At 69.1% G+C, this 55,984-nt stretch carries 51 protein-coding genes and 1 riboswitch (2 of these 52 only partly in view); of the genes, 27 read left to right on the forward strand and 24 right to left on the reverse strand.

What is annotated here, in order from left to right:
- Window positions 1–1,808, forward strand: partial view of an ABC transporter ATP-binding protein gene (locus tag AC2ITM_RS21315; protein WP_486470397.1) — the 3' portion only. The gene continues 40 nt to the left of window position 1, outside the view; only the last 1,808 of its 1,848 coding nucleotides appear in the window; its start codon lies off the left edge, out of view; its stop codon occupies window positions 1,806–1,808.
- Between the two features lie 442 nt (window positions 1,809–2,250).
- On the opposite strand, the gene AC2ITM_RS21320 is transcribed toward AC2ITM_RS21315, so the two are convergent.
- From AC2ITM_RS21320 to AC2ITM_RS21330, 3 genes are all read right to left on the reverse strand, one after another.
- The gene (locus AC2ITM_RS21320; protein WP_486470398.1) at window positions 2,251–3,246 is read right to left on the reverse strand and encodes a TRAP transporter substrate-binding protein; all 996 of its coding nucleotides are present in this window, start codon (window positions 3,244–3,246) and stop codon (window positions 2,251–2,253) included.
- 61 nt (window positions 3,247–3,307) lie between these two features.
- Window positions 3,308–4,417 carry a Rieske 2Fe-2S domain-containing protein gene (locus AC2ITM_RS21325; RefSeq protein ID WP_486470399.1) on the reverse strand — a complete coding sequence of 370 codons (1,110 nt, stop codon included), beginning with the start codon at window positions 4,415–4,417 and terminating at the stop codon, window positions 3,308–3,310.
- 13 nt (window positions 4,418–4,430) lie between these two features.
- On the reverse strand, window positions 4,431–5,390 hold the full coding sequence (locus tag AC2ITM_RS21330; protein WP_486470400.1) for a PDR/VanB family oxidoreductase: 960 nt from the start codon (window positions 5,388–5,390) through the stop codon (window positions 4,431–4,433).
- A 71-nt stretch (window positions 5,391–5,461) separates the two neighbouring features.
- On the opposite strand from AC2ITM_RS21330, the gene AC2ITM_RS21335 reads away from it, so the two are divergent.
- Window positions 5,462–6,700 carry a LysR family transcriptional regulator gene (locus AC2ITM_RS21335; RefSeq protein WP_486470401.1) on the forward strand — a complete coding sequence of 413 codons (1,239 nt, stop codon included), beginning with the start codon at window positions 5,462–5,464 and terminating at the stop codon, window positions 6,698–6,700.
- A 13-nt stretch (window positions 6,701–6,713) separates the two neighbouring features.
- On the opposite strand, the gene AC2ITM_RS21340 is transcribed toward AC2ITM_RS21335, so the two are convergent.
- The gene (locus AC2ITM_RS21340) at window positions 6,714–7,157 is read right to left on the reverse strand and encodes an Lrp/AsnC family transcriptional regulator (protein ID WP_486470402.1); all 444 of its coding nucleotides are present in this window, start codon (window positions 7,155–7,157) and stop codon (window positions 6,714–6,716) included.
- A 129-nt stretch (window positions 7,158–7,286) separates the two neighbouring features.
- Here AC2ITM_RS21340 and AC2ITM_RS21345 point away from each other — a divergent pair, with 129 nt between their 5' ends.
- Both AC2ITM_RS21345 and ctlX read left to right on the forward strand, forming a co-directional pair.
- Window positions 7,287–7,664 (forward strand): hypothetical protein, encoded by a 378-nt coding sequence (locus AC2ITM_RS21345; RefSeq protein WP_486470403.1) that lies wholly within the window; start codon window positions 7,287–7,289, stop codon window positions 7,662–7,664.
- Complete coding sequence (gene ctlX / locus AC2ITM_RS21350; RefSeq protein WP_486470404.1) at window positions 7,661–8,590, forward strand: citrulline utilization hydrolase CtlX; 930 nt, start codon at window positions 7,661–7,663, stop codon at window positions 8,588–8,590. The genes AC2ITM_RS21345 and ctlX overlap by 4 nt, the downstream gene beginning before the upstream one ends.
- A 48-nt stretch (window positions 8,591–8,638) precedes the next feature.
- Here ctlX and AC2ITM_RS21355 read toward each other — a convergent pair whose 3' ends face one another.
- Window positions 8,639–9,220: a TetR/AcrR family transcriptional regulator gene (locus AC2ITM_RS21355; protein ID WP_486470405.1), complete on the reverse strand. Its 582-nt coding sequence runs from the start codon at window positions 9,218–9,220 to the stop codon at window positions 8,639–8,641.
- Between the two features lie 114 nt (window positions 9,221–9,334).
- Between AC2ITM_RS21355 and AC2ITM_RS21360 the strand changes: the two genes are divergently transcribed.
- The 7 genes from AC2ITM_RS21360 (at window position 9,335) to AC2ITM_RS21390 (ending at window position 17,155) form a co-directional block, all read left to right on the forward strand.
- Window positions 9,335–10,210 carry a metallophosphoesterase gene (locus AC2ITM_RS21360; protein ID WP_486470406.1) on the forward strand — a complete coding sequence of 292 codons (876 nt, stop codon included), beginning with the start codon at window positions 9,335–9,337 and terminating at the stop codon, window positions 10,208–10,210.
- Complete coding sequence (locus AC2ITM_RS21365) at window positions 10,207–10,950, forward strand: tyrosine-protein phosphatase (RefSeq protein WP_486470407.1); 744 nt, start codon at window positions 10,207–10,209, stop codon at window positions 10,948–10,950. The genes AC2ITM_RS21360 and AC2ITM_RS21365 overlap by 4 nt, the downstream gene beginning before the upstream one ends.
- A gap of 277 nt (window positions 10,951–11,227) precedes the next feature.
- The gene (locus AC2ITM_RS21370; protein WP_486470408.1) at window positions 11,228–12,706 is read left to right on the forward strand and encodes an ABC transporter substrate-binding protein; all 1,479 of its coding nucleotides are present in this window, start codon (window positions 11,228–11,230) and stop codon (window positions 12,704–12,706) included.
- A gap of 43 nt (window positions 12,707–12,749) precedes the next feature.
- Window positions 12,750–13,697: an ABC transporter permease gene (locus AC2ITM_RS21375; protein WP_486470409.1), complete on the forward strand. Its 948-nt coding sequence runs from the start codon at window positions 12,750–12,752 to the stop codon at window positions 13,695–13,697.
- Entirely contained in the window at window positions 13,694–14,512 is an 819-nt protein-coding gene (locus tag AC2ITM_RS21380; protein ID WP_486470410.1) for an ABC transporter permease, read from the forward strand. The genes AC2ITM_RS21375 and AC2ITM_RS21380 overlap by 4 nt, the downstream gene beginning before the upstream one ends.
- A gap of 1 nt (window position 14,513) precedes the next feature.
- Entirely contained in the window at window positions 14,514–16,349 is a 1,836-nt protein-coding gene (locus tag AC2ITM_RS21385) for a dipeptide ABC transporter ATP-binding protein (RefSeq protein WP_486470411.1), read from the forward strand.
- A complete protein-coding gene (locus AC2ITM_RS21390) occupies window positions 16,346–17,155 on the forward strand; it encodes a metallophosphoesterase (protein WP_486470412.1) in 810 nt (269 codons plus the stop codon). Before AC2ITM_RS21385 ends, AC2ITM_RS21390 begins: the two co-directional genes overlap by 4 nt.
- A gap of 141 nt (window positions 17,156–17,296) precedes the next feature.
- On the opposite strand, the gene AC2ITM_RS21395 is transcribed toward AC2ITM_RS21390, so the two are convergent.
- Entirely contained in the window at window positions 17,297–18,523 is a 1,227-nt protein-coding gene (locus AC2ITM_RS21395) for an amidohydrolase (RefSeq protein WP_486470413.1), read from the reverse strand.
- A gap of 88 nt (window positions 18,524–18,611) precedes the next feature.
- Here AC2ITM_RS21395 and AC2ITM_RS21400 point away from each other — a divergent pair, with 88 nt between their 5' ends.
- From AC2ITM_RS21400 to AC2ITM_RS21410, 3 genes are all read left to right on the forward strand, one after another.
- Window positions 18,612–19,502, forward strand: a complete 891-nt coding sequence (locus AC2ITM_RS21400) for a LysR family transcriptional regulator (protein WP_486470414.1) — start codon at window positions 18,612–18,614, stop codon at window positions 19,500–19,502.
- A gap of 361 nt (window positions 19,503–19,863) precedes the next feature.
- Window positions 19,864–21,075, forward strand: coding sequence for a hypothetical protein (locus AC2ITM_RS21405; RefSeq protein WP_486470415.1), 1,212 nt, complete (start codon window positions 19,864–19,866; stop codon window positions 21,073–21,075).
- Complete coding sequence (locus AC2ITM_RS21410; protein ID WP_486470416.1) at window positions 21,075–22,358, forward strand: nitric oxide synthase oxygenase; 1,284 nt, start codon at window positions 21,075–21,077, stop codon at window positions 22,356–22,358. The genes AC2ITM_RS21405 and AC2ITM_RS21410 overlap by 1 nt, the downstream gene beginning before the upstream one ends.
- 380 nt (window positions 22,359–22,738) lie before the next feature.
- On the opposite strand, the gene AC2ITM_RS21415 is transcribed toward AC2ITM_RS21410, so the two are convergent.
- On the reverse strand, window positions 22,739–23,758 hold the full coding sequence (locus AC2ITM_RS21415; RefSeq protein ID WP_486470454.1) for a 1-aminocyclopropane-1-carboxylate deaminase: 1,020 nt from the start codon (window positions 23,756–23,758) through the stop codon (window positions 22,739–22,741).
- Between the two features lie 169 nt (window positions 23,759–23,927).
- Between AC2ITM_RS21415 and AC2ITM_RS21420 the strand changes: the two genes are divergently transcribed.
- The 4 genes from AC2ITM_RS21420 to AC2ITM_RS21435 all read left to right on the forward strand — a co-directional run bounded on the left by AC2ITM_RS21420 (window position 23,928) and on the right by AC2ITM_RS21435 (window position 27,661).
- Window positions 23,928–24,389 (forward strand): Lrp/AsnC family transcriptional regulator, encoded by a 462-nt coding sequence (locus tag AC2ITM_RS21420; RefSeq protein ID WP_486470417.1) that lies wholly within the window; start codon window positions 23,928–23,930, stop codon window positions 24,387–24,389.
- A gap of 245 nt (window positions 24,390–24,634) precedes the next feature.
- Window positions 24,635–25,915 carry a D-serine ammonia-lyase gene (dsdA, locus tag AC2ITM_RS21425; RefSeq protein ID WP_486470418.1) on the forward strand — a complete coding sequence of 427 codons (1,281 nt, stop codon included), beginning with the start codon at window positions 24,635–24,637 and terminating at the stop codon, window positions 25,913–25,915.
- Between the two features lie 137 nt (window positions 25,916–26,052).
- Window positions 26,053–26,784, forward strand: coding sequence for an SDR family NAD(P)-dependent oxidoreductase (locus AC2ITM_RS21430; protein ID WP_486470419.1), 732 nt, complete (start codon window positions 26,053–26,055; stop codon window positions 26,782–26,784).
- Between the two features lie 310 nt (window positions 26,785–27,094).
- The gene (locus AC2ITM_RS21435; protein WP_486470420.1) at window positions 27,095–27,661 is read left to right on the forward strand and encodes a hypothetical protein; all 567 of its coding nucleotides are present in this window, start codon (window positions 27,095–27,097) and stop codon (window positions 27,659–27,661) included.
- A 111-nt stretch (window positions 27,662–27,772) separates the two neighbouring features.
- Here the strand turns inward: AC2ITM_RS21435 and AC2ITM_RS21440 are convergent, their stop codons facing one another.
- The 10 genes from AC2ITM_RS21440 to AC2ITM_RS21485 form a co-directional block, all read right to left on the reverse strand.
- On the reverse strand, window positions 27,773–28,711 hold the full coding sequence (locus AC2ITM_RS21440; protein WP_486470421.1) for a 5-oxoprolinase subunit C family protein: 939 nt from the start codon (window positions 28,709–28,711) through the stop codon (window positions 27,773–27,775).
- A gap of 9 nt (window positions 28,712–28,720) precedes the next feature.
- Window positions 28,721–29,893, reverse strand: coding sequence for a M24 family metallopeptidase (locus AC2ITM_RS21445; protein WP_486470422.1), 1,173 nt, complete (start codon window positions 29,891–29,893; stop codon window positions 28,721–28,723).
- Between the two features lie 22 nt (window positions 29,894–29,915).
- Entirely contained in the window at window positions 29,916–30,548 is a 633-nt protein-coding gene (locus tag AC2ITM_RS21450; RefSeq protein ID WP_486470423.1) for a GntR family transcriptional regulator, read from the reverse strand.
- Window positions 30,545–31,816, reverse strand: coding sequence for a hydantoinase/carbamoylase family amidase (locus AC2ITM_RS21455; protein WP_486470424.1), 1,272 nt, complete (start codon window positions 31,814–31,816; stop codon window positions 30,545–30,547). The genes AC2ITM_RS21450 and AC2ITM_RS21455 overlap by 4 nt, the downstream gene beginning before the upstream one ends.
- Window positions 31,813–32,760: an NAD(P)-dependent oxidoreductase gene (locus tag AC2ITM_RS21460; protein ID WP_486470455.1), complete on the reverse strand. Its 948-nt coding sequence runs from the start codon at window positions 32,758–32,760 to the stop codon at window positions 31,813–31,815. The genes AC2ITM_RS21455 and AC2ITM_RS21460 overlap by 4 nt, the downstream gene beginning before the upstream one ends.
- Window positions 32,761–32,768: 8 nt before the next feature.
- Window positions 32,769–33,407: a GntR family transcriptional regulator gene (locus tag AC2ITM_RS21465; RefSeq protein WP_486470425.1), complete on the reverse strand. Its 639-nt coding sequence runs from the start codon at window positions 33,405–33,407 to the stop codon at window positions 32,769–32,771.
- Window positions 33,404–34,138, reverse strand: coding sequence for a 5-oxoprolinase subunit PxpB (pxpB, locus tag AC2ITM_RS21470; protein ID WP_486470426.1), 735 nt, complete (start codon window positions 34,136–34,138; stop codon window positions 33,404–33,406). The genes AC2ITM_RS21465 and pxpB overlap by 4 nt, the downstream gene beginning before the upstream one ends.
- Window positions 34,139–34,150: 12 nt before the next feature.
- Complete coding sequence (locus AC2ITM_RS21475) at window positions 34,151–35,452, reverse strand: TRAP transporter large permease (protein WP_486470427.1); 1,302 nt, start codon at window positions 35,450–35,452, stop codon at window positions 34,151–34,153.
- Complete coding sequence (locus AC2ITM_RS21480; protein ID WP_486470428.1) at window positions 35,452–35,976, reverse strand: TRAP transporter small permease; 525 nt, start codon at window positions 35,974–35,976, stop codon at window positions 35,452–35,454. Before AC2ITM_RS21480 ends, AC2ITM_RS21475 begins: the two co-directional genes overlap by 1 nt.
- Window positions 35,977–36,054: 78 nt before the next feature.
- Window positions 36,055–37,041 carry a TRAP transporter substrate-binding protein gene (locus AC2ITM_RS21485; protein WP_486470429.1) on the reverse strand — a complete coding sequence of 329 codons (987 nt, stop codon included), beginning with the start codon at window positions 37,039–37,041 and terminating at the stop codon, window positions 36,055–36,057.
- A 170-nt stretch (window positions 37,042–37,211) separates the two neighbouring features.
- Between AC2ITM_RS21485 and AC2ITM_RS21490 the strand changes: the two genes are divergently transcribed.
- The 5 genes from AC2ITM_RS21490 to nrdF all read left to right on the forward strand — a co-directional run bounded on the left by AC2ITM_RS21490 (window position 37,212) and on the right by nrdF (window position 42,286).
- Window positions 37,212–37,982 carry a LamB/YcsF family protein gene (locus tag AC2ITM_RS21490; protein WP_486470430.1) on the forward strand — a complete coding sequence of 257 codons (771 nt, stop codon included), beginning with the start codon at window positions 37,212–37,214 and terminating at the stop codon, window positions 37,980–37,982.
- 127 nt (window positions 37,983–38,109) lie between these two features.
- Window positions 38,110–38,298: riboswitch (cobalamin riboswitch) on the forward strand.
- Between the two features lie 99 nt (window positions 38,299–38,397).
- Complete coding sequence (locus AC2ITM_RS21495; protein WP_486470431.1) at window positions 38,398–38,631, forward strand: glutaredoxin domain-containing protein; 234 nt, start codon at window positions 38,398–38,400, stop codon at window positions 38,629–38,631.
- Window positions 38,632–38,635: 4 nt separating this feature from the next.
- Window positions 38,636–39,043: a class Ib ribonucleoside-diphosphate reductase assembly flavoprotein NrdI gene (gene nrdI / locus AC2ITM_RS21500; RefSeq protein ID WP_486470432.1), complete on the forward strand. Its 408-nt coding sequence runs from the start codon at window positions 38,636–38,638 to the stop codon at window positions 39,041–39,043.
- Window positions 39,028–41,160: a class 1b ribonucleoside-diphosphate reductase subunit alpha gene (gene nrdE / locus AC2ITM_RS21505; RefSeq protein ID WP_486470433.1), complete on the forward strand. Its 2,133-nt coding sequence runs from the start codon at window positions 39,028–39,030 to the stop codon at window positions 41,158–41,160. Before nrdI ends, nrdE begins: the two co-directional genes overlap by 16 nt.
- Window positions 41,161–41,311: 151 nt before the next feature.
- Entirely contained in the window at window positions 41,312–42,286 is a 975-nt protein-coding gene (gene nrdF / locus AC2ITM_RS21510; protein ID WP_486470434.1) for a class 1b ribonucleoside-diphosphate reductase subunit beta, read from the forward strand.
- Between the two features lie 97 nt (window positions 42,287–42,383).
- On the opposite strand, the gene AC2ITM_RS21515 is transcribed toward nrdF, so the two are convergent.
- From AC2ITM_RS21515 to AC2ITM_RS21535, 5 genes are all read right to left on the reverse strand, one after another.
- Window positions 42,384–43,820, reverse strand: a complete 1,437-nt coding sequence (locus tag AC2ITM_RS21515; protein WP_486470435.1) for an FGGY family carbohydrate kinase — start codon at window positions 43,818–43,820, stop codon at window positions 42,384–42,386.
- Window positions 43,817–45,199, reverse strand: coding sequence for an amino acid permease (locus AC2ITM_RS21520; protein WP_486470449.1), 1,383 nt, complete (start codon window positions 45,197–45,199; stop codon window positions 43,817–43,819). Before AC2ITM_RS21520 ends, AC2ITM_RS21515 begins: the two co-directional genes overlap by 4 nt.
- 175 nt (window positions 45,200–45,374) lie before the next feature.
- Window positions 45,375–46,472 carry an NAD(P)/FAD-dependent oxidoreductase gene (locus AC2ITM_RS21525; protein ID WP_486470436.1) on the reverse strand — a complete coding sequence of 366 codons (1,098 nt, stop codon included), beginning with the start codon at window positions 46,470–46,472 and terminating at the stop codon, window positions 45,375–45,377.
- Entirely contained in the window at window positions 46,469–47,860 is a 1,392-nt protein-coding gene (locus AC2ITM_RS21530) for an NAD(P)/FAD-dependent oxidoreductase (RefSeq protein WP_486470437.1), read from the reverse strand. Before AC2ITM_RS21530 ends, AC2ITM_RS21525 begins: the two co-directional genes overlap by 4 nt.
- A gap of 84 nt (window positions 47,861–47,944) precedes the next feature.
- On the reverse strand, window positions 47,945–48,715 hold the full coding sequence (locus AC2ITM_RS21535; RefSeq protein ID WP_486470438.1) for a DeoR/GlpR family DNA-binding transcription regulator: 771 nt from the start codon (window positions 48,713–48,715) through the stop codon (window positions 47,945–47,947).
- A gap of 207 nt (window positions 48,716–48,922) precedes the next feature.
- Between AC2ITM_RS21535 and AC2ITM_RS21540 the strand changes: the two genes are divergently transcribed.
- The 4 genes from AC2ITM_RS21540 to AC2ITM_RS21555 all read left to right on the forward strand — a co-directional run bounded on the left by AC2ITM_RS21540 (window position 48,923) and on the right by AC2ITM_RS21555 (window position 53,762).
- A complete protein-coding gene (locus tag AC2ITM_RS21540) occupies window positions 48,923–50,104 on the forward strand; it encodes a pyridoxal phosphate-dependent aminotransferase (protein ID WP_486470439.1) in 1,182 nt (393 codons plus the stop codon).
- Between the two features lie 341 nt (window positions 50,105–50,445).
- Window positions 50,446–51,108, forward strand: coding sequence for a GntR family transcriptional regulator (locus AC2ITM_RS21545; RefSeq protein ID WP_486470440.1), 663 nt, complete (start codon window positions 50,446–50,448; stop codon window positions 51,106–51,108).
- A 3-nt stretch (window positions 51,109–51,111) separates the two neighbouring features.
- On the forward strand, window positions 51,112–52,557 hold the full coding sequence (locus AC2ITM_RS21550) for an amidase (protein WP_486470441.1): 1,446 nt from the start codon (window positions 51,112–51,114) through the stop codon (window positions 52,555–52,557).
- A complete protein-coding gene (locus AC2ITM_RS21555) occupies window positions 52,557–53,762 on the forward strand; it encodes a M20 aminoacylase family protein (RefSeq protein WP_486470442.1) in 1,206 nt (401 codons plus the stop codon). The genes AC2ITM_RS21550 and AC2ITM_RS21555 overlap by 1 nt, the downstream gene beginning before the upstream one ends.
- Window positions 53,763–53,856: 94 nt before the next feature.
- Here AC2ITM_RS21555 and AC2ITM_RS21560 read toward each other — a convergent pair whose 3' ends face one another.
- Window positions 53,857–54,885 (reverse strand): helix-turn-helix domain-containing protein, encoded by a 1,029-nt coding sequence (locus tag AC2ITM_RS21560; RefSeq protein ID WP_486470443.1) that lies wholly within the window; start codon window positions 54,883–54,885, stop codon window positions 53,857–53,859.
- A gap of 183 nt (window positions 54,886–55,068) precedes the next feature.
- Window positions 55,069–55,984, reverse strand: the 3' portion of a protein-coding gene (locus AC2ITM_RS21565) for a ParB/RepB/Spo0J family partition protein (protein WP_486470444.1). 32 nt of this gene lie beyond the right edge of the window; the window shows 916 of its 948 coding nt (coding positions 33–948); the start codon falls outside the window, past its right edge — the gene reads right to left on this strand; the stop codon is at window positions 55,069–55,071.

Below are 55,984 nucleotides of genomic sequence, written 5' to 3' on the forward strand. Positions count from 1 at the left end.
CGCATCCCCCCGAGATGCCGCCCCGTGGTTTCCTGCGCTTCATCGTGCATTTCAGCCGGGGCGCCCTGCCCTGGCTGGGGCTTCTGGCGCTTGGCTCGGGGCTGATCGCGCTGGTCGAGGTGATGCTGTTCGGCTGGCTGGGCGATCTGGTCGACAGCCTTTCTACCACCCCGCGCGAGGTCTTCTGGCAGCAGCAGGGCCTGCATGTCGCGCTGATGGCGGTGGTGCTGCTGGTGCTGATGCCGGTGCTGACGGTGCTGTCGTCCATGGTGCTGCACCAGACGCTGATGGGCAATTTCCCGCAGCGCATCCGCTGGCAGGCGCATCGCTACCTGCTGCGCCAGTCGATCGGCTATTTCCAGGATGAATTCGCCGGCCGGATTTCCCAGCGGCTGATGCAGACCGCGCTGGCCGTGCGCGAGGTGGCGATGAAGACGATGGACGTGGGCAGCTACGTGCTGATCTACTTTGTCGGTGCGCTGGTTCTGGCGGCCGGTCAGGACTGGCGGCTGGCCCTGCCCTTCGTGCTTTGGGCGCTGGCCTATGGGGCAATGCTGTGGCAGATCGTGCCGCGGCTGGGCGCCGTGGCCCAGGCCCAGGCCGATGCCCGCAGCGCCATGACCGGGCAGATCGTCGACAGCTACACCAACATCGCCACGGTCAAGCTGTTCTCGCATTCCGACCGCGAAGAGCGCTGGATGCGCGACGGCATGGACCGCTTTCTGGCCACCGTGCACCGGCAGATGCGTCTTTCCAGCCTGCAGGACGTGGTGCTGAACCTGATCAACGTCTGGCTGGTGGGATCGGTCGCGGGGCTGGGGCTGTGGCTGTGGACCACCGGCCAGGTCGAGGTCGGCGCGGTCGCCGTCGCCGTGCCGCTGGCGCTGCGCCTCAACAACATGGCGCACTGGATCATGTGGGAATTCGCCGCCCTGTTCGAGAACGTCGGCACCGTGCGCGACGGCATCACCAGCCTGGCCCTGCCGCGCGAGGTCCGCGATGCCCCCGACGCCCCCGCGCTGCGTCCGGGCGCCGGAGAGATCCGCTTTGACAACGTCGTCTTCCGCTACCGCGCGCAGGAGGGCACGAAGCCGCTGGCGGTGCTCGACGGGCTCAGCCTGGTGCTGAGGCCCGGCGAACGCGTCGGCGTCGTCGGGCGCTCGGGGGCGGGCAAGTCGACGCTGATCAACCTGCTGCTGCGCTTCCACGACCTGGAGGGCGGCCGGATCAGCATCGACGGCCAGGACATTTCGCGGGTCAGCCAGGAAAGCCTGCGCGCGGCGATCGGGGTGGTGACGCAGGACAGTTCCCTGCTGCACCGCTCGGTCCGCGAGAACATCGCCTATGGCCGCCCCGAGGCCAGCGACGCCCAGATCGCGGCCGCCCTGCGCACCGCCGAGGCCGACGGCTTTGTGCCGATGCTGACCGACAGCGCCGGTCGCCGGGGTCTTGAGGCCCATGTCGGCGAACGCGGCGTGCGCCTGTCGGGCGGCCAGCGCCAGCGCATCGCCATCGCCCGCGTCGCCCTGAAGGACGCCCCGATCCTGGTCCTGGACGAGGCCACCAGCGCCCTCGACAGCGAGGTCGAGGCCGCCATCCAGTCCCGGCTTGAGGTGCTGATGCAGGGCAAGACGGTGATCGCCATCGCCCACCGGCTGTCGACCATTGCCGCGATGGACCGGCTGATCGTGATGGATGCGGGCCGGATCGCCGAACAGGGCACCCATGCCGAGCTGCTGGCCGCCGGCGGCCTTTATGCCCGGCTCTGGCAGCGGCAGTCGGGCGGGTTCCTCGACCCGCAGGCCTGAGGCCGCCTCTGGCACCCGGGTCGCCCGCGCGGCGCGGCCGGTGCCACCGCCGGGCCCGGGCGATCCGTTGCGCGGCCCCCTCGGCGGGCCCGGTTCAGGCCGGACGCGCCGAAGATCCGGGCCGACGCCTTGTGCCCGGGGCCGGACCAAAGGCGGGCCCGGCGCAGGCCGGTCGGCGGGTGGCCGGAGATGCGGGCAGGGCCGCATTGCACGGCCCTGCCCGCATCCCGACATCCCGACATCCCGACATCCCGACATCCCGACATCCCGACATCCCGACATCCCGACATCCCGACATCCCGACATCCCGACATCCCGACATCCCGACATCCCGACATCCCGGCCGCACGTCCCGCCCCCTGGGGGCGGGGCGCGGCCGGGAACGGACCCGCCGCTCAGGGCGCCTGGCCAAGCCCCCCGCGGCGGCGTGCACCGCCCCGGCCTAGGGCTGCAGCGCGCCGCCCTTTGTCAGGGCCGCGACAGTGGCCTGCAGGCCGTCTTCGGACGCCGCCTCCAACGCCCGCCGGGTCGCCGCCAGCGACAGGCTGTCAAAGGCCTGGGCCTGCGCCGCATCCAGCGTGATCACCTGGCCACCCCCGTCGGCGAAATGCTGCAGCGCCTGCGTCTCCATGGCCTGGCTCGCGGCATAGCCGTTGCGCCCCATCGTCCGGCCCGCCTCCAGCAGCGCCTGCTGCTGGGCCTCGGGCAGGTCGTCGAAGACCGCCCGGCCCATGATCACGAAAAACGGCGAGGCGGTCGACTGCATGCCGCGCGTCACATGGCGCGCCACCTCGTCCAGCCGGAAGGTGGTCAGCGCCGAGGCATCGATCAGCGCGCCGTCGATCACCCCGGTCTGCATCCCGTTGTAGATGTCGGTCACCGGCATCGACACCGGCGTGGCCCCCCAGGCCTCGGCGATCCGGCCGGCATTGCGCGACGGCACCCGCAGCTTCAGGCCCGCCAGCTGCTCTGGCCGGGTGATCGCCGCGCTGCGCGTCAGGATCAGGTTCTGCGTATTGGGCCACAGCGCCACCAGCCGCACCCGCCGGTAGTCCCGCGCCAGATCAGCGCGATGCGCCTCCAGATAGGGCATCGGGTCCTGCGGCGGCAGCAGGCCCGGAAGCTCCAGCAGCAGTGTCGCCGGGAAGGACGAGGCCGTGTAACCCGGCAGGCCAAAGCCCAGATCGGTCACCGAATCCATCACCCGGCTGAACTGCTCGACCGGCCCCGCCCCAAGCGCACCGCCATGGTAAAAGGCGATGGTCAGCGCCCCGTCGGTCCGCGCCGCGACCTCGGCGCCGAAGGGCGCGAAGGCCGCCTGGGTATAGGGGTGGCTCTCGGGCATGAAATTGGCAAACTTCAGCTCCTCCGCCTGGGCCTGCCCCAGCCACAGGGCGGCCAGCGCGGCCCCCGGCAGCAGTCTTGCAAAAATCGACATCCTGTTCCTCCCTTGTCGATATCGCAGCCCCCCGGAATCCCCCGGGGGGCCTTCGGTCCTGTCAGGCGCCCTGCTCGGCCATGGCCAGCCGGTACAGGATCCGGCGGGCCATCAGGCCGGGCTTGTCGGGCGCAAAGCTCAGATCGCATTGCTGGGGATCGCGGTCGCCCAGGACCACGTCGGTGATCCATTCCAGCGCCTCGACATCCTCGCCATAGGCCTGGGCATGGGCCTGGAGCATGAACGTGTCGATCTCGGCATCGCCGGTGCGGTAGTCGCGGGAATTGAACCACCAGTAGTGGATGGAATTGTTCGTTTCCGGCGTGAAGCAGTGGGTGATGTTGAACTTGTAAAGGGACGGCGCATCACCATCGGGGGCCGGATCACGCACACGGGCATAGGCGGTGTGCACCGCCGGCGAGACAAAGCGCGCCTCCGAGGTGCGGTCCACCCGCTTGTGCATGGTCTTCGTCGGGATGCCGTAGACACCGGGGGGCGGAGAGTTCTCCAGCTTGCGGTGGATCACGACCTGGTTGTCCTCGGTGCTGACGCGCAGCGAAGAGCGCGCATATTCCGGGGTGCCGACGGTGCCGGGATGCAGGAAGGGGAAATGGGTCTGGTCGATCAGGTTCTCGTGCATCGCAACGTAGTCGGTGCGGATGTGGAACCCGCCGGTCACCGTGCCCCAAGCGGGATCGGCCAGCCAGCCCAGATCGGGGATCAGGGATTCATCGGCAAGATCCGGGGCCCCCATCCAGATCCAGGTCAGCGGGCCACGATCCGCGATCGGGTAGGTGGCAACGCAGACATTGGCCGGCACGTTGGAAACGGCGGGCAGGTTCACGCACAGGCCCTCGGTGTCGAATTCCATGCCGTGGTAGCCGCAGATCAGCCGGTCACCTTCCAGGCGCCCCTTCGACAGCGGAAAGGCGCGGTGCGGACAGCGGTTGCGCATCGCCACCGGTGCGCCGGCTTCGGTGCGGTACATGACGACATCCGTGTCCAGCAGCCGCCGCGCCAGCGGCGTGCGGCCGATCTCTTCGCGCCGGGCGCAGACGTACCAGCAATTGCGGATCAGCGGGGTTTCGTGGTTCGCGAAATTGCCGCTGTCGTGGGGCTCCATCGCAGCGAAAACGACTTCGTCGCGGGTGGGGGAAAAATCTTCGGCCATTGGGTTCGTCTCCTCAGATATCAAGGTCGATGCGGTCGCCTTCGGGACGGGAACAGCAGATGGCGAGGCGGGTCATCTCGGCCTTCTCTCCTCCGGTCAGGTAGTGATCGCGGTGGTCGATGGCGGTGGGGCGCAGCAGGTTGGTGACGCACAGGCCGCATTCGCCGCGTCGGCAATCGGAATAGGTCTCGAGCCCGGCACCCTCCAGCGCATCAAGGATCGTCATCCCCGCACCCACCTGAACGACGCGACCGTCGGTCACATGCACCTCCAGCGGCTGGTCCTCGGGGCGGTGCGCGGCATTGAAAATTTCCTGTCGGATGCGCCCGGGCGCCCAGCCCAGAGAAACCGCGGCGTCATGCAGCGCACCCAGCATCGGCGCCGGTCCGCAGGCATGGACGATGCAGCCATCGGGTTGCGCGGCCAGCAGGGCGCGCAGGTCGGGCACGCCGCCCACCTGCAGCGTGACGCGATCCCCGCCCATCGCCTGCACCGCATCGGCATAGGCCATCGCCGCCCGGTCGCGCCCGGCATAAAGCATCCGCACCGGCACGCCCCGCAGCAGGCAGGACCGCAGCATCGGCAGCATCGCGGTAATTCCGATGCCGCCCGCCACCAGCAGCACCGGCGCCCCGGTATCGGCCAGCCGGAACGGCGTCTGCGCCCGCGAAATCTGCACCTGCACGCCCTCGCGGAACATGCGGTGAATGAAATCCGACCCCCGCTGCCGCGCCTCGCGCTGGACGGCGATGCGCCAGAAAGGTTCAGCGCGCGGCTGCAGGTCCAGCGGTCCGACCAGGGAATAATGCCGCAGGAAACGCCCCTCGGGGCCGCCAAAGCGCAGCTCCACATGGGCGCCGGCACGGGCGGGCGGCAACGCCGAGCCGTCAGGCAGGCCGATCAGGAATTCGGCGATGCGATCGCTCAGCGGGCGACGCGACAGGATGGTGGCGGGTTGGAAACGTTGGCTCATCCGGGCCTCCCGGGTCTGGTGGTCGTGTAAAGCCACCCTAGCCGACCCCGTCCCGCCCATGTTATGCTACTATGAAATACCATCTTTCAGAATTACCATATGAGGTCCCCCTGCCCGAACTGCGCCAGATCCAGGTCATCCTTGCCGTCGCCGAGACCCGCAGCCAGGGCGCGGCGTCGCAGCTGCTGCACCTCAGCCCGGCCTCGGTATCGCGCCAGATCAGCGCGGCCGAGCAGGCCCTGGGCGTGCCGCTGTTCCGCCGCGGCTGGTCCGGGGCCGAGCTGACCTATGAAGGCGAGGGCGTCGTGCGCCTTTATGCCCGCGTCGCCGAGGCCCTGGGGCGGGCCGAAGCGGCGCTGTTTCCCACGGGCGGCGCGCCGTCGCTGTGGTCGGGGCTGAAATGGCGCGACCTCGAGGCGCTGCGGGCCGTGGTCCAGCTGGGCAGCGCCAGCGCCGCGGCCGCCCACCTGCGCCGTGGCCAGCCCGAGGTCAGCCGCGCCCTGGGCCAGATCGCGACCCATTTCGGGCTGGAGCTGTTCCGGCGGCGCTCTCATGGATTGCAGCCGCTGGACCCGGCCCTGCGTCTGGCCGCGCTGGCCGACGAGGTCGACGCCCTGCTGCGCGGCCTGCCCGACGTGCTGCACGATGGCGAGGGGGTGCAGGGCCGGGTGTCGGTGGGGGTGTTGCCGTTCTCGGGGCAGGAGCTGATCCCGAGGGTTTTCGCGCGGCTGGTCGGCGCCTCTGGCCGGTTGCGCCTGGCGGCGGTCCCGGGCAGCTATGCCGGGTTGGTCGAGGCCTTGCGGCGCCGGCAGATCGACCGGATCATCGGCCTTGCCCGCGGCGCGCAACGGCCGCAGGGCATCGTCGAACGCCCGCTGAGCGTCGAACATTTTACCGTTGTTGCCCGTCGCGACCACCCGCTGGCGGGCTTCACCGGTCCGGCCGAAGCCCTGCTGGAGGCCGCCGCCCGGACCCCCTGGGTGGTCGCCCCCCACGGCACCCCGATCCGCGCCTATTTCGAGGCCCTCTATCGCCGCAACGGCCGCACCCCCCCGACCCAGAGCTACGAGATGCTGTCCTTCAGCGCCGCCGAGCAGATGCTGGCGGAAAGCCCGGCCCTGGGCCTTCTGAGCTATAGCGCCGAAGCCCTGTCCCGGCTGCGCCCCGACCTGCGCCCGGTCTCGACCACGCTGCCCCGGTCCAGGGTCGCGATCGCGCTTTCGGCGCTGGAGGGGGCGCGGCCGGACCCGGCGCTGACGCTGTTCGAACGCACCCTGGACGCGGTGATCGCCGCCGAGCAGCCAGGCTAGCCTGCCGCTCCGCTCAGATCGAAGACAGAAGGATACTGGTCTCGCTGTTGCGCACGCCCTCCACCAGGCGCACCTCGCGCAGCAGACGGTCGAAATCCGAAAGGGTGTCGACCGCGATCTCGGCCACCAGGTCCCACTTGCCGCTGGTGGTGTGCAGCCGGTGCAGCTCGGTCAGGCCGCGCAGCCTTGCAATCACATGCGAGGTCGTCCGGCCCTCAACCTCGATCATCATGATCGCCCGCACGGCGGTGTCATCGTAATCCTCGCGCACCCGCGCGGTAAAGCCCAACAGCGCCCCCGATGCCAGCAGCCGGTCCAGCCGCACCTGCACCGTGCCCCGCGACACATTCAGGATCTGCGCCAGCTTCGAAACCGGCGCCCGGCCGTCGCGCCGCAGCTGTGCAATCAGCGCCCGGTCCAGATCGTCGAAAATGTACTTGCCGCCGCGTTCGGCCATGGGATCATCACTTTGCAGGGTCTTAGGTGGCAAACTGTATATTCTTCCCCCTCAAATCCGGCAAGTTTCGCATTTTCTGTACAAACTGCCATCGACGATGGTTCCGGCAGATTTCAGAAAGGACAGGAAATGTCTGCCCCCTTGCCCTCTGCCCTGGCCTGTGCGCCCTGCGCCCGCGTCAAGACCCTGATGCACCGCCCCCGCCTGACCGGGATGCCGATCCGGCTGGCCCGCTGCATCGACGCAGGCGTTCGCCACCCGGACAACCCCGGGAAGACGCCGCGCCGCGCCGCACCTTCGCCCTGCCGCGTGATCAAGCGGCGGCCCGGGACCTATCCAGTGACCGATCCGTGGCAGGGAATGGCCCCGGACGCGTGCAACGACCGGCAGATCCCCCTGTTCGGCAGCCTCGGCGGCGCCATCGCGGCGCGGCGCGACCAGCCGTGCGGGACCGGCCCGCTCCCCCGCCTTGCCATGGGCCCCCGCGCCACCGGGGCCACCGCATGAGCCGACCTTCGGTACAGGCGCCCGGCGCGGTGGTGATGGTGCGGCCGCACCATTTCACGGTGAACACGCAAACGGCCCAGGACAATGCCTTTCAGGCCCGCGATCCGGCAACCGACAGCGCCGCGCTGGCGCGCCGGGCGCATGAAGAACATAGCGCCGCCGTGGCCGAACTGCAGCGCCACGGCGTCCGCGTCCATCTGTTCGAGGGCACCGACCCCGACACGCCGGACTGCGTCTTTCCCAACAACTGGTTCTCGACCCATGCAGGGGGCCATGTGGCGATCTTTCCGATGAAGGCGCCGAACCGCCGCCGCGAACGCCGCGCCGATATCATCGAGATGCTGAAGGCGCGTTACCGGGTCCAGGATGTCATCGACTATTCCGGGCTGGAGCCGGACGGCCTGTACCTGGAGGGCACCGGGGCGATGGTTCTCGATCATGTCGAGCGCGTCGCCTATGCGGTTGCCTCGGACCGGACCAGCCCGATTGCGCTGGAACGTTTCTGCACCCATTTCAACTTTGAGCCGATGGTCTTTGCGGCGCGGGATTCCCGGGGCACGCCGGTCTATCACACCAATGTGCTGATGTGCATCGGGACCGATTTCGCGCTGATCGGCGCCGGCATGATCCCCGACGCCGCCCGCCGTGACGAGGTCCTGGCCCGGCTGTCGGACAGTGGCCGCCACCTGGTTCTGCTGAGCGAGGCACAGATCGCCGCCTTCGCCGGCAATGCGATCGAACTTCAGGGCGCCCGGGGGCGGCTGCTGGCCCTGTCACAGACCGCCTTCGACGCCCTGACCCCGGCGCAGCGCAGCCTGCTGGAGCAAAGCGTCACCCTGGTCCCCTTGGCCATCCCGACGCTGGAATGCGCCGGGGGATCGGTGCGCTGCACCATTGCGGGCGTCCACCTGACGCCGCGCCGCTGAGGCCCCAGGTGCCGTTCCACGCCGGAACGGCACCGCCCCGCCGCCGGTTCAGGCCCCGTCCGCAATGCGCCAGCACAGCGCCTTCAGCCGGGCGGCATCGGCCGGGGTGAAATCGTCGCCGCGCGCGCGATACCATTTCAGCGCGTTGCGCAACGCCCCGCCGATGAACGCGGCCGTCGTCGCCGCCTCCTGTCCCGACGCGCCTTGCGGCGTCAGCCCCGCCAGCACCGTCTGGATGTAGCGCGACGAGGTCGAGTAGGACTGCACCAGTTCCGAGGGCGGCAGGATCGGCACGTTCGACAGGATCTCGAACAGGATGGCGCGGTCGGGGTCGGTCCAGAAGAAGGCGATGTAGCTGTCCAGATAGGCGTCAAAGCGCTCACCCGGGCTTGCCGCGGGATCGGCAGGCACCAGCGCCTCCTGCATCTGCTGCGCCAGCCGCCGGTGCACCGCGTTCACCAGATCGTCCTTGCTGACGAAATAGGTATAAAGCGATCCGGTCGCCACCCCCGCCCGCTTGGCGATTGCGGCCATCGCGCATTGCGGCCCTTCGGTCACCAGCGCCGCAGCGGCCGCGTCCAGGATTCGGGCGCGTTTTTGATCAGCGACAACGGGAACGGGTTGGTCCATGGGCTTTCCTTCTTGACGAATGAACGTTCATTCAGGTGTCATGAAGGCAGAGTACTGAGTTGCTGAATCGGGCGCAACTCACTTCCAGACAGCCCAACAGAACGGAAAACCGACGTGACGCGCGGAACGACGACCTTTGTCCACCTGACGGATCTGCACCTGAATGCCCCCGGAACCCCGGACCCGCATCTGCTGTGCGACACTGCGGCCACGCTGCGCCACAGCCTGCAGGCCATCGCCCGGATGGACCCCGCGCCGCAGTTCATCGTGCTGTCGGGCGATCTGACCAACAATGGCGATCTTCCCGCCTACCAGGCCCTGCGCGACCAGTTGCAGGCCCAGGCGCCCGCCGTGCCGCTGATCCTGGCGCTTGGCAATCACGACCGGCGCGCGAATTTCTATGCGATCTTCCCGCAGCCGGGCCTGTCGGGCGACCAGCCCTTTGATCATGCGCGCGTGGTGGCGGGGCTGCATGTGGTGGTCCTGGACAGCAGCCGGCCGCGGCGGGTGGGTGGCGATCTGGACGCCGGGCAGATCGCGGCGCTGCGGTGCGAACTGGGCCGCCATCCCGATCTGCCGAAACTGCTGGTGGTACATCATCCGCCGATGCTCGATCCCGGGCAGGCCGAGACCGAATGGGCCAGCCTTACCGCCGCCGCCACCGCCGCGCTGCGGGAGGCCCTGCAGGGCCACCGCGTGGTGGGGATCCTGAGCGGCCACATCCACCTGAACCGGGCCAGCCACTGGTACGGCATCCCGGTCTTCACCGGCGCCGGGCACCACGCCGAAACCGACCCCCTGGACCTGAGCACCGGCATGGACATGACCGACGGCGCGGGCTTTGGCATCGGCACGCTGCGCGACAGTGGCCTCAGCCTGACCCATGTCAGCCACCCGCGCGCGGGCAAGGTGCTGCGGCGGCTCGAATTTGCGCCCTTCCACGCCTATCTGGCGCGGCTTGCGCAGGATGCGGAAGGAGAACTGCAATGAACATGTCGCGCCACATCCCGATGGAGGGCGTGCTGAACCTGCGCGACCTGGGCGGCTATCCGACCGCGCGCGGCGACACCGCCTGGCGCCGCATCCTGCGCGCGGCCAGCCTGCATGGCCTGTCCCCGGCCGAGATCGACACGCTGGAGGGCCTTGGCCTGCGCCATGTCATCGACCTGCGCTTTGCCGACGAGATCGCCCACCGCCCCAATCCCTTTGCCACCCGGCCCGGCGGCCCGCGCTATTCCTGCGTCTCGCTGCTGGCAGGGCTTGCCCCCGAAAGCCCCGAGATCAGCAGCGCCCCCGACCCCCTGCTGGCGCTTTACCTGAAGGCCATCGAGACCAACGCCCCGGGCTTTGTCGAGGTCGCCCGCCTGATCGCGCGCAGTGAACCGGGGGTGGTGCTGTTCCATTGCTCGGCCGGCAAGGATCGCACCGGCATGATCGCCGCCATGCTGCTGGAACTGGCGGGCGTGCCGCGTGACTGGATCCTTGATGACTACGCGCTGACCGCCCAGCACATCGGCCCCTTCGTCGAGGCCACCCGCAAGCTGGTCACCGACCGCGGCGGCGATTTCGAAAGCTACGCGCCCTTCATGCGCTCTGAACCGCAGACCATGGCCGCGTTCCTGGACCACCTGCAGGCGGCGCATGGGGGCACCCGCGCCTTCCTTCTGAAGAACGGCCTGTCGCTGCCCGACCTCGACCGGCTGACGCAGCGCCTGCGCACGGACGACTAGCCTCATGGGGCCGACCGGCCCCGTGTCCGCCCCAACCGCGCTCTGCCAGCGCCCCGACCACACCGTTGCCGCGCCCCGTTTCACCACATCACCGGTCCGCAGTTCCCCCGGCTTTTGATCCCCACCCCTTTTTTCCCGGTTCCCGACCGCCCCCGTTCCCCCGGTTCCCGTTTCGCCAAGTTCCCCCATCGCAAGACCCCGCCTGCGCCCCCGCCCGGGCCGCAGGACCACCAGGACCGGACAGCCTCGCCGCTGCCGCCCCCTCCAGGAGCCTGATATGCGCCACATCCTCATGTCCTCGATCGCGGGCCTTGCCCTGGCCGCCTGCCTGACCCAGCCGGTGCTTGCTGCGGGCAGCCTGCGCATCGCCCTCGCACAAGAGCCCACCTCGCTTGATCCGACCTCGGATGCGACGGCCTCGATCGACACGATGATCGCCAATAACGTGCTGGAAAGCCTGACCACCGTCGATGCCAAGGGCAATGTGCAGCCGAACCTGGCCACCAGCTGGGACATTTCCCAGGACGGGCTGAGCTATACGTTCCATCTGGTCACCGGCACCACCTTCAGCGACGGCACACCCTTCAGCGCCGATGACGTCAAGTTCTCGTTCGACCGGGCGATGGCACCGGGCAGCACCAATGCCTCTCCCTCGCTCTTCAAGCCGATCGAGAGCGTCACCGTGATCGACCCCGCCACTGTCGCCATCAAGCTGAAGACCAAGGACGCCTTCTTCCTGTTCAACCTCAGCAGCGGCGATGCCTCGATCGTGGCGCCGCAGGACGCGGACAAGCTGGCCTCGGATCCGATCGGCACCGGGCCCTTCAAGATCGCGGGCTGGACCCGTGGCGACAAGCTGGTGCTGCAGAAGAACCCCGATTACCGCGACGCGAAGGACGTGGGGCTGGATGGCGTCGAATACCGCTTTATCGCCGATCCCGCCGCCACCGCCGCCGCCCTGATGGCCGAAGAGGTCGACGTGGCCAGCCCCGCCCCCGAGATGCTGCCGCAGTTCCGCGCCGATCCGCGCTTTGACGTGACCGTCGGCTCGACCGAGGGCGAGGTCATCCTGGCGATGAACAACGCCCGCAAGCCCTTCGACGACATCCGCGTGCGCGAGGCGGTGAACCACGCCATTGACCGCAAGGAGATCATCGACGGCGCCATGTACGGCAGCGCCGAACCCATCGGCAGCTTCTATCCCCCCCATGGCCCCGCCTATGTCGACCTGACCGGCCGCTGGCCGCATGACACCGCCAAGGCCAAGGCCCTGTTCACCGAGGCCGGCGTCGAGGGCACCACCATGACCATCAGCGTGCCGCCCTTCCCCTATGCCACCCGCTCGGCCGAGATCATCCGCGCCGAACTGGAGGCCGCCGGCATCAACGCCAAGATGGAAACCGTGGAATGGGGCTACTGGCTGGACCAGATCTACAAGAAGGGCAATTACGACATGACGATCATTGCCCACACCAGCCCCAATGACATGGGCAACTTTGCCCGCGGCAAGAGCTATTTCTACGGCTACCAGAGCGATGCGTTCGACGCCCTCTGGGCCAAGATCAGCACCGAGACCGACCCCGAGATCCGCATCGGCCTGCAGAAGCAGGCGCAGGTCTACCTGGCCGACAATGCGGTGATGGGCTTCCTGTTCCAGCTGCCGAAGATCACGGTGTCCCGCAAGGGGATCGAGGGGCTGTGGGTCGATGCGCCGGTGACCTTCATGCCGATGAAGGATGTCCACTGGGCCAAGTGAGGCCCGCTGATCCCCGCCCTGTCCCGATCCCGGAGGCCCCCCGATGACCCGGTTCCTGATCCGACGTCTGCTGCAGTTCCTGGCGACGCTGCTAGCGATCTCGATCATCGTCTTCACGGTGATGAACGTGCTGCCGGGGGATCCGGCGCTGTCGATCCTGGGGATCGATGCCACCGAAGAGGCCCGCCTGGCGCTGACGCATCAGCTGGGCCTCGATGCGCCGGCCTGGCTGCGCTACCTGCGCTGGATCGGCGGCGTGCTGCGGGGCGATTTCGGCACCAGCTATTCCTTCCACGTGCCCGTGGCGGGGCTGATCGCGGAACGCCTGCCGGTGACGCTGTCGCTGGCGGCCAGCGGCATGGCGGTGACGCTGGTGATCGCGCTGGTGGCGGGCCTTTTCGCCGCCGCGCGCCATGGCCGGCCGGGCGACTGGGCGGTGATGATCGCCAGCCAGCTGGGCATCGCCATCCCGGCCTTCTGGCTGGCGATCCTGCTGGTGATCCTGTTCGCGGTCAAGCTGCGGGTGCTGCCGCCCGGGGGCTTTCCCGGCTGGGGCGATCCGGTCGCGGGGCTGAAGGCGCTGATCCTGCCGACGCTGGCGCTGGCGCTGGTGCAGGCGGCGGTGCTGACGCGGGTCACGCGGTCCTCGGCGCTGGAGGTGATGCGGCTGGATTTCATGCGCACGGCGCGCGCCACCGGCCTGTCGCCCGCACGCATCCTGTGGCGCCACCTGCTGCCCAATGCGCTGGTGCCCATCGTCACCATCGTGGGGATGCAGTTCGCCGGCGTCGTCACCGGCACCCTGGTGATCGAGAGCGTCTTCTACCTGCCGGGCCTGGGGCGGCTGATCTTCCAGTCGATCTCGAACCGGGACCTGATCACGGTGCAGGCGCTGATCCTGCTGATCGCCACGGTGGTGGTGACGGCGAATTTCCTGGTCGACGTGGCCTATGCGCTGATCGACCCCCGGCTGAAGGCGCGCCTGACATGAGCAGACTTCCCCTGAACCTGAAGATCGGCACCGTGCTGGTGGGGGCGATGGTGCTGGTGGCGCTGGCCTCGGCGCTGTGGACGCCCTATCCGCAGGCGGCGCTGGCGGTGACGCAGAAATTCGCCGCCCCCGGGGCCACACATCTGCTGGGCACCGACCAGCTGGGCCGGGATGTGCTGTCGCGGCTGATGGTGGCGGCGCGCAATTCGATGACGGTGGCCTTTGCCTCGGTGCTGCTGGGCGGCGGGCTGGGGGTGGTGCTGGGGGTGACCGCCAGCGCCTGCGGCGGCCGGATCGAGGATCTGGTGATGCGGATCTGCGACCTCAGCTTTGCCTTCCCGGCGCTGCTGTTCGCGATCATGCTGGCGGCGGCCTTCGGCCCCTCGCTGACGAATACCGTGATCGCCATCGCCTTCATCAACGTGCCGGTCTTCGCCCGGGTGTCGCGGGGGGCCGCGAACCAGGTCTGGCCCCGGGAATTCGTGCTGGCGGGGCAGGCCGCCGGCGCCACCCGCAGCGCGCTGACGCTGCACCACATCCTGCCCAACATCCTGGCGCCGGTCATCGTGCAGGCCACCATCGAATTCGCCGTGGCCATCCTGGCCGAGGCCGCGCTCAGCTATCTTGGGTTGGGCGTGCAGCCGCCGGCGGCCTCCTGGGGGCGGATGCTGGCGGAATCCCAGACGCTGCTCTACCTCGCGCCGCAGCTGGCGATCTATCCGGGGCTGTGCATCATCCTGTCGGTGCTGGGCTTCGGGATGCTGGGCGACGGGCTGCGCGACATCACCGACCCCCGCCTCAGACGGAACCGCTGACATGCTGACCATGCAAGACCTTTCCGTCCGTTTCGGCGACGCCCACGCCCTGCGCGAGGCCAGCCTGCAGATCCGCCCCGGGGCCCGCATCGGCATCGTCGGCGAAAGCGGCTCGGGCAAGTCGGTGCTGGCGCAATGCCTGATGGGCATGGCCCCCGACAGCGCCCGCGTCACCGGCATGATCCATGTCGACGGCATCGACATGTCCGATGCCCCCGAGGCCCGCTGGCGGGCCCTGCGCGCGCGCCGCATCGCGATGATCTTCCAGGAACCGATGGCGGCGCTCAATCCGCTGCGCCGCGTCGGCACCACCGTGATGGAGCCCCTGCGGGTGCTGAAGGGCCTTTCGCGCACCGCCGCCCGCGCCGCGGCACTGGCATTGTTCCGAGAGGTCGGCCTGCCCGATCCCGAAACCCGCCTGCGGCTTTACCCGCACGAATTGTCGGGCGGGCAGCGCCAGCGGGTGCTGATCGCCCTGGCGCTGGCCTGCGACCCCGAGGTGCTGATCGCGGACGAGCCCACCACCGCCCTTGACGCCGAGGTGGCGCTGCGCGTCACCGACCTGCTGGTCGATCTGTCGCGGCGGCGCAACATGGCGCTGGTGCTGATCAGCCACGACCTGAGCGTCATCGCCCGCGCCACCGAAGAGATCCTGGTGATGTACGGCGGCGATATCGTCGAGCGTGGCCGCACGGCCCAGGTCCTGGCGGCCCCCGCGCATCCCTATACCCGCGGCCTGCTGGCGGCACGTCCCGGCGTCCGGTCGACGGGTCCGGGCGGCGCCCGTCCCCGCCTGCCGATGATCCCCGGCACCATCCCGGCGCTGGCGGACCTGCCCCGGGGCTGCCGCTTTGCCGGGCGCTGCCCGGCCGAGCTGCCGCACTGCGCCACCACCCGCGCCCTGCCGCAACAGACGGCCTCGGGGCAGGCGGCCTGCCATCGGCTGGGCCTGTCGGGCGGCCTGCCCGGCCCCGCCGCCCCGCCCCGCGCCCGGCCCCTGCAGGTCGCATCCCGCCCCGCACTGCAGGTGACAGGCGCGCGCAAGCTTTACCGCCAGCCGCGCGCGCGGCTTTTCGCAAAGCCCCCCCACCTTGTCGCCGTCGAAGCCGCCAGCCTGACCATCAGCCCCGGCGAAACCCTTGGCATCGTGGGGGAAAGCGGATCCGGCAAATCGACGCTCGCCCGCATGATCATGGGGTTCGAACGCCCCGACGCAGGCCAGGTGCGGATCGACGGGCAGGACATCCACGCGCTGAAACCGGCGGCGCTGCGCGCCCTCAGGCCACGGTTCCAGATGGTGTTCCAGGACCCCTACGGATCGCTCGACCCGCGCCAGACCGTCGGCTGGTCCATCGCCGAGCCGCTGCGCATCGCCGGCGAACGCCATCCCGCCCGCCGCCGCGACGCCGTGGCCGAGGTGCTGGAACAGGTCGGCCTGCGCCCCTCGGATGCGGTGAAATTCCCGCATGAATTCTCGGGCGGGCAGCGCCAGCGCATCGCCATCGCCCGCGCCATCATCACCCGCCCCGACCTGATCGTCGCGGACGAGGCGGTCAGCGCGCTGGATGTTTCCGTGCAGGCGCAGATCCTGAACCTGCTGATGGACCTGCAGGACCAGCTGGGGCTGGCGATGCTGTTCATCAGCCATGACCTGGCGGTGGTCGGCGCCATCTGCGACCGCATCCTGGTGATGCAGCACGGCAAGGTGGTCGAAGCCGGCCCCACCGCGCGGATCTTCTCGGCCCCCGAACAGCCCTATACCCGTGCCCTGCTGGCCGCCGCCCGCGTCAGCCAGCCCCGCCCCGCGCCATCCGAACGCCAGGAGGTTCCCGCTTGACCCGCTTCATCCACATGACCGACATCCACCTGTCGCACCCGGACGTGGGGGACCTGACCCTCGACAGTGACACGGTGGCGACTCTGGCGCGCAGCCTGGCGCAGGTCACCGCCCTGACCCCCGCCCCCGACTTCATCGTCATGAGCGGCGATCTGACCAACCGTGGCCATGACGAAAGCTATGCCCTGCTGGCCGAGATGATCGCCCCCGTGCAGATCCCGATCTTTCTGGCGCTTGGCAACCACGACCGCCGGGCGGGCTTTCACAAGGCCTTCCCCGGCTATGCAAGCCACCCCGATGCGCCGCTGGACCATGACCGGATCCTGGGCGATCTGCATGTGATCACACTGGACACGGCCGAGCCGGGCCGCGTCGGCGGCCGGCTGGAGCCCGCCCAGACCGACTGGCTGAAGGCCACGCTTGCGCAGCACCCTGAGCTGCGCAAGCTGCTGGTGCTGCACCATCCGCCCTGCCTCGATTCGCGGGCGGGCGGCTGGACCACCCTTGATCCCGCCAGCACCGAGGCCCTGGCCCGCGCCGTCGAGGGCCACCAGATCGTGGGCATCCTGTCGGGCCATGTGCATTACAACCGCGTGGCGCATTGGCGCGGCATCCCGGTGGTGATCTCGGTCGGGCAACATGCCTCGGTCGACCTGCTGGCCCGCGGCGAGGTCCGCATCACCGAAGGCACGGGCTTTGCCATCTGCGACCTGCTGCCGGGGGGCCTGTCGGCCACCTTCATCCCGATCACGCCCGGGCGCACCCTGCGGCAGATCCCGCTGGAGCGGCTGAAGTCCCTTGCCTGAAAGGGCCCGCGCCCAAGGCAGGCCAGCCCGGCGCCACCCGCTGGCAGACTGGCCCCCGCCAAACTGGCCACGGGCAGACTGGCCCCCGCCAGACAGGGACCTGGCAAACGGGCCCCGGGCAGGCGGGCCCGGAAAGCGCCCTCAGGCCAGCGCCCCCTGGCGCAGCGCATCTTCCAGCAGACCGGCCCAGAACTCGGCCCCGAGGGGCAGGATGCGGTCGTTGAAATCGTAGCGCGGATTGTGCACCGACACCGGCCCCACGGGCCGCCCCTCGCTATAGCCGCTGGCGCCGTTGCCGAGCAGGAAAAAGCTGGTCGGGCAGTGCTGGCCGTAGAAGGCGAAATCCTCGCTGGCCGAGACCGGCGCCGTGTCGGCCTCGACCTTTCCGACCCCGAAGAGGCGTTCCGCCGTGGCCGTCGCCAGCCGCGTCACCGCAAGGTCGTTGATCACCGCCGGATAGCCGTAATCCGTCTCGACCACCGCCTCGCAACCATAGCTGCGGGCCTGAAAGGTCGCGACCTCGGTGATGCGGGCATGGATGCGGGCGGCGACCTCGGGGCGCAGAGCGCGCACCGACAGCACCAGCTGGGCGCGGTCGGGGATGACATTGAACACCTGGCCCGCCGCCATCGTGCCGACCGACAGGATCGCGGTATCCAGGGGGTTGATGTCCTGGCTGACGATGGTGTGCAGCGCCAGCACCGTCGCCGACATCGCCAGCGCCGCATCGCGCGCCAGATGCGGCGTGGCACCGTGGCTGGCGCTGCCGTGGAAGGTGATCGTCACCGTATCCGAGGAACACATGAAGGGCCCGGCGCGGAAATGCATATGGCCCTCTTCCTCGGTCGGGCCGTTGTGGATGCCAAAGACCGCATCGCAGGGGAACTGGTCGAACAGGCCGTCCTCGATCATGCGCTTCGCACCGGAGCGGCTGCCGCCGACCTCCTCGGCGGGCTGGAAGATCAGCACCAGCGACCCGTTGCCGGGCAGCAGGCCCGCCCGGTGGCGCCGCGCGATCAGCTCGGCCCCGCCCAGCAGCATCGCGGTATGGCCGTCATGGCCGCAGGCATGCATCCGCCCCGGCCGGCACGAGGCATGGGGCAGCCCCGTCGCCTCGGTGATGGGCAGCGCATCCATGTCGGCGCGCATCCCGATCACCGGCCCCTGGTCGGGATCGCCAAAGGCCATCCGGGCAACGACGCCGGTTTCGCCCAGGCCGGTCGTCACCTCGTAGCCCCAGCCGCGCAGCAGATCCGCCACGAAGGCCGAGGTCTCGGGCAGGTCAAAGCCGATCTCGGGGTTGCGGTGCAGGTGATGGCGCCACTGGCGCATCAGCTCGGTGTCGGGGGCTTCGGCAAACTGGCTCATGCGGCCACGTCAGCAGTTGCGCCCGCCGGCGGGGAGGCAGAAAAAGCTGTCAGGGGACAACATTTTGTTGCCCAAAGGGGGAACCGTCATGCGCCTGACCCAGCTGCGCGCCCTGGTGGCGCTGTCGGAACAGGGCTCGATCCGGGGGGCGGCGCAGGCGCTGAACCTCAGCCAGAGCGCCCTGACCCGATCGCTGCGCGAGCTGGAGCGCGACACCGGCGCCGCCCTGCTGGACCGCCGCCCCCATGGCACCGATTTCACCGAGGCCGGCCGCAGCCTGCTGGCCCATGCCCGCCTGGTGCAGGCGACACTGGCGCGCGCCGAGGCGGATCTGCAGCGGATCTCGGGGCAGGCGGTGCCGCGGGCGCGGATCGGACTGACGCCGGTGCTGGCCTCGCTTGGCCTCAGGCCGCTCTACCGGCAGTTCCGCCAGCGCTACCCGACCGGAGAGCTGGAGCTGGACACCGGGCTGGTCTCGAGCGCGGTGCCGCGGCTGCTGGAGGGCACGCTGGACGTGGCCTTCTGCATTGCCGATCCCGCCCAGCTGCCGGCCGAGCTGGCATTTCGTCCGTTCCGCCAGGTCGAGCTGGTGGCGGTGACCCGGCAAAAGGCGCTGGCAGGGCCGCAGGGCTGGGACGTGGCGGCGCGGGCGCAATGGGTGCTGAACCCGCTGCCCGGCACCACGGATGCCTGGTTCCGCGACTGGCTGGTGCGCTGCGGCGTGCAGTTCGAACAGCGGCCGATCCTGTGCCGGTCGGCGCAGATCCTGGCCACCCTGGTCGAGGAGCTGGACGTGGTCGCCGTCTGCCCCGAGCCGCTGTTTCGCGCCCGGCTGCAGCCACGCGGGCTGGTGCGCATGGTCCTGCCCGAGGCACCCGCGCCGATGGCCATGGGGGCGCTGACCCGGCGCCAGATGCCGGTGCCGCAGGTTGTGCAGGACCTGATCGACATCTCCGAGGCGATCAGCCGGGCCTTCTGATCCCGCCCCCGCCTGACACCGTTTCGCGCCCCCTTATGGCAGCGGCGTCGCCACATCGCCGCGGTTGAGGTTTTTTCCCAACAATGACTTGAGCGTCGCCGCGGGGCGCATATGCTCCGGCAGCATCCCACCGAACCCGGAGTTTTCGGCGCCCAATGTCCCCTGCCTGCTCTCTTCGTTTGGTCTTGTCCCCGGATCGCCGGCCCGCCCGGTGCTGCGCCGCAGCGCGCTCCGGTCCTGTTTCAGTTACCGTGCTTTTTTCCATTCCCGCCGTTCCGCGCCCGGCTCAGGCCCCGCCCGTCCGCGCCTGAGGCCGCGAACACCCCGGGCACCGGATCTCAATTCCTGAAGGCATTGCACCTTGTCACGTCTTTCCGAAACACCGCGCGCCGTCAGGCCCGCTCTTCGCCCGCAGCCCGGCTGCGCGATTGCCATCGCCCCCGACGACTCGCTTGATATCGTGCTGGCGGACCTGACCACCTATACCGGCCTGCCGACCCTGGCCCTGGGACAGCGCATTGCCGGGCTGCGCGCCGCCGGGCATCGGGCGCGGCTTTTGTGCCCGCTGGCCGCCGAGGCCCCCCGCCATCTGCCCGAACGCCCCGAGCGCCTGATGGATCACGCCCGCCGCCGCCTTGCCCTGGGCGGCTGCCTGCCGCCGCAGGGGCTGCGGCGCCTGCTGGGCGGTACGGGACAGGGCCTGCCCAAGCAGCTGCGCGCCCTGGATGCGGTGCTGTCGGGCGGCCCCGACCTGCTGGTGATCGCCACGGATGACCGCCACCGCAACTGTGCCGCCCAGGTGGCCGCACTGGCGCAGCGCCAGGGTGTCGCGGTGCTGGCGGAAACGCCGCAGGGCCTGCAGCCCTGGCCCGGCCACCGCGACGACAGCGGCCTGACCCTGCGTCTGGCGCCGCAGGCCGGGCCGATGCCCTTCCCCGACTACACCGATTTCCCCTGGGACAGCTATCCGGCCCGGATCGTGCCGCTGCTGGCCGGCAGCCCCGCCCGCACCGAAGCCGTCCTGATGGAACTGCAGGAACAGGCGCGCCGCCACGAGACGGCGAATTTCCTGTTCCTCGATCCCGGGCTGAACCAGGCACCTGGCATGATGCGGCGGCTGTCGCGCGACATCGCCCGCCTGGTGCCCGGTGCCGAATGGGTGGCGCGCCTGGATCCCGCCTGCCCCGATGACAGCGGCCTGACCCGCCGCGACCTGGAGGCCGCCGTGCAGGGCGGGCTGCGCCGCATCGCCTTCCCCCTCGCGGCCCTGTCCGAACCCGAGGCCGAACGTACCGCCCGCTTCATCCGCAGTGCCCGCGCCGCCGGGCTGTCGCTGCGCTGCACCCTGATGCCGCCGCCCCCCGACGCCCCCCCCGAGGCCCGCGAGGCCACCGCCGCCTTCCTGGAAACCCAGGCCCAGCACCTCGACCGGGTGCGGCTGGCCGATGCTGCGATGTCCCGCCTTCCGGGCCGTCGCGCCGCGCGGGCCCGGGCACGCCTGCTGCGCGTGGTGCACGCCATCAACCGCCGGCCGCTCCGGGCGCCGGCGCCGCAATTCGACGGGGTGCTGTGATGCAATGTCCCTTCGCCTCGGCCGGCCCCCGCCCCGTCGACACCGCGACCATCGGCACCACCCTGTCACGCCGCCTGCGGCGGATCTCGGCGCTGGAACGCCGCGAGGAGGCCCGCGCCTTCCTGCGCCAGTACCACGAGGCCATCGGGGCCAGCCGTGCCACGCTGCAGCGCCGCTGGGCCGAGGTGCGCCGCGACCTGTCGCGCCGGGGCTGGTACGAACATGACCCGGCCGAGCTGGCCTTTGGCGCGCGCCTTGCCTGGCGCAACCATGGCCGCTGCATCGGGCGGCTGTTCTGGGAAAGCCTGGAGGTCATCGACTGCCGCGCCGACACCACCCCCGAGGCCATCGTCCAGCGCACCTATGACCACGTCCGCCATGTCTTCAACGGCGGGCGGCTGAAATCGACGATCACCGTCTTTGCCCCCGTCCAGGGCGACCAGCTGCCCTGCTGGATCGAAAGCGGCCAGGTCTTCCAGTACGCTGGCCACGCCATGCCCGACGGCAGCGTGCGCGGCGACCGGCAGAACATCGACCTGACGCGCATCGCCACCGGCATGGGCTGGCGCCCCAGGGACGAGCCCGGCCATTTCGACGCCCTGCCCTTCTTCATCCGCGACAGCCGCGACCGCCGGATCCGCATCGACGTGCCCCAGGACCTGCTGCACGAGGTGCCCCTCAGCCATCCCACCCACGCGGCCTTCGCCGAGCTGAACCTGCGCTGGTGGGCCATTCCGCTGGTCAGCAACATGATCATGACGATCGGCGGCATCGACTATCCCTGCGCGCCCTTCAGCGGCTTCTACATGAGCACCGAAATCGCCAACCGCAACCTGGCCGATGCCACGCGCTATGACCTGCTGGAACCGGCAGCGCGCAGCTTCGGCATCACGCCCGGGGCGCAGGACCGGCTGTGGCGCGACGCCACCCTGACCGAGCTGAACCGCGCCGTGCTGCATTCCTACAACCGCGCCGGGGTCACCATGGTTGACCACCACCGCGCCTCGGACGAATTCATGAAGTTCCACCAGCGCGAGCAGATCGCTGGCCGCCGCGTCGCCGCCGACTGGCGCTGGATCGTGCCGCCGCAGGCCGGGGGCGCGATGGATGTCTTCCACCTGAGGATGCGCAACTTTCACCCGGTGCCGAACTACTACCGCGACCGGGCGGGTGACGGGCGCCAGCTGATGCCGTGGTACGGCGACGCGCCCCGCAGCCGCCCCGAACTGTGGCTGGACCGTCTGACCCGGCGCTGGAAGCTGTGGAAACGCATGGCCTGGTAAGGCGAAGGGGGCCGCGCGCTGCGGCCCCCCTTTTCAAGTCTTCTGCTCAAGTCTTCGGATCAAGACCCCCGATCGGGATCTGGGGCCTGTGATCCGGGATGCGGCCCGCCCCCCTGTCGCGATCCGGGCCCGGGGGGCCCTGCCCGAACCTGCGGATAAGGCCCCGTCCCCCGGGGCACAGGCCCCGCAGGACCGGCCCCCGCCTGACGATCCCGGTTTCCAGGCGCCCGGTTCAGCACCTGCGGACCAATGCCCCAGGCTGAACGCCTTCGGGCCAATGTCTTCTGGCCAGTTTTGTCGTGTCGATGTCTTCGGGCCAATGTCGCCGGGCCCGTTTTCCGGTTGAACGCATTCGGGCAGTCTCTCCGGGTCAGGGCACCTCAGCCGTCCTTGAAATGATAGGCATAGCCGCTCAGCGCCGGGGCGCCGCCCAGATGCGCGTAAAGGACCTTCGACCCCTCGGGGAAAAAGCCCTTGCGGGTCAGGTCGATCAGGCCCTGCATGGATTTGCCCTCGTAGACCGGATCGGTGATCATCGCCTCGGTGCGGGCGGCCAGGCGGATGGCGTCCTTGGTCTCCTCGGAGGGGACGCCATAGGCGGGATGGGCATAGTCGTTCAGGATGACGATCTCGTCCTCGCGGACGGGGCGGCCCAGATCGACCAGCGCGGCGGTGTCGTCGACGATCTGGCGGACCTGCGCGCGGGTCTGTTCGGGCGTCCCCGAGGCGTCGATGCCGATCACCCGATCCGCCCGGTTCTGCGCCGCAAAGCCCACGATCATGCCACCCTGGGTCGAGCCCGTCACCACGCAGACGATGATGTAATCGAAGGTGAAACCCAGCTCGGCCTCCTGGGCTGCGACCTCCTCGGCAAAGCCCACGTAGCCCAGGCCGCCGTATTTGTGCACCGAGGCGCCGGCGGGAATGGCATAGGGCTTGCCGCCCGCGTCCTTGACCGACTGGATCGCGTCTTCCCAGCTTTGCCGGATGCCGATGTCAAAGCCTTCGTCCACCAGGCGGCTGTCGGCGCCCATCAGGCGGGTCATCTGGATATTGCCGACCCGGTCATAGACCGCATCGTAATGCGGCACCCAGCTTTCCTGGATGACGACGCATTTCATCCCCAGCTTGGCCGCCGTCGCCGCCACCATCCGGGTGTGGTTCGACTGCACGCCGCCGATCGAGACCAGCGTATCCGCCCCCGAGGCAATCGCATCAGGCACAATGTATTCCAGTTTGCGCAGCTTGTTGCCGCCCATCGCCAGGCCGGAATTGCAGTCATCGCGCTTGGCATAGATCTGCACCTTGCCGCCCAGGGCCTCGGAGAGGCGCGGCAGGTGGTCGATGGGGGTGGGGCCGTAGGTCAGGGGGTAGCGCTCGAACTTGTCCAGAAGGGACATCTTCTCGTGTCGCGTCATCGGGCATCTCCGTTGTTGGTGACCTCAGGCTAGGGCCGGAACGCGGAAAGGTGCTTGCAAACTTGTCCTGTGCTTTTCACCTTCCTTTCGGAACGGCGGACCATATTTTCAGGTCCATCCATTTCCTGCCACCCTGATGAAAGGATCTTCCATGGCCGATCTGGACCGAATCGACCTGAACATCCTGCGCGCCCTGCAGACCGAGGGGCGGCTGAGCAACGCCGATCTGGCGCAGCGCGTCAACGTCAGCGCCGCCACCTGCCACCGCCGCACGCAGCGCCTGTTCGACGAGGGGTTCATCACCGGCGTGCGCGCCCAGCTGGCGCCCGCCCCCGTGGGTCTGGGGGCGGTGGTGATGGTGGGGGTGGTGCTGGACCGCTCGACCCCGGAAAGCTTTGCCGCCTTCGAAGCCGCGGTGATCCGCCTGAAAGAGGTGCTGGATTGCAACCTTGTTGCCGGAGACTTCGATTACCTGCTGAAGATCCGGGTCCGCGACATGGCCGATTTCAACACGCTGCACGGCCGCCAGCTGATCGCCCTGCCCGGCGTGCGCCAGACCCGGACCTTCTTCGTGATGAAAGAGGTCAAGGACAACGCCCCCCTGTCGTTCTAAAGCCCCCCGGGCCCCGAACGACGCCGAGGGCGCTGCACGTTTCCCCCCCCCGGGCCGCGCTTGGTCCCGGAGACACCCGGGCAGCCTGGGGCAGGCGCGTCGTTCCCCGCGCCCGCCACCGGGCCCATCGCGCGGGCAATGCGGCCGGGGCGGGCGTGCCCCGGGCCCCTCGGGCGGCGGGTGCTCTGGCCTTTCCGAAGGCGGCGGTGCTACTGCGGGGCCAGGTTGCGCAAGGCGGACACGACATGAACGAACCCGATGATTTCGAGGCCCGCCTGCGGGCTGGCGCCCCGGTCCTGTGGACCAATCCCGGATACCGGCCCGGCCCCGACCCCGAGGCCGCCGCCGACGTGGCCCGGGCGCTGTCGCAATGGCAGCTGCTGCAACCGCTGATCGCGGCCCTCTGGCCCGATCTGCAGCCCGTGGGCCAGATCCGATCCGCCCTGCACGACGGCCACGCCCTGGCGCCCGGGCTGACCCTGCCCAAGGACACCTGCCTGCTGGTCAAGGGCGACCACGACCTGCCGGTGGCGGGATCGGTGAAGGCGCGTGGCGGGCTTTACGAGGTGCTCTCGACCGCTGTCACCCAGGCGCGTGCGGCGGGGCTGCTGGCCGAAGGCGACAGTGCCGCGAAACTGGCCACCCCCGAGGGCCGCGCCTTCTGCGCCCAACGCCGCATCGCGGTGGGATCGACGGGCAATCTGGGCCTCAGCGTCGGGATCGCGGCGCGGGCGCTTGGCTATGCGGCAACGGTGCACATGTCCCATGACGCCAAGCCCTGGAAGGTGCAGCGCCTGCGCGATCTGGGCGCCGAGGTGGTGCTGCATCAGGCCGACTATTCCAGCGCCGTCGCCGCCGCCCGCAGCATCGCCACCGCCGACCCGCTGACGCATTTCGTCGATGACGAGGATTCGCTGCTGCTGTTCCAGGGCTACAGCGCCGCCGCGGCCGAGCTGCGCGACCAGCTGGCCCGCCGCGACATCACCATCGGCCCCGCGCGGCCTCTGGTCCTCTACCTGCCCTGCGGCATCGGCGGCGCGCCGGGCGGCATCGCCCATGGCGCCCGCGGCATCTTCGGGCCCGATGTCCATGCCTTCTTCGTGGAACCGGTGCAGGCGCCCTCGGCGCTGGTGCAGATGCGCCATGGCCCGGGCCGCGAGACCTCGGTCTACGAGATCGGCCTGACCAACCGGACCGAGGCCGACGGCATGGCCGTGGCCACCATGTCGCAGCTGGTCGCCACCCGCATGGCCGCGCGCCTCGCTGGCGTGCTGACGGTGGCCGATGACGATCTGTTCCCCTGGCTGGCGATGGCGGCGGATCAGGGGCTGCGGCTGGAACCCTCGGCCGCCTCGGCGCTTGGCGGTCCGGGGATGCTGCTGGGCACCAAGCAGGGCCGCGCCTTCATGGCGCAGCACATGGCAGGCGTTGATCCCCTGGCCATCGTCCATGTCGCCTGGACCACCGGCGGCCGTTTCGTCCCCGAGGACCAGTACCAGGGCTTTCTGGCGCGCGGCCGCCGATAGGGCGCTTCCTCCGGGGGCCGGGAAAACGGGCACCGCGACACTGCGGCCTGCCGGCATCCGCCGGCGGCCCTTGCGGCGGCGGTTGCACCCTCCTACACCGGTTCGACCGGAGCGAGACCATCGGGAAGGCAGTAGCGATGAGCCAAAAGACACTTCTTCTGACAGGCGCAAGCCGTGGCATCGGACATGCCACGGTCAAGGTGTTCCAGGCGGCGGGGTGGCGGGTGCTGACGGTCTCGCGCACCGCCTTCGATGCGCGCTGCCCCTGGCATGCGGGCTCGACCGACCATTTCACCGGCGATCTGGCCGATCAGGCCGCGCGCGCCGCGCTTGTGGCGCAGATCCGCGGCGCCCTGGGCCCCGAGGGGCTGCATGCGATCGTCAACAACGCGGGCGTTTCCCCCAAGGGGCCGGGCGGCGCGCGGCTGGGCATCGCCGACAGCAGCGACGCCATCTGGAACGAGGTCCTGGGCGTCAACCTGCTGGGCCCCGCCGCGCTGATGCGCGACCTGCTGCCCCAGCTGGAAACGGCGCGCGGCGCGGTGGTGAACGTGGGCTCGATCGTGGGCAAGCGGGTGCATCCCTTCGCGGGGGCGGCCTATGCCTGCTCGAAGGCCGCGCTGGAGGCCCTGACCCGCGAAGCCGCGGCCGAACTTGGCCCCCGCGGCATCCGCGTCAACATGGTCACCCCCGGCGAGATCGAGACCGAGATCCTGTCCCCCGGCACCGAGAAGATGACCGACGTGATCCCGCTGCGCCGCCTGGGCCAGCCCGCCGAGGTCGCCAAGGTGGTGCTGTTCCTGTGTTCCGATGAGGCATCCTACGTCAACGGTGCCTCGATCGACGTGAACGGCGGCCAGCACGTCTAGGGCTGTCAACGAAATTTTCTGACCCTGCGTCAGTTTTTCGGCGCCCCTCCGGCGGGCGCCGACCCGTCCCTTGCCCGAAACCTTCGCTTTTCGCACCGGCACCCGTGCAAAAACAGGCCCCGAGCCGTATCCTGCGGGGAAGGCGGGCAAATTACCGCGTTCACCGGCTGTCACCGGCACAGCACGCTGCCCGGCAGGTCAAGGGCGACACCGGCCCCTCAAGATTGAAAACGCGCGGGGCTCGGGATTATGGACCATGAGGCGCCCATCCGGCCCGATTTCGATCCCCCTATATTTCCAGGAGCTTTCCATGCGTACTTTCCTTATCGCGGCCCTGGCCGTTCTGGCCGGGACCGGCAGCGCCCTGGCCGATCTTCCCGGCCTCGGCAGCAAGCTGATGTTCCCCGAGGCCGAGCTTTCGGGCCAGGGCACCACCCAGACCATCGAATGGAGCCAGAACGGCGTTCACCGCAAAGAGCCCTACATCCAGCTGACCACGCTGGATGCCACCATGGTCTTCGTGCAGCCCTCGATGGCCTCGCAGCTGGGTAGCCAGTGCCAGCAGGGCGTCTGTGCCTTCACCGTGACCGAGGCCTTCCGCTACGGTCAGGACAAGGCCGCCACCAAGCGCTTTCTGGTGCTGCACGACACCGACCGTACACCGTTCCAGCACCGCTTCATGACCAATGCCACGCTCGATGCCTTTGCCCAGGGGATGCAGACCGCCGCGAACCTGGCCCAAGCGCCGGTGACGGCGGCCGCGACCTCGTTCGGAGTGCCGCTGGCGGCGGTGCCGTCCTCGGTCCGGCAGGCCGCCGTGGGCCAGGTCGGCTGGGGCATCAAGAGCGTCATCGGCGATCCGCTGCGCAGCTTCTGAGCGCACCAGACCGCCAGGGCGCCCGACCGGCTGACCATCGGGCAAGCGGGGCGCCTGACCGGCTGTCCTGCCGACCGGCAGACCGGCAAAACGGCACGGCGGCGGGGCGGATCAGCCCTGCCGCAGCCTGTCCTGCGCCGCCCGGAAGGCGGCGCGGGCCTCGATCAGCAGATCCTCGGCCTGCGCCTGGCTGACCTTCTGCAGGCGGAACCGGATGCCATCGGGGCTCTGGGCCAGGCGGGCCCGGTCGACCGAGGCAATGGTGGCGATCTTGGGATAGCCGCCGGTGGTCTGCCGGTCCGCCAGCAGCACGATCGGCTGACCCGAACCCGGCACCTGCACCGATCCCGCCACCGTGCCGTCCGACACGATGTCATGGCCGCCCTGCGCCGCGACCTTCGGGCCCTCCAGCACCATCGCCATGCGGTCGCGCCGGGCGCTGACCTGCCAGTCGCCGCGCCAAAAGGCCTGGGTTGCCTGTGCAACGAAACGGTCGTCCTGCGGCCCCGGCACGGCGCGGATCGCACCACCGCGCACCCGCCAGGAATGGCGCAGGCAGCGCCCCGGCGCCACCTCCCCGGCAGGCGCAAGGGCCAGCACGTCGCCCGCCACCAGCGCCCGGCCGCCCAGGCCGCCCAGCCCGCTGCGCAGATGCGTCGATGCCGATCCCAGCACCGGCGCCACATCCAGCCCGCCCGAAACCGCCAGATAGCCCCAGACACCACCACGCAGCCCGCCCAGCGACAGCTCCTGCCCGGCGCGCAGCAGAAGGCCGCTCCAGCCGGGGACGCGCGCGCCGTCGATCCGAAGGTCCGAGGCCGCCCCGGTGACGGCGATCACCCGGTCCTGATCCAGCCGCAGCGTGCCACCGAAATGCGCGAATTCCAGCACCGCCGCGCCGTCGGGATTGCCCACAAGCGTGTTCGCCATGGCCATCGCCTCGGCATCGACGGGGCCCGATCCCGACACCCCGCAGGACAGAAGGCCCGGGCGGCCCGCGTCCTGGATGCTCATCATCAGGCCGGGGCGCAGGATGGTCAGTCGGCTCATGGCGGGTCCTCAGCGCAGGGTGATGGCGCGCGGCAGGTCCGAGAGGACCTCGGGCCCGTGATCCGTGACGATCACCGTTTCCGAGGCCCCCACGGTGAAGGCGCCGTAGCGGCGCAGCGTCGCCGGAAGGTGGAAGACCATGCCGGGCAGCAGGGGCTGGGTGACGCCCTCGAACAGCGACAGGATCGCGCCCTCGCCCCAGTCGGGGGCAAAGGCCGCGCCCATGGAATAGCCGATGCGCTTGCGGAAGGCGCTGGTATAGCCCGCCGCATCGATCACCGCCTGCGCGGCGCGGTGCGGCGCGGCGCAGGGATCGCCCGGACGGATCGCCTGCAACGCCGCATCGAGCGCCCGGCAGGCGCAATCCATCATCGCCTGCGCCTCGGCCGGGGGGGGGCCGATCCAGACGCTGCGCATCAGCGCCGCATGATAGCGGTCATGGCTGGCCGCCAGTTCCAGGAACACCCCGTCGCCCGGCTGCATCACCCGCCGCCGCCAGGTAGCATGGGGCACGCCCGAACGCGGCCCCGAGGAAATCAGCGGCTCCATCGCCATCGCCTCGGAGCCCGCCCGGATCGCCGCCGCCATCATCTGGGCCGCGACCTCGTTTTCGCTGACGCCCGCGCCGCAGGCCCCGATGGCCGCCGCAAGCCCCGCCTGGGCATAGCTGGCGGCCCGGCGGATCGCGGCAAGCTCGGCGGGCGATTTCACCATGCGCTGCGCCTCGACCAGCCCCGAGCCGTCGCGCAGCGTCACGCCCGGCAGATTGCGGGCGATGTGATCCGACAGTTCGGCGCTCAGGAACCAGCCGCGGCGGTCGATCGCCAGATCGCTGATACCCCGGTCCCGCAGGATCTGCGCCAAGGCCAGCGCCGGGTCCTGGCCGTCGCCCCAAAGGCGGATGTCGCCCACCCAGGTGCCGGTCAGCGCGCCCATATGTTCCAGTTCGCGCACCAGCAGCACCGGGTCACCCTGCTGCGGCAGGACCAGCGCCTGGAAGGCGAAATAGCCCGCCGTCTGGCGTCCGGTGCACCAGAACAGGTTCTCGGGCGCGGTAACCAGCAGCGCGCCGGTGCCGGTTTCGGCCAGCGCCGCGCGCAGGGCGGCCAGACGGCGGTCGAATTCGGCGGCGGGAAAGACGGCCTCTCGGCCCTGAAGGGGGATGGGTGCGGAATGTGTCATGAGGGAAGTCCGGGGGAAGGGTTCAGCGCCCCAGCCAGTGCAGGAAGCGGGCGCGGACATGGTCGAAATGGCGCTCCATCGCGGCGCGGGCGGCGGGGCCGTCGCCGGCGGTGATCGCGTCGATCACGGCCAGATGCTCCTGCGCCTGCTCGGCAAAGCGGTCATGGGTGCGGGTGATGGTGCAGCGGCGGGCGGCGGCGCGGGTCTCGGCCAGGATGGCGGGCAGCAGGGTCAGGCCCGCCGCCCGCGCCACCGCATCGTGGAAATGGTCGTCATGCAGCCAGAATTCGTCAAAGGCGGTTTCAGTACCGGCGGCATAGCTGCTCATGATGCGGCGGCTGTCCTCGAGGGCGCGGGTGATGGCGCGGCCGGCGGCGCGTTCCGCGGCGGCCCCTTCCAGCATCCGGCGCAGCTGCACGATTTCCAGCAGTTGCTCCATGGTGACGGGCTGGACCATCAGCCCGCCATTGACCACCCGCGTCAGCAGCCCTTCGTGTTCCAGCCGCGCCAGCGCACCGCGCAGCGGATTGCGCGACACGCCCGTGTCGGCCGCCAGCTGACGTTCGCTGAGCGGCGTGCCCGTGTGGATGCGCCCTTCCAGTATGCCCTGCTTGATCTGCGAATAGGCGCGCTGCGCCAAGCTGTCGCGGGTCATCGCACCTCCGGCAGGGGGACATCGCCGGTCAGCGCCGCATGCAGCGCCGCCACCGCGCGGGCCAGATCTGCGGGGTCCATCCCCTCTTCGGGGCAATGGCTGCCGTCCCAGTTGCGGATGAAGACCATCACGCTGTCCCAGCCCGCCGCCGCAAAGGCCGCCGCATCATGGCCGCCGCCCGACAGCATCCGGCGCGGCGCCTCGGCGCAGTTAGCCGCACCGGCGGCGATCCAGTCGCCCAGGGGCCCCGACAGCGCCGCCGGGCGCGAGCGGCTTTGCGCGCCAAGCTCAAACCGGATGCCGGGCCGGGCGGCCTCGATCCCGGCGATCAGGGTCTTCAGCACCGCGTCCATCTCCTCCATCACCGCATCGCTTTCCGAGCGGATGTCGAGGCAGAATCCCAGCTCTCCCGGCACCTTGGCCATGGCATGGACGGGGCTTGCCGCGTCGACACGGCCGAAGGTGACGGCCAGGTCCTGACCGGCCTCCAGCCTGCGGCCCCATTCGGCATCGAGCGCCGTGACCAGATCGGCCAGCGCAAAGACGGTATCGGCGCGCTGGTCGCGGGGGGCGCCGCCGGAATGTGCCCAGGTGCCGTGGATCTGCGCCGTGCGATAGCGCAGCCCGCCGCGCACGCCGCGCACGATGGCGAAGGGCTCCTGCGCCTGGTCCAGCACGGGGCCCTGCTCGATATGGAATTCGATGAAATGGGCGGCGGGCGGGGGCGCGGCCTGCAGCGCCGCCTCGGGGTCGAGGCCCTGATCCGCCATGTGCTGCGCCAGCGTCCGGCCAGTATCGCTGCGGCGAACCTGCAGATCGGCCCGGGTCAGCCGCCCCAGATGCCCGCGCGAGCCAAGGTAGGAGGCGGGGAACCAGACGCTTTCCTCGGCCCGGGTGACGGTGATCACCAGATCGACGGGCGGCAGGCGATCCCCGGCGCGCAGGGCCGCGGCCAGCGCCAGCGCCGCCGCCACCCCGGCCTGACCGTCATAGGCGCCCCCCTGCCCCACCGTGTCCAGATGCGATCCGACATGCAGCGCCGGGGCGGTGCGGTCCTGCCCGGCCATCCGCGCCAGCAGGTTGCCCGCCGCATCGGTCGTGACCACCAGCCCAAGCTGCGCGGCCTCGTCCCGCACGACATCATGGGCCTGGCTTTCCAGATCGGAATAGGAGGGGCGGGTGAACCCCGGGCCGCCCTCAGAGATCGCGTTGATGCGGGTCAGCACCCGGTCGATGGTCGAGCGGATCACGTCCTGGGTCTGGGTCATGCGGAAGCCTGTGTCAGAGGGGTATTGAGGGCGGTGGCGGGGATCTGACCGGCAAGCGCCGTCAGCACGTGGCCCGCCGCCCCGGTGGCGACACGGATCAGCGCCTCTTCGGTGGTGGCGCCCAGATGCGGGGTGAAGATCACCGGATGGGCGGCAAGCGGTCCCTGCGGGGCGCCCGGTTCGTAGACGTCAAGGGCGGCGGCGGCCACCCGGCCCTGCTGCAGGGCCTGAAGCAGGGCGGCCTCGTCCAGCAGCCCGGCGCGGGCGGTGTTGACAAGGATCGCGCCGGGTTTCAGGGCAGCAAAACGGGCGGCGTTCATCAGGTGATGCGTCGCGGCGCTGAGCGGGCGGTGCAGCGACACCAGATCGGCCTGGGAAAGGCCCTGTTCCAGCGTCGCGACCCTTGGGTAGCCGCCGGTGTCGGGAACCGAGGGCGAATGCACCAGCACCCGCATCCCGAACGCCGCATCCAGCATCCGCCCCAGATCGCGCCCGATGGCGCCCCAGCCGACGATCAGCGCGGTCTTGCCCGAAAGCTCGGCAAAGCGGGCGCTTTCGCGAAAGCCCTGCGCCCCCGCGCGTTCGGCCCGGTCGGCGGCCGGGATGCCGCGCGCGGCCGCCAGTGCCAGCCCGAAGGCCAGTTCCGCCACCGAGCGCGCATTGGCCCCCGGCGTGTTGCAGACCAGAATGCCCCGCGCCGAGGCCGCGTCCTTGTCGACCGCATCATGACCGGTGCCATGCACCGCGATGACCCGCAGGCGATGGCCCGCCGCGATGGCCCGCGCATCCAGCCCCGCATTGCGGGTGATCACCGCGTCGCAATCGCCGATCAGAGCGGCAACCTGCGCCATGTCGGGGCTGGGACAGGCCACGGGTTCGACCCCGGCGGTGCGCAGGCATTGCAGCCCGGCCTCGTGAATGGGCTGGACGATCAGGCATTTCAGCGGCGGGGTCATGAGGTGGTCTTTCGTCGGTCAAGCTCGCCCAGCCGCGCCAGGATGGCGTCGCGGGCATTGCGGATGTGCAGCGCCATGGCAAGACCCGCGGCCTCGGCATCGCCGGCCTTCAGGGCGGCCAGGATCGCCAGATGCTCATGACAGCCCTTCAGGTAGCGGGTGGGCACCTGGCTGCTGTCGAACATGCCACTGCGGCGGCGCAGATCCGCCACCACCCCCGACAGCACCCGGTTGCCGAGCGCCCCCGAGATCATGGCGTGGAAATCATCATCGACCTGCCACAGGTCCTCGGGCGCATCGCCTGCGATCAGCTGCCGGACGCGGGTCTCCATCGCGGCAAGGGTCGGCTGCGGCAGTGCCACGGCGGCACGGGCACCGCGGGTCTCAAGCTCCAGCCGCAGGAAGAAGATCTCCTCGACCTCCTCGGGGCTGAGGCGGCGCACGCACAGGAACCGGCCACGCGGCTGCGCCAGCCCCTCGGCCTCGATCCGGCGCAGGGCCTCGCGGACGGGGGTGCGCGACATGCCCAGACCCTGCGCCAGCTTCTCGGCCTGAAGGGTGTCGCCGGGCTGCAGATCCCCTTCAAGGATCATGGCGATGATCCGGGTGCGGGCCTCGGAGGCAAGGCTGGTCATGCGGCCTCCGGGGTGATCAGCGCATGGCCCGCCTGCGCCAGATCGGCCAGGCGGTCATGGGTGGGCTGGTCAATGGGTTCGAAGGTGACCAGATCACCGGCGCGCAGCAGGAAGGGATCGGGGCGCGCGGGGTCGAACAGCCGCACCGGCGTCGCCCCCAGGAACCGCCATCCCGACGGCCCCGCGACCGAGCTGATGCTGGCCTGCTGGCCGCCGATCCCCAAAGCGCCCGCCGGGATCAGCTGGCGCGGCACCGTCAGGCGGGGGGTGTGCAGCAGCGGCGGCAACCCGCCCAGATAGGCAAAGCCCGGGGCAAAGCCGATCATGTAGACGCGGTAGCGCGCCCCCGCATGCAGATCGATCAGCCCGGCCCGGTCCAAACCCTTTTCCGCTGCCAGATCCTGCAGATCAAGCGCCGCCGGCCCGCCGTAGAAGGCCGGCACCCGCCACAGGCGCGCGGCCTCTTCGCCCGGGTCCAGATCGGCGTAGAGCTGTTCCAGCAGCGCCGCCAGCTGTGCGCCGCGCAGAACCCCGGGATCATAGGTCACCAGCAGGGCGCGGTAGGTCGGCACCCGGTCGGTGACGCCGGGCACCGCCGCGCGATCCAGCGCCCGCGCCAGCGCGATGATCCGGGCATTGGCGCCTTCATCCACCTGTTCCGAGATCTGGAAGCTGAGGGCGCTGTCGCCGCAGGGCAGGATGCGCGGCGGATGGATCGGGTCGGATGTCACCTGGGCCTCCTGTCAGTCGTCCGCAAGCAGGTTCGGCACAATATCGACCAGCCCGGGGAAGATGGCCAGCACCAGCACGAAGGCCACCATCAGCAGGAAGAACGGCACCGTGGCGCGGGTGATCCGGGCGATGCTGTCGCCGGTCAGCCGCTGGATCACCGTCAGGTTGAACCCGACCGGAGGCGTGATCTGCGCCATCTCGATGACGATGACCAGGAAGATGCCGAACCACAGCTTGCTGAAGCCCGCATCGGTGATCAGCGGCAGGGTGATGGGCAGGGTCATGACGATGCAGCCCATGCCCTCCATCACCATGCCCAGCAGGATGTAGAAGCCCAGCAGCACCAGGATCAGCGCAAAGGGCGACAGGCCCCAGCCCTCGATCGCGGTGGCGATGTAGCCGGGCACGCCCAGATAACCGAGCGCCGTCGACAGGAACATCGCGCCCACCATGATCAGCCCGATCATGGCACAGCTGTTGGCGGCATCGCGCCCCGCCTCCAGCAGCCCCGCGAAGGTCAGGGTGCGTTGCACGAAGCCCAGCACGATGGCGCCTGCGACACCCACCGCCGCCGCTTCGGTCGGCGAGGCGATGCCGCCGTACATCGAACCGATCACCACCACGATCAGCGCCAGCAGCGGGCCCAGATCCTTCAGCGCGCGCAGCTTGAACATCAGGCTGGTCGAGGGGCCGGCAGGGCCCACCAGATCGGGGTTCAGCAGCGCCCGGATGCCGATGTAGCCCATGTAGGACAGCGCGATGATCAGCCCCGGCAGGATGCCCGCCATGAACAGGTTCAGGATCGAGGTCTGCGCCATCACCCCGTAGATGATCATGATGGTCGAGGGTGGGATCAGGAACCCCAGCGTCCCCGAGCCCGCCAGCGACCCGGTGACCAGTTGGCGGTCATAGCCATTGGCAATGAGTTCGCGCGCAGTGATCCGCCCGACGGTGGCCGTGGTCGCGGCCGAGGATCCGCAGACCGAGGCGAACAGCGAACAGCCCAGCACGGTGATATGCCCCAGCCGCCCCGGCACCCGCCGCAGCCAGGGGGCAAGCCCGGTAAAGAGCGCCTCGGAGATCTTGGTGCGGAACAGGATCTCGGCCATCAGGATGAAGAGCGGCAGCGCCAGCAGTTCGGCCGAAGAGAGGACGTTGAAGGCCTGCTGCGCCAGCAGCTTCTCGAAGGGCATATGGGGGCGGAACAGGCTGATCAGCCCGGCGCCGGTGCCGATCAGCCCCAGGCCGATCCAGACACCGCCCGCCAGCAGCGCCGCCAGCAGCCCGGCCAGGGTCAGGACGATCTGCGGCATCATTCGATCCCCTCGCCGGTGGCCAGCGCCTCGCCGCGCAGCAGGCGCAGCAGCTGCGCCACGATCTGCAGGCACAAAAGGGTCGTGCCCAGCGTCAGCACGCCCTGCGGCCAGGCCAGCGGAATGCGCACCACCGAAGCCGAGGTCGAGCCGCGCAGGAACGACAGCCAGGCCGCCTGGCCAAGCGCCCAGGCCAGCGCCACCGCGATCACCAGCCCCACCAGGCAGGCCGCCACATCCAGAAGGCGCGCGGGCCCCTCGGGCAGCACCTCGCGCAGGGCCGTCACCCGCACATGAGAGCCGCTTTTCAGCGCACTGGCCGCCGACAGCATGAACGAGGCCCCCATCAGGTAGGCCGAGACATCCCAGGAGAAATCGAGGCTGGTCAGGAAGAGGTTGCGCAGCACGATCTCGGCGCCGACCAGCAGGAAGATCCCGAACAGGCACAGCGCGGCCAGCACGTTGGCCAGCCCGCTCAGCCAGTCGACGGGCCGGATGAAGGTATCGAAACGGGAGGGGGACATGGGGTCTCCGGTCGGAAGGAAAAAGGGCCGGCCCCGGGAGGGAGAGGCAGGGCCGGCCACACGGTCAGGCGGCGGGGATCAGTTGCCGCGCACCGTCAGGTAGGTGTCGATATAGGGGGCGGCCTCGGGCACGCGCTTTTCGAAATCGGCCCAGAGGGGCTTGGCCTTCTCGATCAGCTCGGCCTTCAGATCCGAGGAGGGGGCGGTGATCTCGACGCCGTGGTCCTTCAGGATGGCAAGCTTCTTGGCGTCCTCGTTATGCGAGTTCAGCCAGAATTCGCCTTCCATCTGCGCGGCGGCGGCCTCGATCGCCTTCTGGTCCTTCTCGGGCAGTGCTTTCCATTCATCCAGATTGACCGTCAGGATGTCCGACGAGGCCTGCCAGTTGAAGGTGTTCATGTATTTCATGAATTCCCAGAACGAGCCGTCGACGCCCGACGAGGACGAGGTGGTCACCGCATCGATCGTGCCCGCCGCCAGCGCCGGGACGACCTCGCCCCAGGGCATCTGCACGGGGGCCGCGCCAAGCGCCTTGAAGAAGGCCTGGCCATTGGCATCGACGACGCGGATCTTCAGGCCCTTCAGGTCCTCCAGCGTCTTGATCGGCTTCTTGGTATAGACCGCCTGGCCGGGCCAGGGCACGATATACAGCAGCTTCTGGTTCATCTTGGCGGCCGCCGCCTCGATCATCGGGCGGGTGAACTTGTGCAGCAAGGCCAGGTCCGCCATCGTCGGCGCCATGTAGGGCAGCGATTCCGCACCCAGAGCAGGCACGTCACCCACCTGCTGGCTCATCAGGATCTCGCCCACAGGCACCAGGCCGTCGCGCACCGCGGCCATGCCTTCGGGCCCCTTGATGCCAAGCGCACCGCCGGAATGCACGGTGATGTCGACATCGCCCTTGGTCATCTCGCGGACCTTGTCGGCGAAGGCCTTTGCGTCCTCGGTCTGGAAGTTGCCATCCGGCCAGACGACCGACATGTCCCATTTGGTTTCCGCCATCGCCGGCGCGACCAGACCGGCAGCCAGAAGCGTGGCCAGTGCCACTTTGCGTGCAAATTTCATGCTGTTTTCCCTGTTGCTGGAATCGCCTCGCTGGGGAGGCTTGAGATTTCAGTACACCGGCGGTATCCCGAATTAAGGGTTTCAGGCGGATTTACCCCGGGTATCCGCCGGACTTTCCAATATTCCGCACAATAATTGCGCAAATAGGCGCGAATGACAGGGACTTCAGGATGGACCGCACGATCGACCTCAACTGCGACATGGGCGAAAGCTTTGGCGCCTTCACCGTCGGCGACGATGCCGCGATGCTGGATCTGGTCTCGACCGCCAACATTGCCTGCGGCTTTCATGCGGGCGATCCGGTCGTGATGGCGCGCACCCTCAGGATGGCCCGGGAAAAGGGCGTCTCGGTGGGGGCGCATCCGTCCTTTGCCGATCTCTACGGTTTCGGGCGGCGGCGGATCTCGGGCGAGCGCCCCGAGGACCTGGAGGCGCAGCTGGTCTACCAGATCGTCGCGATGCAGGGCATGGCGCGGCTTGAGGGCCACGCGATGACCCATGTGAAAACCCATGGCGCGCTTGGCAACATGGCGGCGGTCGACCGCGACCTGGCCGAGCTGTGCGTGCGCGCGGTCAAGGCGGTGGACCCGAGGCTGGTCTTCATCTCGCTGCCCTATTCAGAAACCTATGCCGCCGCCGAACGCGCCGGGCTGACCGTCGCCTGCGAGATCTATGCCGACCGCACCTATACCGACACCGGAGAGCTGACGCCGCGCAGCCAGCCCGGCGCGGTGATCCACGATCCGGCGCAAAGCCTGGACCAGGTGCTGGAGATGGTGGTGAACGGCGTCATCCCGACGACCGGCGGGCAGCGCCTTCCGGTCGCGCCCGCAACGCTGTGCGTGCATGGCGATACCCCGGGTGCCGTCGGCATGGCGCACCGTCTGCGCAGCGCCCTGGCCGAAAACGGCATCGGCATCGCCCCCTTCGCACGCCCCTGACCCAAAGCGCCTTCCGCAAGGTCATATGCCCGTCAGTGCCTTGCGAAACAGGCCCCTCCCCGCCCCTGCCTTCGGCTGGGATCAGCTGGGCTGCGTCTGCATATTGACGTCACTATTCGAAAATGATCTACATATAGATGCTTCAGGTGTCGCGGGACATTGTTCCGCGGTGAAAAGGGAAGCCGGTGAAAATCCGGCACTGCCCCCGCAACTGTAAGCGGCGAGCCACGCTCTTGCGCCACTGGGTGTCCCCGGGAAGGCGAGCGCCGGTGTCGACCCGCGAAGTCAGGAGACCTGCCCGGAGCCCAGGATTTGACCCGAACGGTGGGTTCGGGGCGTGTCAGTGTCTCCGGGCCGCGTTGGGCGTTCCGGTCCGTGCGCGTCCCCGCCTGCCGTCCTGACCGAAGGACGCGCCATGACGATCATCGTCTATTCAAAACCCGACTGCCGGCAATGCCTGGCGACGCAGCGTGCGCTGAAAGCGCATGGGCTGTCCTACCGGCTGGTCGATCTGACCCAGGATGCCGCCGCACTGGCGCGTCTGAGCGCCCTTGGCCACCGCCAGGCACCCGTGGTCGAGGCCACGACCGGCACCGGCCCCCAAAGCTGGTCCGGCTTTCGCCCCGATCTGATCGCCCGGCTGGCCTAGCGCCATGGGCAGCCTCGTCTACTTTTCCTCGGCCAGCGGCAATACCGCACGCTTCGTGGCCCGGCTGGGCCTGCCGGCGCTGCGCCTTGGCGCGTCAGGCCCCCTGCCCGACGCGCCGCCGGCCTATGTGCTGATCTGCCCGACCTATGCCGACGGCCAGGGCCGCGGCGCCGTGCCGCCGATGGTGATCCGCTTCCTGAACGATCCCCGCCGCCGTGCCGGGCTGCGCGGGGTCATCGCCACCGGCAACCGCAGCTTCGGTACCACCTATGGCCTGGCCGGCCGGATCATCGCCCGCAAGTGCCAGGTGCCGCTGCTGTGGACGCTGGAACTGGCCGGCACCGACATCGACATCGCCCGCGTCTCGCGCGGGCTTCGGACCTTCTGGAGCCAATCATGCCCGACGATCTAGTCCAGCCGCTGAGCGCCCCCGACTACCGCGCCCTCAACGCCCTGCTGAACCTGCCCGATGCCACCGGCCTGCCGCCGGTCTCGGCCGACCGCGAAGCCGCGCGCCAGTATATCCTTCAGCATGTCCTTCCGGGCAGCCGCCGCTTTGCCTCGGACGACGCCCGCCTGCAGTGGCTGGTCGAAGAAGGCTATTACGATCCCGCCGCCCTGGCCCCCTATCCCCCGGAGGTCCTGCGCCAGGCCTATGCGCGCGGCCGCGCCCATGACCACCGGTTTTCCAGCTATCTCGGCGCGCTGAAATTCTACACCAGCTACGCGCTGAAGACCCGCGACGGCGCGCAATACCTGGAGGATTTCACCGACCGCGCCGTGCTGTGCGCCCTGGTGCTGGCGCGCGGCGACCACCAGCAGGCCTTCGCGCTGATCGACGCGATCCTCTCGGGTCGGTTCCAGCCCGCCACCCCGACCTTCCTCAACGCCGGACGACAAAGCCGCGGAGAGCTGGTCTCGTGCTTCCTGCTGCGGCTGGAGGACGACATGGAAAGCATCGGGCGTGGCATCGCCTCGGCGCTGCAGCTTTCGAAACGCGGTGGCGGGGTGGCGCTGCTGCTCAGCAACCTGCGCGAACAGGGGGCACCGATCAAGGGCATCTCGGGGCAGGCCTCCGGGGTGGTCCCGGTGATGAAACTGCTGGAGGACAGCTTTTCCTATGCCAACCAGCTGGGCGCGCGCCAGGGCGCGGGCGCGGTCTACCTGCATGCCCATCACCCCGACATCCTGCGCTTTCTCGACACCAAGCGCGAGAATGCCGATGAAAAAATCCGCATCAAGACCCTCAGCCTGGGGGTGGTGATCCCCGACATCACCTTCGAGCTGGCCCGCACCCGCGCGCCCATGCACCTGTTCTCGCCGCTCGACGTGCAGAAGGTCTACGGTTGCGCCCTGTCCGAGATCCCGGTCAGCGAGAAATACCACGAGATGGTCGCCGATCCGCGCATCTCCAAGACGGTGATCGACGCCCGCGCCTTCTTCCGCACCCTGGCCGAAATCCAGTTCGAAAGCGGCTATCCCTACCTGATGTTCGAAGACACGGTGAACCGCGCGAACCCGGTTGCCGGGCGGATCTCGATGTCGAACCTGTGCTCCGAAATCCTGCAGGTCAGCACCCCCTCGGCCCTCTCCGAGGACCTGGGCTACCGGCACATCGGCAGCGATATCTCCTGCAACCTTGGCTCGCTCGACATTGCGAAGGTGATGCGCTCGGGCGATCTCGGCGCCACGGTCGAGACCGCCGTGCGGGCCCTGACCGCGGTCAGCGAGATGACCTCGCTCGACTGCGTGCCCTCGATCCGGCGCGGCAATGCGGAAGGCCATGCCATCGGGCTGGGGCAGATGAACCTTCACGGCTACCTTTCCGGGCAACGGATCCACTACGGCAGCCCCGCCGCACTCGGCTTCACCTCGGTCTACTTCGCCGCCGTCACCTACCATGCGCTGCACGCCTCGATGTGCCTGGCGCGCGAACGCGGCCAGAGCTTTCGCGGCTTCGCCGACAGCCGCTACGCCTCCGGCACCTATTTCCAGAAATACACGGAACGCGACTGGCTGCCGGAAGATCCGACAGTTGCGCGGCTTTTCGCGAACCAGCCGCTGCCCGGTCGCGCCGACTGGGCCCGGCTGCGCGACGCGGTGCGCCGCCATGGCCTTTACAATCGCAACCTGCAGGCCGTGCCGCCAACCGGCTCGATCAGCTACATCACCCATGCGACCGCCTCGATCCATCCGATCGTCGCGCGGATCGAAATCCGCAAGGAAGGCCGCCTTGGCCGGGTCTACGCGCCAGCCCCGGGTCTTGACGCGGCCAGCCTGCCCTATTTCCGGGACGCCTACGAAATCGGTCCCGAGGCCCTGATCGCGACCTATGCGGCTGCGACCGAACATGTCGACCAGGGTCTGTCGCTGACCCTGTTCTTCCCGGCCGACGCCACCACGCGCGACATCAACCGCGCCCAGATCCTGGCCTGGCAAAAGGGCATCAAGACCCTCTACTACGTGCGGCTGCGCCAGAATGCCTTGCCCGGGACGGGCACCGAAGCCTGCCAGGCCTGCACCCTGTAACGACCCTGCGCGGGGCTTTGCCCACCCCCCAAGGATTTTCAGTCAGATGATGACGCCCCCGGTTCCCTGTCATCTGGCCCGAAATACTCCGGGGGGTCTCCGCAGGAGACGGGGGCAGAGCCCCCCCTTCCCTCACCCGATGGAGACATTCATGACCGAATTGCCCGCCCCCATTGCCGTCCCCCGCGCCATCAACTGGAACCGTCTCCAGGACCCGAAGGACCTGGAAGTCTGGAACCGCCTGACCGCGAATTTCTGGCTGCCCGAAAAGATCCCGCTGTCGAACGATGTCCAGAGCTGGGCGCGACTGGCCCCCGATGAGCAGCTCCTGACCTTGCGGGTCTTTACCGGGCTGACACTGCTCGACACGTTGCAGCAGGGCATCGGCGTGCCCGCGATGATGGCGGATGCGCTGACCCCGCACGAGGAAGCGGTGCTGAGCAACATAGGCTTCATGGAAGCCGTGCATGCGCGCAGCTATTCCTCGATCTTCTCGACCCTGGGCACCACGGCCGAGATCGACGCGGCCTTCCAATGGTCCGAGGCCAATCCCCATCTGCAGGCCAAGGCCCGGCTGATCCGGCATGCCTACGCCCCGGGGGCCGATCCGCTGAAGCGCAAGATCGCCAGCGTCTTGCTGGAAAGCTTCCTGTTCTACTCGGGATTCTATCTGCCGCTGCACTGGTCCAGCCACGCCTGCCTGACAAATACCGCCGACCTGATCCGGCTGATCATCCGTGACGAGGCGGTGCACGGCCATTACATCGGCTACAAGTTCCAGCGGGGCCTGGCGGCACAGGATGCGCCCCGACAAGCCATGCTGCACGACTATGCCCACGACCTCCTCGAAGCCCTTTACGGGATCGAGGCCGTCTACACCGCCGAGCTTTACGACAGTGTCGGACTGACCGGCCAGGTCATGGCCTTCCTGCATTACAATGCCAACAAGGCGCTGCAGAACCTCGGATACGAGGCGCTCTTTCCCGCCGACGCCTGTGCGGTCAATCCCGCGATCCTCGCAGCACTCGCACCCGACAGCGAGAACCACGACTTTTTTTCCGGGGCCGGGTCCTCCTATGTGATCGGCCGCAGCGTCGAGACAGAGGATGCCGACTGGACCTTCTGAGGTCCCGCGCCCTGCCGGTCGGCGCGGGCCCGGGATGTCCGCCACTGCGGCCCGCTGCGCCCTGCGGGCCATTGCAGGCCGACTGCGGGCAGGCGCCCTATCCTGCCCGCGGCGGATCCGGCAATGCAGCGACCGCGGCCCGCCAGCGGGCCCGGTAATCCTGAGCCCGATCAGCCGACCATTGCGGCACAAACCGGCGTGCCGGCGTCCAGCCGATCACCGCCTGCGACAGCGACAGACCGGGCAACAGCGCCTTGCGGGCCAGCGCGGCCGCCCCCATGGGTGTCGCATGTTCCCAAGGATAGACCTGTACCGGCAGCCCGGTCAGATCCGCCACCGCCTGCATCAGCACATCCGACCGCACCAGCCCGCCATCGACCTGCAGCGTGCTGATCGGCACGCCGGTTTCCGCGGCCATCAGGGCGCAAAGCTCGGCCAGCTGGGCGGCGATGCCCATCAGCAGCGCCCGCACCAGATCCCCCGGCCCCGAGGCCAGCGTCATCCCGGAAAAGCTGGCCGCCGCATCGGGCCGCCACCAGGGCGCGCCCAGCCCCGCAAGAGCCGGCACGAAAAGTGCCTGATCGCCCCCCGCCTGCCCCGCCACCCGGTCCAGATCGGCGGGTGATCCGATCAGACCCAGCTGCCGGATCCAGCGCACTGCCGATCCGGCGGTGAAGACCTGCCCGTCCAGGCAATAGGTCAGCGCGCCCTCGCAGCGCCACGCCGCCGAACTCGACAGCCCCCGCGCCGACCGCACCGGCCTGTCGCCTGCATTGACCAGCAGGAAGGCCCCGGTGCCGAAGGTGCATTTCGCGGCGCCGGGCGTCAGGCAGCCTTCGCCCAGCAGCGCCGCCTGCTGATCCACCACCAGCCCGCCCACCGGGATGCGGCCGCCAAAGGCGGTGGTCTCGCCGATGATCTCGTCCGAGGCGGCGATATGCGGCAGTGCCTCGTCCTGCAGGCCAAAAAGCGCCAGCATCTCCGGATCCCAGGCCCCGGTCTCCAGCGTCGTGACCAGGGAGCGGCTGGCGGTGCTGGCATCGGTCACGAAGGCCCCGGTCAACCGGTGCAAAAGCCACACGTCCGAGGTCGTCACCACGCCCCTTCGGGTCAGGTTCCGTCGGATCCAGGCCTGCTTGGGCGCCGAGAAATAGGGATCAAGGACCAGCCCCGTGCGCGCGGCAACATGCCCGGAATGCGCCTGCAGCGCCCGGCAGACGGTTTCTGCGCGGCGGTCCTGCCAGACGATCAGCGGCGTCAGCGGGGTGCCGGTATCGGGATCCCAGGCCAGCACCGTCTCGCCCTGGTTGGCGAGCGTCACGATGTCGATGGGACAGCCCGCCTGTGCCACCGCCGCCTGCCCCGCCCCCAGAACCGAGGCCCAAAGGGCCTCGGGGGATTGCTCGACCACGCCGCCCGCGCCGTAATGCGGGGTCAGGGGGGCCTCGGACAGGCCGCGAATGCGGCCCTCTGCGTCGATCACGACCGCCTTCGTCCCCGAGGTCCCCTGATCGATGGCCAGGACCGTCGTCATGCCCGCCGCGCCCCTGCGGGGGCGTCCAGCGCGGCCTCGACCGGTGCCATGTTGGGCATGTCGAGCGCCACCAGACCGCGCGTCGCCAGCAGCACGCCCAGATAGACCAGCCCGATCGCCACCATCACCAGCACATAGATCCACGGCACCTCAAAGGACGCATCCCGGAAGATCAGCAGCTCGAACAGCAGCCAGAGGGTGGCGATGACCAGCACCGGGGTTTCATAGCGGCCCAGGGTGAAGCCGCGGCTGGGCGGCAGGTGGCGGCGCCTGACGATGTAAAGGGCAACCGTCGCCGCGTAGATGATCGCCGGCAGCAGCGTCGCGGCCGAGAAGAGATCGAAGAGGACGTTGGTCTCGCGCGCGAAGATGGCCAGGATCAGCTGGCTGACGATGGTCATCATGACCGTGGCCGCAAGCGGCGTGCCGGTCTTCGGGCTGACCCGGCGCAGCACCGCATGGCCCGGGAAACGCGCATCGCGCGACATCGCCCAGACCAGGCGCACGCCGCTCATCAGGATGACCATGCCGCAGGCGAAGATCGCCAGCACCACCATCAGCAACAGCGCCGTGCCCACATAGGCCCCAAGCACCCCCGAAATCACCTGCGCCACCGGCGCGTCGGACTGTGCCAGCGTTGCCGGATCGCCCGCCAGCAGGGTGACGACCAGCAGGAACAGAAAGCCCAGGATCCCCGAGGCCAGCACCGCCTGGATCATCGCGCGCGGCACGACGGTGGCGGGGCGCTCGGTTTCCTCGGCCAGGTTGGCGGCGGATTCAAAACCCACGATGGTGAAAGAGCCCAGCAGCGTCCCCATGATCCAGGGGCCCACATGGGTCAGCGTGCCGAAGGACAGATAGCCGGGATGGGCCACGGCCCCGGTGCTGAACAGGTTGCCCGCCCGCATCGCATGGGTGATCAGCCCCGCCGCCAGCAACAGCACCACCAGCAGGATCATCCCGATCAGCTCGACGCTGACGGCCAGGTTGTTGACGCGCTCGGTCCATTTCGTCGAAAAGCCCACCAACAGCCCCTGCACCACCAGCACCAGCGCGGTGATCGCCCAGGCGCCCCCGGCCGAACCCTGGTAGCCCAACAGCACCGGCAGCACGCTGGAAGCGATGGTATAATCCACCGCGACCGAGACGATGGCGAAGAAGGTGAAAGAGATCCAGCCGATGATCCAGCCGATCACCGGGTTCGCCAGCCGCGACATCCACTGGTAGGAATAGCCCGAGACCGGGATCCGTGCCGCAAGCGATCCGAAGACCATCGCCACCATCAGCTGGCCCGCGACCACCACCGGCCAGGTCCAGATCCCGGCGGGACCCGAGCTGTTCAGGACGGCGCCGTATGTCGTGAAGATGCCGGTCGCGATCGAAACGAAGGCGAAGGAGGCGAAGCGCCCGGTGCCGCGTTACAGTTCCTGCTTGTATCCGAAGGCGGAAACATCGGTTCCCGGGGTCGGACTTCTGGGGTCTTTGACCATCTTGTCCTCACTGTTGGTTGGTTTTCTTGGTCTTGCCGCAGGGCTGTTGCGCCCGGCGGGATCGTCAGTCGGAAAGGCCGATGCAAAGGGCCCCGGACCGGTCCCGAAGGGTGTCGAGGGGCAGAAGGATGCGCCGTTCCGGCAGCAGGCGCCGCGCCGGGGCAAGCGCGGTTGCGCCGGCGTCAGAGATCACGCTCAGGCGGCCCTGCGCGGGGGCGGCGACGCGCAGCTGCAGCTGCGCCAGCCCGTCCCCCGGGGCGGCGGGCACCAGCCTTTGCGGCACCACGTAGCGCAGCGGCGCCGTGCAGCGGATCGCCACCGCCCCCCCGGGCCCCGGCAGATCGCCCTTCAGGTCGCGGGCGATGAAGCCCGCGATGGCGCGGGCCTCGCGCCAGGACCAGCCGGCGGTCTCGACCGGGCGCAGCATGTTGCCGGCGGCAAAGATCGCGGGATCGCAGGTGCGGCCGAACTGGTCGATTTCGGGGCCGCCGATGCCGGGATCGACGGCCAGTCCGGCCAGCCGCGCCAGCGAAGCCTCGGGGGTGAACTGGCCGCTCAGCAGAACGCCGTCGCAGTCATAGTGCCGTTCGCGCCCCGATGCGTCGCGGAAGGTCAGCCCCTCGACGCGGCCGGTGCCCTCGATCCGCAGAACATTCGCACCCGTATGGACAGGCAGGCCCAGCAGCTGCGGCAGCGCCAGGAAGGGACGGCGGGCAAGCGGCCGGGGCGCCGTTTCGATCATCGCGACGGGCCGGTCGCCCGGCAGCAGGCGCGCCGAGCGCGGCGCCTCGCGCGCGCCGGTGGCCAGAAGGATGCGGCGGGCGGTCAGGGTCACGGCGCCTTCGGGCGTCAGCACGTCCAGCACGCCGCCCGGGCCGATCGCGGTGACGGTGCAGCCGGTGCGGATCACCGCCCCCGCCTGCTGCGCCTCGGCAAGGTTGCGGCGGGCATAGGCGGGGCCGGTCAGGATGCGGCGGTATTCGTTCCAGCCGAAGGGCGGGTGGCCGCAGTGGCGCGAGGTCCCTCCCGCCTCCTGGTCGCGTTCCAGCACCAGCACGCGCGCCACGCCCGCCGCCCGCAGCATACGCGCCGCCGACAGCCCCGCCGGCCCCGAGCCCACGATGATCACGTCATGATCGGCGGCAATGGGCGGCAGGTTCATGCGCCGATCTCCTCGGACAGGGGCGCATCGAGGCGATCGCCTGCAAGCCGCGCCAGACGGGCACCGCAGTAGAACCCCTGACAGCGCCCCATGCAGGCCCGGGTGCGCCGCTTCAGCCCGCCCAGATCCCCGGGCGGCAGGGGGGTGTCGAAGGTGGCCTCGACCTCGCGGCGGGTGACCAGTTCGCAATGGCACAGGATCTCGCCCGGGTGGGGGGCCTGCGCATCGCGGGGCAGGTGTTCGGCCAGGTTCGGCACCTTCGGCCACAGGACCGGATCGGGGGGCTGCGTCTGCCCCTGGCGGCGCCACAGGCTGAAGGCGTGCTGCGCCAGCCCCAGCGAGGCCGTCAGCCCGGTCGAGCGGATGCCGCCAAGGGTGATCCAGTGGCGCGCGGGGTCCTGCCGGATGCGATAGTGCTTGGCCTCGCTGGCCGGGCGCAGGCCCGCGTAGATCGCCGTCACGGGCATGTCGCGCAGGGCGGGGATGCGGGCCTCGGCCGCGCGCATCAGCATTTCCAGTACCCCCTGGTCCAGGCGCGCATGGTCGCGGTCGTCCTGTTCCTCGGCCGTGGGGCCGACCAGCAGGTTGCCGAAGATCGTCCGGGTCAGGACGATGCCCTTGGTGCGTTCGTTGGGGACCGGCAGCAGGATGGCGTTCAGCAGCCGGGCGGCGGCCTTGTCGTAGACCACGAACTGCCCCTTGCGCGGATGGATCGAGAACTGCGCATCGCCCAGCAGCTGCGTCTCGATCCGGTCACCTTGAAGGCCGGCGCAGTTGATCACATCGCCCGCCAGCACCGGCCCGCCGGTGGTCTGCAGCCGCCAGGTCACGCCGTCGAAATCGCCGCCCGTGACCACGGTGCCACGCCGCACGCAGGCGCCGTGGGCCATGGCCTGCTGCAGATAGGCCAAGGGCGCCGACCACGGGTCGATCACGAATTCCCGCGGCACCAGCACGCCCGCCCGCACATCGCCCGACAGCGCAGGTTCGCGGGCCAGCACCTCGGCCCGGTCGATGCGGTGCACATCCGCGACACCATTGGCCTGCGCCTGGGCCACGATGCCGTCCAGCGCCGCCTCTTCCGCGTCGTTCCAGGCCGCCAGGATCGCCGAGGTCTCCAGCAGGGGCAGGTTCAGCCGGTCGCGGATCTGCAGGTATTCCGCATGTCCCGCCGTCATGCAGGCCAGTTCCAGCGACCCCGGAGGCGCGTCAAAGCCGGTGTGCAGGATGGCGCTGTTGGCCTTGCTGGCGCCGGAAAGGATGTCGGCGCCCTTCTCGATCAGCACCACCCGGGCGCCTTCCAGTGCGAAACGCCGCGCCGTGGCGCAGCCGACAACGCCGCCGCCGATCACGGCGACATCATAGATCCCATTGCCCTGCCCCACCATATTTTGGCCGATTCCACATATTTTCAGACCTTGTATGACCGGAATTGCCCGATTTGGTGAGTCATGACAGGATTATATGTGGATTCAGTCAAATCCGCAGATCACGATTTCGAGAGCTGCCGCTTTCAGCGCCTCTGCCGCATGGCCCTCGGGCAGGGCCTCGGTGACCAGCCGATCGACGCCCCCAAGCCCCGCCACCGAGAACAGCGCCCGTCGCCCGATCTTCGAGGCATCGGCGATCACCGTGACCTCGGTCGCGGCGGCGACCATGGCGCGGGCGACCTCCGTTTCGGCCAGGGAATAGTCCATGATCCCCGAGGCATCGACGGCCCCCACCGTGATCACCGCATGGCGGGGCCGAAACCGGGCGATCTGTTCCAGCGTCAGCGCGCCCAGGTTTTCCTCGGCCTCGGGGCGGAATTCGCCGCCCAACAGGAAGACCCGGTGGACCGAGCCCGCCAGCGTCCGGGCGATCTGCACGCCATTGGTGATCACCGTCAGCGGCACGTCGCTGTCGCGCAGCGCCTGCGCCAGGCACAGCGTCGTGGTGCCAGTGTCCATCATCACGCTGTCACCGGCGCACAGCAGCCCTGTCACCGCCCGGGCGATGCGCTGCTTGGCGCTGGCGTTTTCATGCATCCGCGCCTGGAAGGCGGTCTCGACCTGCTCGGAGGCGATGGGCAGCGCGGCGCCGCCGTGGAACTTGTGCACCGCACCGCGGGCCGACAGCGCGGTCAGGTCGCGGCGGATGGTCTCGGCCGAGACGCCCATCTCTTCTGAAAGCTCTCCGACGGTGGCCTGGCGGCACCGCTCCAGCAGCTGCAGGATCCGGGCCTGCCGAAGGTCGGGGTTCATCGTGTCGCCTTTCCGCATCTGTCGGTCATGTCCCGCACAGGGGATACTGCGGATGTCCCGGGGTGCAAGCCCCGCGCAAAGTGGCGCCGTCCGGTCAATGATCGCCCCCGGTTGTTTCCGACATGACATATTGGAATGCCGGGGGGCGTTCTCGTTCCCCGGAAAATATGCGAAGCAGGCCGGGTCCCCTGCCCTACCGGAGGTTTCATGCAGATCGGTCCCCGCATTCCCCGTATCCAGGCCGCCGGCAGCGACGGCTGGGAGATCGTCTATCGCGCCCGCGCCCTGATCGCCGCCGGAGAGCAGGTGCTGAACCTCACCATCGGAGAACCCGACCGCACCACCGATCCGCGGGTGCTGCAAGCCATGCACGAGGCCGCGCTGGCGGGCCTGACCGGCTATACCTTCGGCCCCGGCCTGCCAGAGCTGCGTCGCGCCATTGCCGAACGCGTCACCGCCCGTACCGGCACCCCGACCCGCCCCGAGAACATCATCGTCACGCCCGGCGGCCAGTCGGCGCTGTTCTCGGCCCAGATGGTGCTGCTGGATGAAGGCGACAGCGGGCTTTACGTGACGCCGCATTATCCCACCTATCCGACGACGATCCTGGCGACCGGCGCCACCCCCGTGGCGGTCCCCGCCCATGCCGCTGACGGGTTCCAGCCGAAAGCCGAGGCGATCCTGCGGGCCCAGGACGGCACCCGCGCCCGCAGCCTGCTGATCAACAGCCCCAACAACCCCACCGGCGTCGTATACTCCCCGGAAACCGTCGAGGCGGTCTCGGGGGCGTGCCGCGAGGCGGGCATGTGGCTGATCTCGGACGAGGTCTATGACACCCAGGTCTGGGAGGGGCGCCACCTGAGCCCGCGCAGCCTGCCCGGCATGGCTGAACGCACCATCGTCATCGGCTCGATGTCGAAAAGCCACGCCATGACCGGATCGCGGCTGGGCTGGCTGGTGGCCCCCGAAGAGGTCGTCGAGGCAGCAACGGTGCTGGCCACCAACACCACCTACGGCGTCGTGCCCTACATCCAGATGGGCGCCCTGGCGGCCCTGCGGATGGGCCCCGCCTTCGAGGACGAGATCGCCGCCCCCTTCCGCCGCCGCCGCGCCCTGGTGCAGGCCGCCATCGCCGGCAGCCAGGTGGTGCGCATGGCCCCGGCGGCGGGCGCCATGTACGTGATGCTGGACATCCGCGCCACGGGCCTTTCGGGCGAAGCCTTCGCCCGCCGCCTGATCGAAGATGCCCGGATTGCCGTCATGCCGGGTGAAAGCTTTGGGCGCGCCGCTGCGGGTCACCTGCGCATCGCGCTGACGCTGCCCGACGACGCATTGTCAGAGGCCATCCGCAGCCTCGTCACCTTCGCCGAGGCGCTGGTGATCGCCTGATCGACGTCCGGGGGCCCTGCGGGGCCCCTGCCCTTTCCGACAGCAGCGGTCGCGCCGTTTATAAACTGTTAACAGTTAACCGTTGACAAGACGTGTTGGGATTTTCATATCGTGGCCGGGCGCCCTGACGCCAGTGCAACTGCGATAGCCCGAATGTCTTACAGCGAGCTTACGAAAAGCGCCCCGGCTCTGCCCTTTCTGTCCGCGGACAGATGGCCCCTGCCCCGGCCGGACGGCCTCCGGCGGGATGCCCTGTTGCATGCCCCACAGCGCAATAGACCGGCGGCACAGGGCGCCGAGGGATCCCCATCCCGCATCACGACCCCAAGGAGTAAATACCGTTGACCACCCCCATCCAGAAACTGGCCCATCGACCGCTGTCCGAAATCGTCCGTGACAGGCTGATCGGCATGATCGCCGATGGCACGATGACCCCAGGCGCCCGCCTGAACGAGGTCCATCTGGCCGACCAGCTGGGCATCTCTCGGGGGCCGGTCCGCGAGGCCGCCCGCGAGCTGGAGGGCCAGGGCTTTATCATCAGCCGGCCCCGCCTGGGCTTTTTCATCGCCGATTTCACCCAGGCCGAGATCCATGACCTTTACGAGGTGAAGGCCTGGATCGACCCGGCGATGGTGACGCATTTCCTGAACCAGCCCGATGCCTCGGCGCCACTGCATTTCCTGGACCGGCTGGCCACCATCGACTGCAGCGACAAGGCCCGCTTTGTCGAAACCGCCTTCGCCTACCGGCAGGAGATCGTCGGCCGGATGACCAACCGCTTCCTGGCCGAGCATGTCCAATGGATGTTCCGCCGCCTGTTCGTGTTGACTGCCGTCAACAAGATCCAGGACGACAGCGCCCACAAGACCCGCATCATCGAGACCCAGAGAGCGCTCTGGACCGCCGTTGCCGCCCGCGATGCGACCCGCGCCATGGCCGTCGTGCAAGACGACATTGCCTTCTGGCGCGCCGATACCGCCCCCCGTTTCACCAAGGAGAGATGAGTCATGAACCGTTCCGATTACCTGTCGATGGATGCGACAGCCCTTGCCGGGGCCGTCCGCGATGGCCAGACCACGGCAAGCGAACTGCTGGAAATCGCACTGACCCTCGCCGACGAGGCCCAGCCCAGGCTGAACGCCATCACGGTGGATTTTCGGGACATCGCCCGGACCCGCGCCCGCACCAAGCCCCGGGGGGTTTTCGGCGGCGTGCCGATGCTGCTGAAGGACCTGTCCTCGGCGCTGGAGGGCACGATGGGAACCGACGGCACCCGGATGCTGGCCGGGTCGCCGCCTGCCTGCCGGACCCGCACCTCGGTCCAGCGATATCTGGATGCCGGGGTGGTGATCTTCGGCAAGACGGCCTCGCCCGAGTTCGGCATCTTCCCCGAGACCTGCTCGGCGCTGCATGGCACGACGCGCAACCCCTGGAACCTTGGGCACACGCCGGGGGGATCTTCGGGCGGGTCCTCGGCGGTGGTGGCGGCGGGGATCGTGCCGGTGGCGCAGGGATCGGACGGCGCAGGATCGATCCGCAAGCCCGCCGCCCAGACCGGGCTGATCGGATTGAAGCCGTCGCGCGGACGCATCCCCCCGGGGCCAATGGTCGGAGAAGCCTGGAATGGCCTTGCCACCAATCACGTCCTGACCCGCAGCGTCCGTGACAGTGCGGGCTTTCTTGACGTCTCGAAGGGATGGGAACCCGCGGCAGCCTACGGTGCTCCCCATGGCGAAATGCCCTATGTCGACACCGTCGGTCGCCTGCCCGCCCGGCCATTGCGCATCGGCCTGTCGCGCCACGCCGAGGGTGTCCACCCGACTGACCCCGAAATCACCGCCGCCCTGCTGCGAACGGCGCGCGCATTGGAAGACATGGGCCACATCGTCGAAGAGGCCGACCCGGTCCTGGACCATGGCCTGTGCTGCGAGGTCCTGTGGAAGATCATCTCGGCCAATCTGCTGGCGGCGATCCGTCAGACCCAGGCCGCAACCAGGCAAACCGGCCCTTACGCGGATCTGGTCGAACCCGCCACCGCCGCAGTGGCCGCCGATGCCGAGCGCATGAGCGCCGAGGATCTGCTGAAGGTGCTCTGGCAGCGCGATGCCCTGACCCGCGACTTTGCCAGCTACTTCTGCAGCCACGACATCCTGTTGTCCCCGGTCATGCCAGCGCTGGCGCAGAAGACCGGCAGCCTGCAGTATCGCGGCGACTACGCATCCTATCTGGCAGCGCATTACGCCGTCATTCCATATACGCCGATCATGAACCTGTCGGGTCTGCCTGCCATTTCGGTGCCTGCGGGCCTCAGCGCGGGCGGGCTGCCCATCGGCATCCAGATGGCCGCCGGTCCGGGCCGCGAAGACCTGTTGTTCGGTCTGGCCGGACTGCTGGAACAGGCCGCGGGTCCACGGGGCTTCCAACGCCTGGCCCCCTTCTTCGAGGTCGCATGATGACGATGCTTCCCGACACGATCCGCGCCCTTCTGCCCGAGCTGACCGACTGGCGCCGGGACCTGCATCGCCACCCTGAACTGATGTACGACCTGCCGCGCACCGCTGGCCTGGTGGCCGAGCGCCTGCGCGCCTTCGGCCTGGACGAGGTGCACGAAGGCATTGGCCGAACCGGTGTCGTAGGCCTGCTGCACGGCGCGGCGGGTCCGGCCCATGACGCATCCCGGCGCCTGCTGCTGCGGGCCGACATGGATGCGCTGCCGATCACGGAAACCGGCAACCTGCCCTGGGCCTCGGCCACGACGGGGCAGATGCATGCCTGTGGCCACGACGGCCATACCGTGATGCTGCTGGGGGCGGCCCGCCACCTGGCGCAGACGCGGGATTTCGACGGCACGCTGGTCTTTTGCTTTCAGCCCGCCGAGGAAGGACAGGCCGGGGCACAGGCGATGATCGACGATGGCCTGCTGCGCCGCTGGCCCGTGGCGGCCGCCTTCGGTCTGCACATCTCGCCCGAGCTGCCTTTGGGCCATTTTGCAATCCGTGCAGGCGGCATGATGGCCTCGGTCGACGGGATGTTCATCACCGTGAAAGGGCAGGGCAGTCATTCCTCGGAACCGCAGCGGGGGCGGGATCCGGTGCTGGCGGCCAGCCATCTGGTCGTGGCCCTGCAAAGCATTGCGTCAAGGGCGCTCGATCCACGAGAGGATGCCGTTGTGTCGGTCACATCGATCCATGGCGGATCGGCCTTCAATGTCATCCCGGACAGTGTCGAGTTGCGGGTGGGGTTTCGCGCCTTCTCGGAAACCGTGGCAACCCGCATCGACGCTGAAATCACCCGTATTGCCGCAGCCACTGCCCAGGCCTATGGCTGCGAGGCGCTGATCCGGCGACCGCCGATTTCGCCCTATCCACCGCTTGTCAATGACCCAGAGGAAGTGCACCGCGCCGTGCAGGCCATGACTATGTCCGCGGGCAAGGCAGCCGTGCAAGGCGATTGGCCTGCGATGATGGTTTCCGAGGACTTTGCCTTCATCCTGCGGCAGGTCCCGGGCGCTTACGGTCTGATCGGCAATGGGCCTTCGGCATCCCTGCACAGCTCGGAATTCGACTTCAATGATGCGGCGATCGGACCCGGCGTGGCCTATTGGACCGCCCTTGCCCGAATGCGCCTACCCGTTTCAGCGGAAATGCCTCGGGCCTGAGGGCCGGGTCTTAGACGCATTCCCGGGCAGCAGTTTCGATCCGCAAAGCTCGTCATGCGCGATTTATGACCGCGGACATAATCTATGACCGCGGTCATAAACGCGCTGAACCCTGGACGGCGAGCTTCAGAAGATAGCCGTTTGGATTGTTGATCCGGTCCAGACGCCCCGCGATCTGGTCCACCAGCCTCAACAAGGCAATTGGTGGTATATTTTGCAGCGCACGGCGCAAGCTGTCCTGCCTTATTCCCAAGAAAGAAGAAAATTCCTGAAGCCGTCGCATTGCATCCGGCAAAGAGCGTGGGGGGCTTGGGTAAAAGCTGGCAATTTCGGTCATCTGGGGCCAAAGGCGGTGGAGGTCGGATATGGGATCTATAAATTCTTTTCCTTGAGTCTCAGAGTGCCGGTCATCCTGTCCGGCATTGGCGGCTGAACTGTCCGGCTGCGGGGCAGGGCTGGGATCGAGCACCCGGCTCAGTTCGGCTTCGGCGGCCTGCATCTCGGTCAGGGTGGTGGCCGTGCGGCGCAGAAGGTTGCGCAGCCGGCGGTGCAGATCCTCGATGTCCGCGGGCAGGGCACCCAGACGTTCCTGCAGGCTGCGCCGGTGTGCCGACAATGCCGCCGAAAGACGCGATCGCAGGGCCTCTCGGGTTCGAGCCTGCGCCTCGGCCGCGTCTTTCAGTGACAAAAGCTCGGCATGGCGCAGGAACAGCGGACGCAGGTCGATGCCATAGGCTTCGATGACCTCGCCGCCGGGGCCGCGCACGGGATAGCGACGGCCATTGCCGCTGAAGCGCCGCTGGACAAAGCCCAGTTCCTCAAGCCGGGCTTCGCCGCGCCGGAACCGACGTTCATCCATGCAGTTGGCGCGCTGCAGCATGGTGCCCGTGACCTGCGCATAAGAGATCAGCAGCTGATCGGCACGCACCGGGCCCTTGGTCAGCACGCCCAGATGGGCCGCCAGAACCGCGATTTCGCGTTCGCCCAGGCCGGTCTGGCGGGCCGTGTCCTTCACCAGCTGAAGGACTTCCCAGCGATCCAGGATGAAATGGCCGGGCCGTGGGGCCGGAGACAACAGCCTTCCGTCCCCGGGCAGAAAATCTGCCGGAGTGATGTGCTTCATATCGTATCAGACGGCAAAGAATTCCCGTTCACCGAACTTCGGTGTTGAACGCAGGCGCTGATCCGGCTATCAGGAAGTTGCTACACAACGTGACGGCCCTTCAGAGCTTCGGCTTTGGGGGGTCTTCTTTTTGCCTTCCTGTCTGCTCCCTCGGTTAGGTGTTGGTGCCGCGGTTGTCCGCGATCAGTCGGTTTTGGTGTCGTAATCCCGCAGCAGGGCCGGCAGCCTTGCTTCCAGGAAATCCAGCAGCCCCTCGGGGGTGTCGCGGCCGGCGCGCAGCGTCAGGGCCTTGCCCCGGCGCGCGGCGCTGATGCCATGGGGCAGGGCCAGCGCCTCGGGTTTGGTGGCCACGGGGCGGGGGGCCTTGGGGGCGCGGCGCTCCATCAGGGCGGCCAGCGCATCGAAACGCTCGACGCTGTCGGGCAGGGCAGGGACCTCGGCCGAGAGGGCCAGGGTATCGGTGCCGCTGTCGGTGACCAGGCGGGCCAGCCGTTCCCACTTGCGCCGTCCGACGCCACGGGCTGGGCCGATCGCCAGGACCAGGGCCTCGCCCAGGGCGGTGTAGATCGTCTTCATCCGGCTGATCATCGTCTGATCGACGCCCAGGAATTTCTCGACCTGAACCTGGGTAAAGCCGCTTTCCAGCGCCGACAGGATCGTCCGCGCCCGCTCGATGAACGAGGTTTCCAGCCGGGCGTTGTTTTCCACGCCCTGGGCGATGAAGGCCTCTTCATCGCTCATCCGGCGCACGAAGGCCTGGATCTGGTCACGCCCGATCTCACGGGTGGCCTGCAGGCGGCGGCGGCCGGTGACGATCTCGAAGCGGTCGCTGTCGGGCTTGGGGCGCACCAGGATCGGGATCTGCTGGCCTTCCTCGGCCAGGCTGCGCTTCAGCGTCTCCAGGTCCTCGCTGATGTCGATCCGGTCGCGGATCGGCGAGGGGTCGATCAGATCGACCGGCAGCATCCGGTACATCCGCGTTTCGGCGGCGGCACTTTGCTGGGCGGTGTCAAGGCTGGCGGCGCCCTTGACGAACATCGGTGCGCGACGGGGGCGGCGGCCGCTGTCCTCGGGGGGTTCGCTGCCGCTGCCGGGTTGC

The organism is Pseudooceanicola sp. NS-SX9, assembly GCF_057380705.1.

Coding starts and splice junctions, on each gene's coding strand:
- AC2ITM_RS21320 (WP_486470398.1), bottom strand. CDS start 3,246: ATGTCGATTTTTGCAAGACTGCTGCCGGGGGCCGCGCTGGCCGCCCTG.
- AC2ITM_RS21325 (WP_486470399.1), bottom strand. CDS start 4,417: ATGGCCGAAGATTTTTCCCCCACCCGCGACGAAGTCGTTTTCGCTGCG.
- AC2ITM_RS21330 (WP_486470400.1), bottom strand. CDS start 5,390: ATGAGCCAACGTTTCCAACCCGCCACCATCCTGTCGCGTCGCCCGCTG.
- AC2ITM_RS21335 (WP_486470401.1), top strand. CDS start 5,462: ATGAAATACCATCTTTCAGAATTACCATATGAGGTCCCCCTGCCCGAA.
- AC2ITM_RS21340 (WP_486470402.1), bottom strand. CDS start 7,157: ATGGCCGAACGCGGCGGCAAGTACATTTTCGACGATCTGGACCGGGCG.
- AC2ITM_RS21345 (WP_486470403.1), top strand. CDS start 7,287: ATGTCTGCCCCCTTGCCCTCTGCCCTGGCCTGTGCGCCCTGCGCCCGC.
- ctlX (WP_486470404.1), top strand. CDS start 7,661: ATGAGCCGACCTTCGGTACAGGCGCCCGGCGCGGTGGTGATGGTGCGG.
- AC2ITM_RS21355 (WP_486470405.1), bottom strand. CDS start 9,220: ATGGACCAACCCGTTCCCGTTGTCGCTGATCAAAAACGCGCCCGAATC.
- AC2ITM_RS21365 (WP_486470407.1), top strand. CDS start 10,207: ATGAACATGTCGCGCCACATCCCGATGGAGGGCGTGCTGAACCTGCGC.
- AC2ITM_RS21370 (WP_486470408.1), top strand. CDS start 11,228: ATGCGCCACATCCTCATGTCCTCGATCGCGGGCCTTGCCCTGGCCGCC.
- AC2ITM_RS21375 (WP_486470409.1), top strand. CDS start 12,750: ATGACCCGGTTCCTGATCCGACGTCTGCTGCAGTTCCTGGCGACGCTG.
- AC2ITM_RS21380 (WP_486470410.1), top strand. CDS start 13,694: ATGAGCAGACTTCCCCTGAACCTGAAGATCGGCACCGTGCTGGTGGGG.
- AC2ITM_RS21385 (WP_486470411.1), top strand. CDS start 14,514: ATGCTGACCATGCAAGACCTTTCCGTCCGTTTCGGCGACGCCCACGCC.
- AC2ITM_RS21395 (WP_486470413.1), bottom strand. CDS start 18,523: ATGAGCCAGTTTGCCGAAGCCCCCGACACCGAGCTGATGCGCCAGTGG.
- AC2ITM_RS21400 (WP_486470414.1), top strand. CDS start 18,612: ATGCGCCTGACCCAGCTGCGCGCCCTGGTGGCGCTGTCGGAACAGGGC.
- AC2ITM_RS21410 (WP_486470416.1), top strand. CDS start 21,075: ATGCAATGTCCCTTCGCCTCGGCCGGCCCCCGCCCCGTCGACACCGCG.
- AC2ITM_RS21415 (WP_486470454.1), bottom strand. CDS start 23,758: ATGTCCCTTCTGGACAAGTTCGAGCGCTACCCCCTGACCTACGGCCCC.
- AC2ITM_RS21420 (WP_486470417.1), top strand. CDS start 23,928: ATGGCCGATCTGGACCGAATCGACCTGAACATCCTGCGCGCCCTGCAG.
- dsdA (WP_486470418.1), top strand. CDS start 24,635: ATGAACGAACCCGATGATTTCGAGGCCCGCCTGCGGGCTGGCGCCCCG.
- AC2ITM_RS21430 (WP_486470419.1), top strand. CDS start 26,053: ATGAGCCAAAAGACACTTCTTCTGACAGGCGCAAGCCGTGGCATCGGA.
- AC2ITM_RS21435 (WP_486470420.1), top strand. CDS start 27,095: ATGCGTACTTTCCTTATCGCGGCCCTGGCCGTTCTGGCCGGGACCGGC.
- AC2ITM_RS21440 (WP_486470421.1), bottom strand. CDS start 28,711: ATGAGCCGACTGACCATCCTGCGCCCCGGCCTGATGATGAGCATCCAG.
- AC2ITM_RS21445 (WP_486470422.1), bottom strand. CDS start 29,893: ATGACACATTCCGCACCCATCCCCCTTCAGGGCCGAGAGGCCGTCTTT.
- AC2ITM_RS21450 (WP_486470423.1), bottom strand. CDS start 30,548: ATGACCCGCGACAGCTTGGCGCAGCGCGCCTATTCGCAGATCAAGCAG.
- AC2ITM_RS21455 (WP_486470424.1), bottom strand. CDS start 31,816: ATGACCCAGACCCAGGACGTGATCCGCTCGACCATCGACCGGGTGCTG.
- AC2ITM_RS21465 (WP_486470425.1), bottom strand. CDS start 33,407: ATGACCAGCCTTGCCTCCGAGGCCCGCACCCGGATCATCGCCATGATC.
- AC2ITM_RS21475 (WP_486470427.1), bottom strand. CDS start 35,452: ATGCCGCAGATCGTCCTGACCCTGGCCGGGCTGCTGGCGGCGCTGCTG.
- AC2ITM_RS21480 (WP_486470428.1), bottom strand. CDS start 35,976: ATGTCCCCCTCCCGTTTCGATACCTTCATCCGGCCCGTCGACTGGCTG.
- AC2ITM_RS21485 (WP_486470429.1), bottom strand. CDS start 37,041: ATGAAATTTGCACGCAAAGTGGCACTGGCCACGCTTCTGGCTGCCGGT.
- AC2ITM_RS21490 (WP_486470430.1), top strand. CDS start 37,212: ATGGACCGCACGATCGACCTCAACTGCGACATGGGCGAAAGCTTTGGC.
- AC2ITM_RS21495 (WP_486470431.1), top strand. CDS start 38,398: ATGACGATCATCGTCTATTCAAAACCCGACTGCCGGCAATGCCTGGCG.
- nrdI (WP_486470432.1), top strand. CDS start 38,636: ATGGGCAGCCTCGTCTACTTTTCCTCGGCCAGCGGCAATACCGCACGC.
- nrdE (WP_486470433.1), top strand. CDS start 39,028: ATGCCCGACGATCTAGTCCAGCCGCTGAGCGCCCCCGACTACCGCGCC.
- nrdF (WP_486470434.1), top strand. CDS start 41,312: ATGACCGAATTGCCCGCCCCCATTGCCGTCCCCCGCGCCATCAACTGG.
- AC2ITM_RS21515 (WP_486470435.1), bottom strand. CDS start 43,820: ATGACGACGGTCCTGGCCATCGATCAGGGGACCTCGGGGACGAAGGCG.
- AC2ITM_RS21525 (WP_486470436.1), bottom strand. CDS start 46,472: ATGAACCTGCCGCCCATTGCCGCCGATCATGACGTGATCATCGTGGGC.
- AC2ITM_RS21530 (WP_486470437.1), bottom strand. CDS start 47,860: ATGGTGGGGCAGGGCAATGGGATCTATGATGTCGCCGTGATCGGCGGC.
- AC2ITM_RS21535 (WP_486470438.1), bottom strand. CDS start 48,715: ATGAACCCCGACCTTCGGCAGGCCCGGATCCTGCAGCTGCTGGAGCGG.
- AC2ITM_RS21540 (WP_486470439.1), top strand. CDS start 48,923: ATGCAGATCGGTCCCCGCATTCCCCGTATCCAGGCCGCCGGCAGCGAC.
- AC2ITM_RS21550 (WP_486470441.1), top strand. CDS start 51,112: ATGAACCGTTCCGATTACCTGTCGATGGATGCGACAGCCCTTGCCGGG.
- AC2ITM_RS21555 (WP_486470442.1), top strand. CDS start 52,557: ATGACGATGCTTCCCGACACGATCCGCGCCCTTCTGCCCGAGCTGACC.
- AC2ITM_RS21560 (WP_486470443.1), bottom strand. CDS start 54,885: ATGAAGCACATCACTCCGGCAGATTTTCTGCCCGGGGACGGAAGGCTG.